This is a genomic window from Natronospirillum operosum, from assembly GCF_004768465.1.
In the GTDB taxonomy this organism is placed as follows: Bacteria; Pseudomonadota; Gammaproteobacteria; order Pseudomonadales; family Natronospirillaceae; genus Natronospirillum; species Natronospirillum operosum.
On the sequence record NZ_SRMF01000001.1, the window covers coordinates 418,948 to 476,618 of the forward strand.

At 54.7% G+C, this 57,671-nt stretch carries 52 protein-coding genes, 2 tRNA genes and 1 pseudogene (1 of these 55 running past the window's edge); 48 read left to right on the forward strand and 7 right to left on the reverse strand.

Annotated features, from left to right (window positions below; translation table 11 throughout):
- Nucleotides 1-209: 209 nt before the first annotated feature.
- From E4656_RS01970 to E4656_RS01985, 4 genes are all read right to left on the reverse strand, one after another.
- Nucleotides 210-953, reverse strand: coding sequence for an enoyl-CoA hydratase-related protein (locus E4656_RS01970; RefSeq protein ID WP_135480696.1), 744 nt, complete (start codon nucleotides 951-953; stop codon nucleotides 210-212).
- Between the two features lie 315 nt (nucleotides 954-1,268).
- Complete coding sequence (hemH, locus tag E4656_RS01975; RefSeq protein ID WP_135480698.1) at nucleotides 1,269-2,351, reverse strand: ferrochelatase; 1,083 nt, start codon at nucleotides 2,349-2,351, stop codon at nucleotides 1,269-1,271.
- 25 nt (nucleotides 2,352-2,376) lie between these two features.
- Nucleotides 2,377-3,750: a magnesium transporter gene (gene mgtE / locus E4656_RS01980; protein WP_135480700.1), complete on the reverse strand. Its 1,374-nt coding sequence runs from the start codon at nucleotides 3,748-3,750 to the stop codon at nucleotides 2,377-2,379.
- 18 nt (nucleotides 3,751-3,768) lie between these two features.
- Nucleotides 3,769-3,969: a hypothetical protein gene (locus tag E4656_RS01985; RefSeq protein ID WP_135480702.1), complete on the reverse strand. Its 201-nt coding sequence runs from the start codon at nucleotides 3,967-3,969 to the stop codon at nucleotides 3,769-3,771.
- 220 nt (nucleotides 3,970-4,189) lie between these two features.
- On the opposite strand from E4656_RS01985, the gene E4656_RS01990 reads away from it, so the two are divergent.
- The 10 genes from E4656_RS01990 (at nucleotide 4,190) to E4656_RS02035 (ending at nucleotide 18,731) form a co-directional block, all read left to right on the forward strand.
- Nucleotides 4,190-4,621 (forward strand): COG4315 family predicted lipoprotein, encoded by a 432-nt coding sequence (locus E4656_RS01990; RefSeq protein WP_135480704.1) that lies wholly within the window; start codon nucleotides 4,190-4,192, stop codon nucleotides 4,619-4,621.
- Nucleotides 4,622-5,437: 816 nt separating this feature from the next.
- Nucleotides 5,438-6,142, forward strand: coding sequence for an SDR family oxidoreductase (locus E4656_RS01995; RefSeq protein WP_135480705.1), 705 nt, complete (start codon nucleotides 5,438-5,440; stop codon nucleotides 6,140-6,142).
- 369 nt (nucleotides 6,143-6,511) lie between these two features.
- Nucleotides 6,512-10,186: a flagellin N-terminal helical domain-containing protein gene (locus E4656_RS02000; protein ID WP_135480707.1), complete on the forward strand. Its 3,675-nt coding sequence runs from the start codon at nucleotides 6,512-6,514 to the stop codon at nucleotides 10,184-10,186.
- A gap of 113 nt (nucleotides 10,187-10,299) precedes the next feature.
- A complete protein-coding gene (locus E4656_RS02005) occupies nucleotides 10,300-10,698 on the forward strand; it encodes a flagellar protein FlaG (RefSeq protein ID WP_135480709.1) in 399 nt (132 codons plus the stop codon).
- A 144-nt stretch (nucleotides 10,699-10,842) separates the two neighbouring features.
- Nucleotides 10,843-14,793 (forward strand): flagellar filament capping protein FliD, encoded by a 3,951-nt coding sequence (gene fliD, locus E4656_RS02010; protein ID WP_135480711.1) that lies wholly within the window; start codon nucleotides 10,843-10,845, stop codon nucleotides 14,791-14,793.
- Nucleotides 14,794-15,220: 427 nt separating this feature from the next.
- The gene (locus E4656_RS02015) at nucleotides 15,221-15,640 is read left to right on the forward strand and encodes a DUF2914 domain-containing protein (RefSeq protein WP_135480713.1); all 420 of its coding nucleotides are present in this window, start codon (nucleotides 15,221-15,223) and stop codon (nucleotides 15,638-15,640) included.
- A gap of 100 nt (nucleotides 15,641-15,740) precedes the next feature.
- Nucleotides 15,741-15,830, forward strand: a tRNA-Ser gene (locus E4656_RS02020).
- 561 nt (nucleotides 15,831-16,391) lie between these two features.
- Nucleotides 16,392-17,456 carry a chorismate synthase gene (gene aroC, locus E4656_RS02025; RefSeq protein WP_135480714.1) on the forward strand — a complete coding sequence of 355 codons (1,065 nt, stop codon included), beginning with the start codon at nucleotides 16,392-16,394 and terminating at the stop codon, nucleotides 17,454-17,456.
- Nucleotides 17,457-17,844: 388 nt separating this feature from the next.
- Complete coding sequence (rfaH, locus tag E4656_RS02030) at nucleotides 17,845-18,396, forward strand: transcription/translation regulatory transformer protein RfaH (protein WP_135480716.1); 552 nt, start codon at nucleotides 17,845-17,847, stop codon at nucleotides 18,394-18,396.
- An 11-nt stretch (nucleotides 18,397-18,407) separates the two neighbouring features.
- The gene (locus tag E4656_RS02035; protein WP_135480718.1) at nucleotides 18,408-18,731 is read left to right on the forward strand and encodes a hypothetical protein; all 324 of its coding nucleotides are present in this window, start codon (nucleotides 18,408-18,410) and stop codon (nucleotides 18,729-18,731) included.
- A gap of 18 nt (nucleotides 18,732-18,749) precedes the next feature.
- On the opposite strand, the gene E4656_RS02040 is transcribed toward E4656_RS02035, so the two are convergent.
- Nucleotides 18,750-19,607, reverse strand: a complete 858-nt coding sequence (locus E4656_RS02040; protein WP_135480720.1) for a mannose-1-phosphate guanylyltransferase — start codon at nucleotides 19,605-19,607, stop codon at nucleotides 18,750-18,752.
- Nucleotides 19,608-19,618: 11 nt separating this feature from the next.
- Entirely contained in the window at nucleotides 19,619-20,095 is a 477-nt protein-coding gene (locus E4656_RS02045; RefSeq protein WP_135480722.1) for a hypothetical protein, read from the reverse strand.
- Nucleotides 20,096-20,471: 376 nt separating this feature from the next.
- Here E4656_RS02045 and E4656_RS02050 point away from each other — a divergent pair, with 376 nt between their 5' ends.
- The 37 genes and pseudogenes from E4656_RS02050 (at nucleotide 20,472) to E4656_RS02235 (ending at nucleotide 56,099) form a co-directional block, all read left to right on the forward strand.
- Nucleotides 20,472-21,236, forward strand: a complete 765-nt coding sequence (locus tag E4656_RS02050; RefSeq protein ID WP_135480724.1) for a YrbL family protein — start codon at nucleotides 20,472-20,474, stop codon at nucleotides 21,234-21,236.
- A gap of 179 nt (nucleotides 21,237-21,415) precedes the next feature.
- Nucleotides 21,416-21,491: transfer RNA gene (locus E4656_RS02055), tRNA-Asn, on the forward strand.
- Nucleotides 21,492-21,583: 92 nt separating this feature from the next.
- Nucleotides 21,584-22,699, forward strand: a complete 1,116-nt coding sequence (gene lptF / locus E4656_RS02060; RefSeq protein ID WP_167855891.1) for an LPS export ABC transporter permease LptF — start codon at nucleotides 21,584-21,586, stop codon at nucleotides 22,697-22,699.
- Nucleotides 22,696-23,772: an LPS export ABC transporter permease LptG gene (gene lptG, locus E4656_RS02065; protein ID WP_135480728.1), complete on the forward strand. Its 1,077-nt coding sequence runs from the start codon at nucleotides 22,696-22,698 to the stop codon at nucleotides 23,770-23,772. The genes lptF and lptG overlap by 4 nt, the downstream gene beginning before the upstream one ends.
- Before the next feature lie 369 nt (nucleotides 23,773-24,141).
- On the forward strand, nucleotides 24,142-25,164 hold the full coding sequence (locus E4656_RS02070) for an NAD-dependent epimerase (protein ID WP_135480730.1): 1,023 nt from the start codon (nucleotides 24,142-24,144) through the stop codon (nucleotides 25,162-25,164).
- 407 nt (nucleotides 25,165-25,571) lie between these two features.
- Nucleotides 25,572-26,738, forward strand: coding sequence for a nucleotide sugar dehydrogenase (locus tag E4656_RS02075; protein WP_135480732.1), 1,167 nt, complete (start codon nucleotides 25,572-25,574; stop codon nucleotides 26,736-26,738).
- A gap of 125 nt (nucleotides 26,739-26,863) precedes the next feature.
- A complete protein-coding gene (locus E4656_RS02080; protein WP_135480733.1) occupies nucleotides 26,864-27,286 on the forward strand; it encodes a hypothetical protein in 423 nt (140 codons plus the stop codon).
- 12 nt (nucleotides 27,287-27,298) lie between these two features.
- Nucleotides 27,299-27,691 carry a hypothetical protein gene (locus tag E4656_RS02085; protein ID WP_135480735.1) on the forward strand — a complete coding sequence of 131 codons (393 nt, stop codon included), beginning with the start codon at nucleotides 27,299-27,301 and terminating at the stop codon, nucleotides 27,689-27,691.
- Entirely contained in the window at nucleotides 27,670-29,079 is a 1,410-nt protein-coding gene (locus E4656_RS02090) for an ImmA/IrrE family metallo-endopeptidase (protein WP_135480737.1), read from the forward strand. Before E4656_RS02085 ends, E4656_RS02090 begins: the two co-directional genes overlap by 22 nt.
- Before the next feature lie 4 nt (nucleotides 29,080-29,083).
- Nucleotides 29,084-29,650, forward strand: a complete 567-nt coding sequence (locus tag E4656_RS02095; RefSeq protein WP_135480739.1) for a hypothetical protein — start codon at nucleotides 29,084-29,086, stop codon at nucleotides 29,648-29,650.
- Nucleotides 29,651-29,919: 269 nt separating this feature from the next.
- Entirely contained in the window at nucleotides 29,920-30,210 is a 291-nt protein-coding gene (locus E4656_RS02100; protein WP_135480741.1) for a nucleotidyltransferase family protein, read from the forward strand.
- On the forward strand, nucleotides 30,207-30,536 hold the full coding sequence (locus tag E4656_RS02105) for a HepT-like ribonuclease domain-containing protein (protein WP_135480742.1): 330 nt from the start codon (nucleotides 30,207-30,209) through the stop codon (nucleotides 30,534-30,536). Before E4656_RS02100 ends, E4656_RS02105 begins: the two co-directional genes overlap by 4 nt.
- A 163-nt stretch (nucleotides 30,537-30,699) precedes the next feature.
- Nucleotides 30,700-31,017, forward strand: coding sequence for a MarR family EPS-associated transcriptional regulator (locus E4656_RS02110; RefSeq protein WP_135480744.1), 318 nt, complete (start codon nucleotides 30,700-30,702; stop codon nucleotides 31,015-31,017).
- A gap of 104 nt (nucleotides 31,018-31,121) precedes the next feature.
- A complete protein-coding gene (locus tag E4656_RS02115) occupies nucleotides 31,122-31,937 on the forward strand; it encodes a Wzz/FepE/Etk N-terminal domain-containing protein (protein ID WP_135480746.1) in 816 nt (271 codons plus the stop codon).
- Nucleotides 31,938-32,663 carry a sulfotransferase family 2 domain-containing protein gene (locus E4656_RS02120; RefSeq protein ID WP_135480747.1) on the forward strand — a complete coding sequence of 242 codons (726 nt, stop codon included), beginning with the start codon at nucleotides 31,938-31,940 and terminating at the stop codon, nucleotides 32,661-32,663.
- Between the two features lie 36 nt (nucleotides 32,664-32,699).
- The gene (gene cysQ / locus E4656_RS02125; protein WP_135480749.1) at nucleotides 32,700-33,503 is read left to right on the forward strand and encodes a 3'(2'),5'-bisphosphate nucleotidase CysQ; all 804 of its coding nucleotides are present in this window, start codon (nucleotides 32,700-32,702) and stop codon (nucleotides 33,501-33,503) included.
- A 215-nt stretch (nucleotides 33,504-33,718) separates the two neighbouring features.
- Nucleotides 33,719-35,122, forward strand: coding sequence for a sulfate adenylyltransferase subunit CysN (cysN, locus tag E4656_RS02130; protein WP_135480751.1), 1,404 nt, complete (start codon nucleotides 33,719-33,721; stop codon nucleotides 35,120-35,122).
- A 103-nt stretch (nucleotides 35,123-35,225) separates the two neighbouring features.
- Nucleotides 35,226-36,137, forward strand: a pseudogene (gene cysD, locus E4656_RS02135) (sulfate adenylyltransferase subunit CysD); the annotation flags it as partial.
- 164 nt (nucleotides 36,138-36,301) lie between these two features.
- Complete coding sequence (cysC, locus tag E4656_RS02140; protein ID WP_135480755.1) at nucleotides 36,302-36,880, forward strand: adenylyl-sulfate kinase; 579 nt, start codon at nucleotides 36,302-36,304, stop codon at nucleotides 36,878-36,880.
- Nucleotides 36,880-37,737 (forward strand): sulfotransferase family 2 domain-containing protein, encoded by an 858-nt coding sequence (locus tag E4656_RS02145; RefSeq protein ID WP_135480757.1) that lies wholly within the window; start codon nucleotides 36,880-36,882, stop codon nucleotides 37,735-37,737. Before cysC ends, E4656_RS02145 begins: the two co-directional genes overlap by 1 nt.
- Before the next feature lie 88 nt (nucleotides 37,738-37,825).
- Nucleotides 37,826-38,848: an HD domain-containing protein gene (locus E4656_RS02150; RefSeq protein ID WP_167855892.1), complete on the forward strand. Its 1,023-nt coding sequence runs from the start codon at nucleotides 37,826-37,828 to the stop codon at nucleotides 38,846-38,848.
- A gap of 28 nt (nucleotides 38,849-38,876) precedes the next feature.
- A complete protein-coding gene (locus tag E4656_RS02155) occupies nucleotides 38,877-39,872 on the forward strand; it encodes a nucleotidyltransferase domain-containing protein (RefSeq protein ID WP_135480760.1) in 996 nt (331 codons plus the stop codon).
- A gap of 117 nt (nucleotides 39,873-39,989) precedes the next feature.
- Complete coding sequence (locus tag E4656_RS02160; RefSeq protein WP_135480762.1) at nucleotides 39,990-41,756, forward strand: SLC13 family permease; 1,767 nt, start codon at nucleotides 39,990-39,992, stop codon at nucleotides 41,754-41,756.
- Between the two features lie 111 nt (nucleotides 41,757-41,867).
- Nucleotides 41,868-42,104 carry a type II toxin-antitoxin system Phd/YefM family antitoxin gene (locus tag E4656_RS02165; RefSeq protein WP_135480764.1) on the forward strand — a complete coding sequence of 79 codons (237 nt, stop codon included), beginning with the start codon at nucleotides 41,868-41,870 and terminating at the stop codon, nucleotides 42,102-42,104.
- A gap of 242 nt (nucleotides 42,105-42,346) precedes the next feature.
- Nucleotides 42,347-43,069: a hypothetical protein gene (locus tag E4656_RS02175; RefSeq protein WP_135480765.1), complete on the forward strand. Its 723-nt coding sequence runs from the start codon at nucleotides 42,347-42,349 to the stop codon at nucleotides 43,067-43,069.
- On the forward strand, nucleotides 43,069-43,866 hold the full coding sequence (locus E4656_RS02180) for a hypothetical protein (RefSeq protein WP_135480767.1): 798 nt from the start codon (nucleotides 43,069-43,071) through the stop codon (nucleotides 43,864-43,866). The genes E4656_RS02175 and E4656_RS02180 overlap by 1 nt, the downstream gene beginning before the upstream one ends.
- Nucleotides 43,863-45,182 (forward strand): flippase, encoded by a 1,320-nt coding sequence (locus tag E4656_RS02185; protein ID WP_276605962.1) that lies wholly within the window; start codon nucleotides 43,863-43,865, stop codon nucleotides 45,180-45,182. Before E4656_RS02180 ends, E4656_RS02185 begins: the two co-directional genes overlap by 4 nt.
- Nucleotides 45,179-46,276 (forward strand): nitroreductase family protein, encoded by a 1,098-nt coding sequence (locus E4656_RS02190; RefSeq protein WP_135480770.1) that lies wholly within the window; start codon nucleotides 45,179-45,181, stop codon nucleotides 46,274-46,276. Before E4656_RS02185 ends, E4656_RS02190 begins: the two co-directional genes overlap by 4 nt.
- Nucleotides 46,273-47,430, forward strand: a complete 1,158-nt coding sequence (locus E4656_RS02195) for a polysaccharide pyruvyl transferase family protein (protein WP_135480771.1) — start codon at nucleotides 46,273-46,275, stop codon at nucleotides 47,428-47,430. Before E4656_RS02190 ends, E4656_RS02195 begins: the two co-directional genes overlap by 4 nt.
- 114 nt (nucleotides 47,431-47,544) lie before the next feature.
- On the forward strand, nucleotides 47,545-48,663 hold the full coding sequence (locus tag E4656_RS02200; RefSeq protein ID WP_135480773.1) for a glycosyltransferase family 4 protein: 1,119 nt from the start codon (nucleotides 47,545-47,547) through the stop codon (nucleotides 48,661-48,663).
- Complete coding sequence (locus tag E4656_RS02205) at nucleotides 48,660-49,511, forward strand: sulfotransferase family protein (protein WP_135480775.1); 852 nt, start codon at nucleotides 48,660-48,662, stop codon at nucleotides 49,509-49,511. The genes E4656_RS02200 and E4656_RS02205 overlap by 4 nt, the downstream gene beginning before the upstream one ends.
- A 2-nt stretch (nucleotides 49,512-49,513) precedes the next feature.
- Nucleotides 49,514-50,605, forward strand: a complete 1,092-nt coding sequence (locus E4656_RS02210) for a glycosyltransferase (protein WP_205849073.1) — start codon at nucleotides 49,514-49,516, stop codon at nucleotides 50,603-50,605.
- Nucleotides 50,605-51,705: an EpsG family protein gene (locus E4656_RS02215; RefSeq protein WP_135480777.1), complete on the forward strand. Its 1,101-nt coding sequence runs from the start codon at nucleotides 50,605-50,607 to the stop codon at nucleotides 51,703-51,705. Before E4656_RS02210 ends, E4656_RS02215 begins: the two co-directional genes overlap by 1 nt.
- An 8-nt stretch (nucleotides 51,706-51,713) precedes the next feature.
- Complete coding sequence (locus E4656_RS02220) at nucleotides 51,714-52,844, forward strand: glycosyltransferase (RefSeq protein ID WP_167855893.1); 1,131 nt, start codon at nucleotides 51,714-51,716, stop codon at nucleotides 52,842-52,844.
- A complete protein-coding gene (locus E4656_RS02225) occupies nucleotides 52,841-53,650 on the forward strand; it encodes a glycosyltransferase (protein WP_135480781.1) in 810 nt (269 codons plus the stop codon). Before E4656_RS02220 ends, E4656_RS02225 begins: the two co-directional genes overlap by 4 nt.
- A gap of 13 nt (nucleotides 53,651-53,663) precedes the next feature.
- A complete protein-coding gene (gene tviB / locus E4656_RS02230) occupies nucleotides 53,664-54,971 on the forward strand; it encodes a Vi polysaccharide biosynthesis UDP-N-acetylglucosamine C-6 dehydrogenase TviB (RefSeq protein WP_135480782.1) in 1,308 nt (435 codons plus the stop codon).
- A gap of 54 nt (nucleotides 54,972-55,025) precedes the next feature.
- A complete protein-coding gene (locus E4656_RS02235; protein WP_135480784.1) occupies nucleotides 55,026-56,099 on the forward strand; it encodes an undecaprenyl-phosphate alpha-N-acetylglucosaminyl 1-phosphate transferase in 1,074 nt (357 codons plus the stop codon).
- A 31-nt stretch (nucleotides 56,100-56,130) separates the two neighbouring features.
- Here the strand turns inward: E4656_RS02235 and E4656_RS02240 are convergent, their stop codons facing one another.
- The gene (locus tag E4656_RS02240) at nucleotides 56,131-57,465 is read right to left on the reverse strand and encodes an O-antigen ligase family protein (RefSeq protein WP_135480786.1); all 1,335 of its coding nucleotides are present in this window, start codon (nucleotides 57,463-57,465) and stop codon (nucleotides 56,131-56,133) included.
- 40 nt (nucleotides 57,466-57,505) lie between these two features.
- On the opposite strand from E4656_RS02240, the gene E4656_RS02245 reads away from it, so the two are divergent.
- On the forward strand, nucleotides 57,506-57,671 hold the 5' portion of the coding sequence (locus E4656_RS02245) for a ParB N-terminal domain-containing protein (protein WP_135480788.1). Its footprint extends 824 nt past the window's final position; 166 of the gene's 990 nt are visible here — the first part of the coding sequence; its start codon is at nucleotides 57,506-57,508; its stop codon lies beyond the right edge, outside the window.

Consider the following 57,671-nt stretch of genomic DNA (forward strand, 5'->3'; position numbering starts at 1 on the left):
GGTTGGCACCACCTGTCGGCACTCGCGTGCCTCGCTACAGGGCTCGTGCCTGGTTGTAGCGAGGGACGCAAGTCCCGAATTGGGGCCGGCAGGCCCCTCGTCATGGTGCGGTTGGCACCACCTGTCGGCACTCGCGTGCCTCGCTACAGGGCTCGTGCCTGGTTGTAGCGAGGGACGCAAGTCCCGATGGGCGGCACCCGCCGCCCGTCTCACCGCTTGAAAAACGCGGCGACGCGCTGCTGAAACTCCCGGCTCTGCAGCCGCTCGGCAAAAACCTCGGCTTCATTCTCGATGGCCTGCAGCGTCTCTGCCTGCGTCGGCGCCCGCATCAGGCGCCTTGCCGCCTGCAGGGCCTCCGGCGGCTGTTCAGCCAGGCTCTGCGCCCATTCCGCAACCACGGTGTCCACACCCTCCGACGCCGCTACCCGGTTCACCATGCCGGCTTCCAGCGCCGCCTCGGCGCCGAATGGCTGGCCGGTGAGCAGCCATTCGGCGGCTTTCGGGTAACCCACCATGCGCGGCAAAATCAGTGACGAGGCAAACTCCGGTACCAGCCCCAGGCTGACGAAGGGCAGTTGCAGCCTGGCTTCAGTGCCCAGGCAGACCAGGTCACAGTGCAGCAGCAGGGTGGTGCCAATACCCACGGCATGACCGTTAACGCCCGCCAGCATGGGCTTGGGGAACGCCGCTGCCGTGCGCAGAAAGCGCAGTACCGGCGAACTGGCAAAATCCTGCACGCCGGCCATGAAATCCTTCAGGTCATTGCCGGCCGTGAAACAGTCCGCCTGCCCGGCAAAGACCACCACCCGCACGCGGTCATCCGTTGCAGCCGCTTCCAGTTCATCAGCCAGGGTCGAGTACATGGCCTGGGTAATGGCGTTTTTCTTGTCGGGACGGTTGAAACGCAGCGTCAGTACAGCGCCGTCGCGCGAAGCAATGATGGCATCGGTCATAATGGATTTGCAGTCTTTGTGTAAGGGTCAGCCCAGCATAATCCGAGGCCGGGCGGGCGTGAAGAGCGGGGCAGGGGATTGATGACCCCGAGGCAAGAATAAGTACCTGCGGCAGGCGTGACGGTGTGGTTGTAGGGAGGGACGCGGGACCCGAAAAAACGCACCATATTTTCCGCCGCCCTGCCTGGGTACATGCGCGCTCAAGACGCTGCCCTGTAGTGAGGCACGCAAGTGCCGACAGGGGCCGGCAGGGCCCCATAAGTTGGCGATTGGCATCGCCCATCGGGACTTGCGTCCCTCGCTACATGTCCCCCGTTAAACCTCGGCGCCGAGCCGTTCGGCTTGGGCCCGGGTGGCAGAGCGGTCCAACTCTGCCAGCGGCTCCCAGCCTTTCAGGTGCTGTTCCAGCAGCGCGCCGAGCGCAAACACATGATCCTGCTCGGCATTCAGGCAGGGAATGTACTGATAGTCTTCACCACCGGCTTCCATGAAGTAGTCGCGATTTTCCTCGCCGATTTCCTCGATGGTCTCCAGGCAGTCGGCGGCGAAGCCCGGGCAGAACATCTGCACCGATTTCACGCCTGCAGCAGGCAGGGCCATCAGCGTGTGGTCGGTATAGGGCTTCAGCCACTCCTCGCGCCCGAAGCGGGACTGGAAGGTGGTCATGTACTCGTCTTTGTTCAGGCCCAGCCGTTCAGCCAGCAGGCGCGAGGTCTTGAAGCACTCGCAGTGGTAGGGGTCGCCGCGCAGCAGATACTTCTTCGGCACCCCATGGTAGGAAAACAGTATGCGGTCGGCGCGGCCGTGCTCGGCCCAGTGGCGCTCGATATGCTTGGCCATGGCATCGATATAGGGCGCGAAGTCATGGTAATGGTTGATCAGCCGCAGCTCGGGCAGCCAGCGGCGCTGCATGAAATCCTGCGCGATGGCATCAAAGGTGGAGGCGGTGGTGGCACCGCTGTACTGCGGATACAGCGGCAGTACCAGCAGCTGGCGTACCCCCTGGTCTTCCAGCTTCTGCAGGGCGGAGGGAATCGACGGGTTGCCATAGCGCATGGCGAACTCGACCACCACGTCTTCACCGTAGCGTGCGTGCATGTAGGCGCGAATGGCTTCGCACTGGTCCTGCGTATGGTACAGCAGCGGCGAGCCGCGCTCGGTCCACACGGTCCGATAGGCCCTGGCCGAGCGCCGGGGCCGGATGTTCAGAATGACCCCGTGCAGAATCAGCCACCACAGTGGACGCGGCACCTCGACCACGCGCGGGTCCCACAGAAACTGCTTCAGGTAACGTCGCAGGGCCGACGGCGTCGGTGCATCCGGAGTGCCCAGATTGGTCAGCAGAATGCCCGTACGAACGGGTTGGTCGTGGCGGAAGTCATCAACACCTTTGAACACAGAAACTCCTTGCAGACGGAATGGCTCAGGTTGCAGCCGGCAGATTCAGCAACGCGGTGGCAATACCAAAATAGATCAACACGCCACAGGCATCGATCAACGTCGTTACCAGAGGTGCACTGGCCGTGGCCGGGTCCCACCCGATGCGCCGCAGCAGAAAGGGCAGGGACAGGCCGGCCAGGCTGCCGAAGATCACCACGGTGACCATGGTCAGGCCCACCGTCATGGCAATGATCTCGCCGCCGCGAATGGCCCCGATGGGGGCAATGGCCAGGGCCATGGTCAGCCCCAGAGCGGCGGCAATCAGCACCTCGCGTCCGAACAGACGGAACCAGTCTCGCATACGTACTTCGCCCGTCGCCAGACCACGTACAATCAGCGTGGCGGCCTGCGACCCGGCGTTGCCGCCGCTACCGATCAGCAACGGCAGGAAGAACACCAGCGCCACCTGGGCAGCAATGGTGTCCTCGAAATGAGCAATGCCGGCGCCGGAAAATATATTGCCGAACACCAGCAGCACCAGCCAGACCACCCGGCTCTTGTACACCGCAAACAGGCTCGAGGTACTCAGCCCGCGGTCCAGCGGCTGTACGGAGGCACCCCGGTGGATGTCTTCGGTGGCCTCCTGTTCGGCCACATCCATGGCATCATCATAGGTCACTATGCCGACCAGTCGGCCGCCGAGGTCGATGATGGGCAGCGCCAGCAGGTCATAGTGTGCAATCAGGTTGGCCACCGTCTCCTGCGCTTCGTCCACTGTGGCAGTGACCACTTCGGTGGCCATTACCTTTTCCAGCCGGGCTTCCTTGCGGGCGAGGATCAACTGGCGCAACGATACCGTGCCCACCAGCCGGCCCATGTGATCAATGCAGTAGATGTCGTAGACGGTTTCGGCGGAAGGTGCCGTCGCGCGGATAATCTCGAAGGCCTGAGCCACGGTAGAGCGCGCCGGCACGGCCACATAGTCGCTTGACATCAGAGCGCCCGCCGTGCCCTCGGCATAGCTGGCCAGCAGGCGCAGATCCTCGCGCTCGTTGTGGGCCAGCAGGCGCATCACCTGCGCTTTCAGGTTGTCTGCCAACTGGTTGAACAGGTCGGCCCGTTCATCCGAGTTCATGTGGGTCAGCAATTCCGCCAGGGTGGCCTGAGGCATCTGCTCGGCCAGCGCCTTCTGATCTTCCGGCTGGAAATACCCGAAGACGCGGGCGCGCTGTTCTATGGCCAGAAAGGACAGCAGCTTGTGGCTCAGGTCGAGCGCCTGCTCGCGCACGAATTCGGCAAAATCCGGCGCTGGCATGTCGTTTACCAGAATGGCCATGGCCTCGCCATCGTTCTGCTCTATGGCCTCAAGCAGTTGCTCGGCGAGGGTTTGGCTGGCGGCTTCCGTGGTATCCGACATTGTCTGCGTCTGTTTTCCCTAATTGCGGCGTCGAGGTGAGTCTTTGGTCGGGGCTGCGTCGTTGCGCGGCTTGTCGATCACCCGGTTCAGGCCGTAGTAGACCGTTACATAGAACGAAACCAGAATAATCAGGTAGGACACATGAAACTCGAACTCCACATAGAGCCAGGCTGTCAGAGAGGACACAATAGTCAGTATGATGACCAGGAGTAACTTCATGGTATCGGCTTCCGATTCTTGTTGGAGTATCAGCACTGAGTATGCCCCGCATTAAACCACAAGCACCTGATGGCGTCATGCACCTGTAGGCCGTGGCCCTCGGCCACGCACAGCGCCAGAACCGCCCGATTGTTCAAATAACCGGCAAAGCCGATTCAAGTGTGGCCCTGTAATGCAGATAATGGCAGGGTAGCCCAACGCTATCGCACATGAGGAACGCATGGCTTATAGAATCTTCTGGCCGGTTGTATTGGTCGCTGCGCTTGCGGCAGCGCAGGCAGTCGCCTGGGAAACCGATGACCACGATTTTCCGCTGGCTTCCCGGCAGACCCAGATCGGGCTGGTGTGGACCACGGATGAAGGCATGACGCTCTACACCTACAGCCGTGACCGAGCCTCCGCCTCCACTTGCACCGGTGACTGTGCCCGCCGCTTCCCGCCGCATGTGGCCGAATCCCGACATCGGCAGTTTCCGCCGGAAGGCTTCTCGGTGATTACCCGCTCCGATGGTCGGCTGCAGTGGGCCTATGAAAATCGTCCGCTGTATCTTTTCAGTGAAGATAACGAGCCCGGCAACATCCACGGCCACGGCTACGAAGACCGCTGGTGGGTCGCCCAGCCGCGGGCCGGTTACGGCCAGGATGACCCGTAGCGAGGGACGCAAGTCCCGACAAATGTGGCAGGGGCCGTGTAGCGAGGGACGCAAGTCCCGATCGGGCCCGAGAGGCCTCTGCCAGCCCCGACAGACCGCGAACCGTGGTGCCTTGTTTCCGGCTGTCGCTGGTTCCCGTCGGGCGGGCCACAAACTCGCTGCGCTCAGACAAGCGGCCCGCTGATCCTCCGGGTCCTGCGCGCCATCCGGCGGCACCACAAATGGTTCGCTTGCCTGCCGGGCCCTGGCAGGAAGCTTTCTCAAGGCCCCGAACACAACCCTGCCTCCTGACTGACCTGTAGCGAGCGACGCAAGTCGCGATAGGCGGTGTAGCGGCCCCTCACGTGGGCCTGTCGGCCCAATCGGGACTCGCGTCCCTCGCTACAGGTTGTTTTCGGGACTCGCGTCCCTCGCTACGGGTTCGGTGGTCACCTCTGGTGCCTGTCGACGCCGAGTGCACCACTCTGGGGCTTGCTCGGCGGGGCGATATCGGGCGACTCTCAACCTCGCGCTTACCCATTTGTTGGTACTTTCCTGTAACTGTCTGATTTAAAACATTTTTCAATATTTTCTTTTGATCAGATCAAATCTGGCACGACGGCTGCAACAGTCACAGTGCACTCACCGGATTCAGGATAGAAGCCGGTTTCTGATTACGGAAAATCATTTGCTGGGCAATCTTTCCCGATGGCTGCAATGCAGCCATCGGGTTTTTTTTGCCTGGTCCGTCGGCCTTGCTGCAGCGTAAGCTGATACACTGTTTTCTGCTCTGCGCAGATATTGATTCAGCCGCCGTATAGAAGGAAGGAAGACGGAATGATTGCAGTAATTACCGGTGCAGGCCGTCGTCTGGGCTATGAACTGGCCAGCCATCTGCTGGCGCAGGGTCACACGGTTATTGGCAGTTACCGTACCCATCATGATGAAGTGGACGAACTGCGCCGGCTTGGCGCCGACATGACCGAAGTGGAACTGACTGATCTGGATGCAGTGGACACCTGGATTAACCGCGTGCTCACCGACTATCCCCATATCAGTCTGCTGGTTCACAATGCTTCGGCCTTCAAGCCCACCGGCAACGACCCGAGAGAGGAGCTGCAGGCGTTTGATCTGTACTGCAAGGTGCACATGCAGGTGCCCTATCTGCTGAATGAGCGCTGCACCGAAGCCCTGCGGCGCTGCCCGGAAGACACCGGCAATATCATTCACATCACCGATATATTTGCCCGCCGCCCGTCCGGCACTTTCCGCACCTATTGCGCGACCAAGGCCGGCCTGCAGAACCTGAGCGACGCCTATGCTCGCCTGCTGGCGCCCGAGATCCGGGTCAACGCCATCCAGCCCGGGCCGCTGGAATTCCTGCCCGAGCATACAGAAGAAGCTCGCCGCCAGGTCATCGCCGAAACACCGTTGCAGCGCATGGGCGGGTTTGCGCCTGTGGTGCGCACGGTGGATTACATCCTCGACAACGGCTACCTCACCGGCGCCAGCATCCCCGTCGATGGCGGTCGATCCCTGTAGCGAGGGACGTGTAGCGAGGGACGCAAGTCCCGATGGGGCCGACAGGCCCCCATGAACACGAAAGGGCGGCATGCGCCGCCATCGGGACTTGCGTCCCTCGCTACAGGGTACGGTGCCTCTTTTATCGGGACTTGCGTCCCTCGCTACGGATATTGCCTCTTCAGAAATCCGAACCACTGACGATACATCACACTGTCGACTTCCAACTTCCAACTTCCAACTTCCAACTTCCAACTTCCAACTTCCAGCTTCCGACAACCCCCATTTTTTTTCTAAAGATCTCAAAACACCTGCCGCCAACCCCAGTGTGCAATGTTGTGCAACGGCGTCTCGGGCGAGCCGCCGGCATGTAACTGAGGAGACAACGTCATGGCACAGATCATCAATACCAACATCGCCTCACTGAACGCTCAGCGCAATCTGAGCAATTCAGGTCAGGCAAACGCAACGGCTCTGGAGCGGTTGTCGTCCGGTCTGCGCATTAACAGCGCCAAAGACGATGCTGCCGGCCTGGCCATTTCAACCCGTTTCGAATCTCAGACGCGTGGCCTGGGGCAAGCCATCCGGAATGCCGGTGATGGTGTGTCTCTGGCGCAGACGGCTGAAGGTTCTCTGGGTACCATCACTGACAACCTGCAGCGTATGCGTGAGCTTGCGGTGCAGTCAGCCAACGGCACCAACTCTGATGATGACCGTATTGCCCTGCAGGCAGAGGTCACGCAGCTGGTTGCAGAAATCCAGCGGACAGCAGAGGAGACCGACTTCAACGGTCGTAACCTGTTCGACGGCAGCTTCGAGGGTATCTTCCAGATTGGTGCCAACGCGGGTCAGACCGTGGGCGTATCCATCGGTGAGCTGACCACGACCAAGCTGGGTGCGGCTGAAGCCGTAGGTGTCAGCGCCATCGGCAGCGGTGAAGCCCTGTCCAATGGTGACCTGAGCATCAATGGTGTAGCCATTGAAGCCTCGCGCTCTGCTGACGACCCGTCGTCTGTAGTCAACGCGGCGGCATCGGCCATTGCCAAGGTGGCGGCGATCAACGACAAGTCTTCAGAGACTGGTGTGACTGCCAAGGTCAATGCCAACGTCGCGGCTGGCGTGGGCATGGAACCCGCCAACACCACGGGTACTCTGACCCTGAATGGTGTGGAAATCTCTCTGGCTACCGGTGGCGTGAATGCCGCTGATGACCGCAGTGCGGTTATTTCGGCGATCAACGCCAAGGCTGATCAGACTGGGGTTACCGCAGTAAGCGCTGGCGATGCCGGCGGTGTCGAACTGGTTGCCGAAGACGGTCGCAACATTACTGTTGATCTCGACGGTGGCCTGACCGAAGAAGCGACCGGTCTGAAGGAAGGCACCAGCTATGGTGGCTACACCCTGATCTCCAATGACGGCTCCAACATCACCATTTCAGGTGGTGACGGTACCGGTACTGGTGATATTGCCAACTCCGGTCTGGTTGCAGGCACCTATGGTGGTCGTGAGGCCACGCTGAACTCTGGTGTGCGCAACGCCGAAACACTGACCGAGCAGACTCAGGGTACTTTCACCACTGGCATGTTCGGTGACCTGACCGGCACGCAAATCAATGCGACCAACCTGGCTTTCGATGTGGCTCTGGACGGTGAAGGGTTCCAGACCTTCCACCTGGACCCGGACAGCGATGTAGGCTCTGGTGCCGGCGTTTATGACGACGTGGAGCAGTTTGCTGATCAGATCAACGCCGCTCTGGCCAACACCGACATCACGCAAAACGATGTTTTCCGCAATGACGATGATGAGCCGCTGTTTGAGGCTGTAGCCAACACAGCTGATGGCACCATTACGTTCCGCAGTCTGGCCGACGGTGATGGTTCTACCATTGTCGCGCGCTCGGGCAGCATTGATATCCCGGGTGGCTTTCAGTTTGCCGATGGTATCGATGGCGGCGAGTTCAATCGCGTCCAGTTCGACTTTGTGTTCGATGGTGTCAACGAATTCGACACAGACGGCAACACCGCCCTTGAGTTTGATTACACTGGCGGTGCTGGCGGCAGTGACGTGTTTGCTATCGCCGATGACGTGTACACCAGTGCCGAGGACTTTGCGGCTGCGGTGAACGCGGGTATTGCTACCAGTGATGCGGCTGGCGAATTGGAGGCTACTGTCTCCAGTGACGGCACTCGTGTCTACATCACGGCTCTGGATGATGCTATCGATAACATCGCCATTGGTGCTGATACTGATATCGAGACCTATGATCTCTTTGACTGGATCCAGCATCAGGAAAGTGGTGACCTGGTCATCACTGATGTCGCTGCCTTCACCACTGCTGCCAACAATGACGGCTTTGTCGGCCTGACCGTGGATGGCAATGCACTGGGGGATCTGGAATTTGATGGCACAACCTTCTCCGGCAACGCAGCTGATTTCGCCGATGAACTCCAGACGTTCCTGGATGACCAGGTAGCGGGCAGTGGCATTACGGTGACTGCTGTTGGTGATCAGGTCGTACTGAGCTCTGATGGTGATCCGGATGCGGCGGGCTACGGGGTTCAAATGGGTCTGCCGAATGATCCTACTGTGGACCCGGTGATTGGTAATGATGGCGCCGTGGTTGCTGTTACTACTCTTGCCGATGTCGAGCTGGATGATCGTGCCGGTGTTGCTCAAACCAGCGCCTACGCGGTGGACAGCGACGGCAACTTCATCTCTGCCGACGGCAACGATATCGATGCCCAACTGAACCCACTGGTGATCGAGACAGGTGTCAACGACACCTTCCGCATCAATGTGGATGACGGTGGTTTCGAAACTCTGACCCTGGCCGCAGGCACCCTGAACAACATGGATGACCTGTTGGGAGCGGTAGAAGACGCCATTGCAGCCAGCCCTTATGATGGTGATGTCTCTGTTGCTCTGAATGGAACCGGTGACGCACTGGTCTTCACCTCAGCGACAGAAGATGCCGACTCTCAGGTTCGCCTGCAGAACGGTACCTTCGCCGTCAGCGGAACCTTCCAGAACGGTGCCAACCTGGTTGAGGAAGGTCAGATTCCGCGCCTCAACAATGGTGACCTGGAAATCAACGGCGTATCCATCCGTGCCGCCATCGCTGAAGACGACCGTGCCTCTGACGGCACCGCGCTCAGCAGTGATGTAGCTGCCAGTGGTATAGCTACCGCTGCCGCCATCAATGCCGCCAGCGGCTCCACCGGTGTGACTGCCGAGGTCAATGCGACTCGACTCAACGGTGGTGATGGTACAGCGGCAGGTGCTGCCGATGTGGGCTCTTCCGGCTCCATCTTCATCAATGGCGTCGAGACTGCTGGTCTCAACATCACTGGTGACGAAGATGTGGATCGTCAGGCGGCTATCAACGCCATCAATGCGATCTCCGGTCGTACCGGGGTGACAGCGATCGACAACGGTCGGACGATGACTCTGGAAGCTGCGGATGGTCGTAACCTGTCGGTTGCCATCAACAACAACCTGGAAGGAAACAGCCAGCTTGGTCTGGATTCGTCCGACTTCGGCAACTCGATTGGTCTCAGCTCCACTATCGTCGGTGTAGGTGAAGGCGATATCAGCGGTACTGAAACCTACGCTGAAGTCGCGGCGACTACCTACTCGACAGTCAAGCTGAGCTCAGCCGGGGCGATCGAGATCTCTTCTGGTAGCAGCGGTGCGGAAGCACTGGAAGCGCTGGGACTGCAGGTGGGTACCTTTGGTGGCGGTGAGTCTGGTGCGTTCATCAGCGATCTGGATATCTCCACCTTCGAGGGCGCCCAGGAAGCCATTGTCTCCATCGACAATGCCCTGAGCACGGTGTCCGCAGTACGGGCTGACCTGGGTGCGATTCAGAACCGCTTTGAATCCACCATCAGCAACCTGGAGATCACCCGGGAGAACCTGACGGCCGCGAACAGCCGGATCCGTGACGCGGACTTTGCCGCTGAATCGGCCGAGCTGAGCCGGACGCAGGTACTGCAGCAGGCTGGTATCTCCATCCTGGCACAGGCCAACCAGCGGCCACAGCAGGCGCTGACGCTGCTGGGTTAATAGCCCGCTGACCCCGAGGGGCAGCCCACCACGGACAGGTGGTCTGCCCCTCACTTAACCGGGGTTTGAAGAGACAGGGTAGTTGGGTCTGATGTGTATTTGAGGATAGAGCCATGGCCAATTCGGTGGAACAATTGAACTCCGGAGTAAGCCAGCCTTCCCAAGCATCTGCCGGAAAGCGAACTGACAGCTCGACTGAAACAGGCAAGTTCTTGCCGGCTACTGCCGGTGACTTTAAACTGACTGGCAAGGTTGGACTGTTGGAAGCCGGGAAACCGGAGACCAAAGTACCTGATTTGGATGAGGCCATAGCCCGCATTCAGGATTATTTTCAGGATACACGACGGTCACTGGAGTTCCGACTGGACGAAACAACAGGTATTACCGTGGTTTCCGTGTTCGATACGGCTACCCAGGAGTTGATTCGCCAGATCCCGAGTGAAGAAGCGGTGAATTTGGCCCGGAAATTGAATCAAGAGGAGCCACTCAGCTTATTCAGAGCACAGGTGTAGGGCGAAATCTGGCAACGAGACAGATGCCGCACGTAGCAGAGATGCAAAAGGCTACATATGCTTACAAAACAGGACCTCAAGTGTAACGACCATTGGCCGTTACACTGAGTGTCCTTTTCTCGTTGTGTGTGAGGAAGATTTGTTATGGCCAGCATTCAGTCACTCGGTATCGGTTCAGGTCTGCTGACGTCCGAGCTTGTCGAAGACATCATCAAGGCCGAGCGTGAAGCCTCCGATCTGCGGCTGGACCGTCGAGAGGAAAAGGTAGAAGCGCAGATCTCCGCGTACGGCGAAATCAAGGCCGCCATCAGCAATCTTCAGTCCAGCGCCTCATCGCTGTCTGATCTCAACGCCATTCGAAGAACCAGTGCCACCTCGAGCAACGAGCAGGCCGTCACTGCGACCACGAACAACCAGGCCGAGACCGGCAACTACACGCTCCGTATTGATAATGTCGCAGAGGCGCACTCGCTGGCCTCGCAGCGTTACAATGCCGTCACCGATACCGTAGGCACAGGAACCCTGACGTTCCGTTTCGGTGGTTATGAATACAACCAGGACGATGACATCGTCGGCTTTACACCCAATACCGATGGCAACGAATTCGAAATCGAACTGTCATCCGGCAACAACACCCTGACGGGTATCCGCGACACGATCAATCAGGCGGATATGGGCGTCAGGGCATCTCTGGTCAACGATGGCCAGGGTTACCGTCTGTTGTTTACCTCGGAAGATACCGGCGAGCAGAATGCCATGGAGATCACCGCCAATGGTGATTCCGGCTTGCAATCGCTGGCGTTCAACCCCGGTCAGAATGACCCGGAAAGCAACATGAGCATGACCCAGAAGGCCATGGACGCCAATCTGTCGGTCAACGGCCTGCAGATCACTTCGGCCACCAACGAACTCACCGAAGTGGCGCGCGGCACCACCATCAACCTGCACAATGCAACCAATGGCAGTACCGTCAACCTCAACATCACCCGTGATCCGGGCGCCATGGTGGAGCGGGTTGAAGCCTTCCTCGAGGCCTACAACGAGTTCAGGGAACTGGCGAAAGAATTTACCGCCTTCGATCAGGGGTCCGGCGAAGCCGGCCTGTTGCTGGGTGATTCTGCCCTCCGACAGGTAGAGAACCAGGTGCGCAGGGCGCTCACGCAGATCGTGGAAGGGCTTGAAGACAGCCAGTACCGCTCACTGGCGGATATCGGCATCTTTACCGACCGCAACAACGATTTCAAGTTGGCACTGAATGCAGAAAAGCTGGAAACAGCCTTCAGGGACAACATTGACAACTTCTCCGGCCTGCTGGCGAGCAAGACTCAGGCCAATGACCCGTTGATCAACTACATCGCCAAGGGCGGTGACACCAAACCCGGCGAGTACGATATCGAAATCACCCAGGTGGCCACGCAGGGGCGGTTTGATGGTCAATCGGTAGCCGCTTTCGACTTTGCCCAGGATGTGGTCATCGGCTCTTCGAACGACAAGTTCCGCCTCAACATCGACGGCACCGCGGCCGATGTACAGCTGGCCCATGGCAATTACAGCTCCGGTGACGATCTGGCGCTGATGATTCAGAACAGCATCAACAACACCACATCCTTCCAGGACCGCGGGCGCAGCGTGACGGTGGAGTTCGATGCCGTTGAGCAGAGCATGAACATCGTGTCCAGTCGCTATGGCAGCCAGTCTCAGGTCTTCTTCGAGACCATGGCGCCCACAGTTGCCAACACACTGGGGTTCACCGAGCCGGGGCAGGGTGGTGTATCCGGCCAGTTCTACAGCAATCTGTCTGACCAGGCCTTTGGCGCCACCACAACACCCGGCAGCCGCGAAGTCTTTGCAGACAACAGCTTCAACTTCAGCAGCAACCCGGTCACCTTCGATCTTGATCTGACCGGAACCAGCGCCGATGGTACCCACACCATCACTCTGGATGAAGACATGTCCAGCCAGCTCGACAACGAAGGCAATGTTGTTGAAGAGCGGACGCGTGATGACATGCTGTCCTATATCAACTCCGAGCTGAACGCGGCCGGGCTTTCCGGTGTGGTGCGTGCAGAATTCAATTCCGGCAATCGCCTGGTGTTCTCCACAGAGGTCGACGGTGGCAGCCAGTCCATAGAATTGAGCGGTGTCACAACGCCGGGCGAAGACGTCCTGGGTCTGGCCAGTGCCGAAGGCGCCTCCAGCTCGGGGGTCACCATAGCTGCGGATACCGCGTTCGAGATCAGCATCGAGAACCGCTATGGCGTGGCGGAATCGCAATCCATAGAGGTGCCTGCCGGCACCTATGAGACGCCGGAAGAACTGGCTCAGGCGATCCAGACCGCCATCAACGACGACCCGAACATTCAGGCTTCCGCCTCCGGAGCGATGACGCTGCCGGGCAGCCGCCCCATCGAGAACGACATCAATTTCGACAATCGGGCCTCAGGCTTTGAATTCGAATACAACGGCCAGCGCCTGTTTGTGGATGTCGATGAAGTAGCCACCACTGATATCAATGGCGACGGCGAAATCACCAACCTGGACAGCATCCAGTTGGCGCTCAACAACGCCCTGGATGACGCCGGCCTGCCGGCGAATTCGGTTCTGGCCCGCATGGAATCCGGCGGCCTGGTGCTTGAAACTGCGGATACCGGCAGCAGCGAAGTGCTGAATGTCATCTCCGATGGACGCGGAGACCGCACCGTGCCCGGCGCCGTGATTACCGGCGGGGAAGACTTTGCGGCCGACCCGGTCGGGTTCACGCTGCGCATGGATGGTGTCGATATCGATGTCGCCCTGGATGAAGACATCAGCGGTGCCGACGCCGATGAAACCCTGGCCTACATCCAGACCCGTCTTGATCAGGCCCTGATCGCCGCCGATGGCGGTGGTGCCTTTATGGCCGGGGACATCAAGGCCCGGCTGAATGACGATGGCGAGCTGTATTTTGAAAGCCAGTCAAAAATGGGCGAGAAGACCAGCGCCACCTATGGTGCCCTGGCTGCGCTGGAAATTACCGACACCAATGCCGCCGCAGAGAATCTGCTGGGGCTCGCGGAAGCTGGCCCGCAGATAGACGGCCGGGATGAATTCGGTCTGCCCAAGGGCGCGGTACCCGGCTTTGATGCCCAGAGTGTCGTTTCATACGAACAGGACAGCAAGGGGCGCGGCAGCTTCAATATCAGTTTTGACAACGAGACCAGAGTCACCATCGAGTCCGTCACCTCGTCAGCCGCTGCCCAGCTGGGCTTTGGTGTCAGCGATGGCAGTGAATCCCAGGTCGTAACCGGCAAGGATGTAGAGGGCACCATCAACGGCACCAAGGCCATCGGTCGTGGCCAGGTGCTGGAAGCGGGCAGTGGCCAGGAAGCCGCAACCAATGGTTACATCCTCGGGTCGCCGGGGACCGACTTCTCGTCTGCGGTAGTGCTGGACAGCACCAACAACAGCTTCCAGGTGACCGTAGATGACATTGCCTCCGGCGACATCGAGCTGGAAGAGGGTGTATATACCACCGGCGCCTCTCTGGCGGCCGAAATGACGCGTGCCATCAACGCCGACCCGGCACTGATGGGCGCCGGCAAGTTTGTGGAAGTGCAGTACGACCCGGACACCAACATCTTCGGTATCTTCTCGACCTCGACCGGGGAAGACTCCAAGGTGCGCCTGAACGACATCGACTCCAATCTGTCGAACGTTACCGGCCTGACTCCCAACTCCGAAACCGTCGATGGCAAGGAAGCCACCGGCGAGGCCGACCCGGCCAAGGGCATTACCTTGCGGGTTCTGGGTGGAGAAACAGGCCAGCGCGGCACCGTCAACTACATTCAGGGCGTGTTCGACCAGTTGAAAGAGACATTCGCCGACATGCTGTCTTCACGCGGCACCATCACCACCAGGCTGGACCGCCTGGATACCCAGATGGAGCAGATCTTCGAAGAGCGCGTGAGTCTCGAACAGCGCATGAACGCTCAGGAAGCCCGGCTGCGTGCCCAGTTCTCTTTCAACGACCGCATCATTGCGCAGTTGAACAACACCGAAAGCTTCCTCCAGCAGCAATTCGAAATCATGAACGGCATGCTCGCCAACCGCAACTGATCGCGAGCCCCAATTGTAGCGAGGGATGCAAAATTCTTGTAGCGAGGGACGCAAAATTCTTGTAGCGAGGGACGCAAGTCCCGACAGGGGCTGCCGGGCCCCTCAAAAAGGGCGGCGTTGCCGTCCATCGGGACTCGCGTCGCTCGCTACAATCGGGACTCGCGTCGCTCGCTACAATCGGGACTCGCGTCGCTCGCTACAATCGGGACTCGCGTCCCTCGCTACAATCGCGACTCGCGTCCCTCGCTACAATTCGTTCGCTACACAGCCCACAACCCGGTCACATTTTTCATCCGTCCGGGTGGTACTGAACCCCTTATCGAACTACCCTTACCTGACGGAATCAATACACCCCATAACGGTCGGGCCCATTTGCCCGGCCTAACTGACTGATCGATCATCAGATGGTCAAAAAGGAGTCAAATCGATGAAAAAACTGCTGCTCGCACTTGTCGCCAGTCTGCTGCTGCCGATTGCCATGGTCCAGGGTGATGATCATGGTTCTGCGATGGACGTTCCGGAACATTCCAGCGGTGAAGTGGCTCGGGCTATCTTCACTGTCGGCATTGAAGACCGTGAGCCCCTGCTCACCCTGAATGCCATCCCCGAAGGCATGAATGAAGTCTATCTGTTCACCGACCTGCGCGACTTCGAAGGCCAGACCGTCCGGCACCGCTGGAACTTTGAAGGCAGCACCGTATCCGAAGTCAGCTTTGATGTCGGCGGCCCACGCTGGCGCACCTGGTCGCGCCGGACTATCGGCGACGATCAGCGCGGCGAATGGAGCGTCGACGTGATTGACGGCGACGGTTACATCGTCGAGTCCTACACCATTACAGCACGGTAACCCTCTGTTTTATCAGGAAAACATTGCAATCTGGTCACGCATCCAGTAAAGTTCGCCGCGTTCTGGCGGCAGCCTCAGCGCCGCCGCCGGAACCAGCGCAGGAGAGGTGGCCGAGTGGCTGAAGGCGCACGCCTGGAAAGTGTGTATGGGAGAAATCTCATCGAGGGTTCGAATCCCTCTCTCTCCGCCAGATTCCGAAAAAGCCGATGGCAATCCCATCGGCTTTTTTTGTGGGCGTGCCACCTGTAGCGAGGGACGCAAGTCCCGATTGCAGCAAGGGGGTTGTAGCGAGGGACGCGAGTCCCGATTGTAGCAAGGGGATTGTAGCGAGGGGGACGCAAGTCCCGATTGTAGCGAGGGACGCGAGTCCCGATTGCAGCAAGGGGGTTGTAGCGAGGGACGCGAGTCCCGATTGTAGCAAGGGGATTGTAGCGAGGGGGTTGTAGCGAGGGACGCGAGTCCCGATTGCAGCAAGGGGGTTGTAGCGAGGGACGCGAGTCCCGATTGTAGCGAGCGACGCGAGTCGCGATGGGCGGCAATACCGCCTTTTTGGAGGGCCCAGCGGCCCCTGTCGGGACTTGCGTCCCTCACTACAGGGTTTATCGGGACTTGCGTCCCTCACTACAGGGTTTATCGGGACTTGCGTCCCTCACTACAGGGTTTATCGGCACTTGCGTGCCTCGCTACAGATATACCGCCAATTCAGGTAAACTCCACCGTCCACATTGATCCACTGCAGGAACTGGCGCGCATGTCCGGCAACACCTTCGGCACTCTGTTTACCCTGACCTCATTCGGCGAAAGCCACGGCCCGGCTCTGGGCGCCGTCGTGGACGGCTGCCCGCCCGGGCTGGCGCTTTCCGAAGCCGATCTGCAAGGCGACCTGGACCGTCGCAAACCCGGCCAGTCGCGCTACACCACCCAGCGCCGCGAAGGCGACCAGGTGCGCATTCTGTCCGGCGTTTTCGAAGGCAAGACCACCGGCACCCCGATCGGCCTGCTGATCGAGAACACCGACCAGCGCTCCAAGGACTACAGCAACATCAAGGACCTCTACCGCCCCGCCCATGCCGACTATGTCTATGACCGGAAGTACGGCTTTCGGGACTATCGCGGCGGTGGCCGCTCCTCCGCCCGCGAAACCGCCATGCGGGTCGCCGCCGGCGGCATCGCCAAGAAGTACCTGCGCGAACATCTGGGCGTGGAGATCAGGGGCTACCTGTCCCAGTTGGGCGATATCGAACTGCCCATGAAGGACCTCTCCGCTGTCAACGAGAACCCCTTCTTCTCCGCCGACCCGGACAAGGTGCCCGAACTCGAAGCCTACATGCAGGCGCTGATCAAGGAAGGCAACTCCGTCGGTGCCAGGGTCTCCGTGATCGCCAGTGGCGTACCGGTCGGCCTCGGCGAGCCCATCTTCGACCGCCTGGATGCCGAACTGGCCCACGCCCTGATGAGCATCAATGCCGTCAAGGGCGTCGAAATAGGCGATGGCTTTGCCGTGGTCGCACAGAAAGGCACCGAGCATCGCGACGAGATGACCCCGGAGGGTTTTCTGTCCAACCATGCCGGCGGCATCCTGGGCGGCATTTCCACCGGGCAGGACATCATCGCCCATCTGGCCCTGAAACCGACCTCCAGCCTGCGCATCCCCGGGCGCAGCATCAACCGCCAGGGCGACGCCGTCACGGTAGAGACCAAGGGCCGCCACGACCCCTGTGTCGGCATACGGGCCACCCCCATCGCCGAAGCCATGATGGCCCTGGTGCTCATGGACCACCTGCTGCGCCACCGCGGCCAGAACGGCACCTCGTAGCGAGGGATGCAAGTCCCCATATTTTGTAGCGAGGGACGCAAGTCCCGATAAACCCAGGCACCATATTTGTAGCGAGGGACGCAAGTCCCGACAGGGGCCGACCGGCCCCCAACAAGGGACGGCGTTGCCGCCCATCGCGACTCGCGTCGCTCGCTACATTCGCGACTCGCGTCGCTCGCTACATTCGCGACTCGCGTCGCTCGCTACATTCGGGACTCGCGTCCCTCGCTACGGGGTTGTTTATCGCGACTCGCGTCCCTCGCTACGGGGTTGTTTATCGGGACTCGCGTCCCTCGCTACGGTGCCTGATGCCCCATGGGGCTTGAAGCACGCTCCCGCCCGGCGGTACACTCGAAAAACCATATCGCGTCCCAAGAGCAGTAAAGTCATGACAATCAGGGAACGAAACAATGACACTGACGTCACCGAGACTGACCCGGCCAGCCAGCAATTGCGCTGGTATCTGCTGCAATGCAAACCCCGGGAATGCTTTCGCGCTCAGGACAATCTCGAACGTCAGGCGATAGACACCTACCTGCCCCAGCACAGCGTCCAGCGCCGCCGGGCCCGGCAGGTCTACTGGAACAAGGAACCTCTGTTCCCCCACTATGTGTTCATTCAGGCTTCCCCGCAGACCAACTGGGCCACCATTCGTTACACCCGCGGTGTCACCAAGGTGGTGGGGTTTGATGGCAAACCGACGCCAGTGCCGGACCACATCGTGATAGGCCTGCAGAAAAAATGCGCCGAACTGGCCGGGCTGGAACCGGAACCGCTGTTTCGTGCCGGCGAGCGGGTCACCATCAACGAAGGCTGTTTTCGGGAACTGGAAGCCATCGTCAAATGTACGCACGGCGAACAGCGGGTGGTACTGCTGCTGGACCTGCTGAACCGCACCCAGCAGGTTGAACTGCCTGCCGACATCGTCAGTCGCCGCTGATGGGGGTACCCATGGCTCTCGAAAACCAGTTTGACCGCATCCAGGCCCTGACCGCCGCCATGCAGGAAAAGATCGTCAGCGAGCCCGACCGGGTGCCGCAGATCTGGGAAGAGCGCCAGCAGATCCTGGAAGACCTGCTCAGCGAGTCCCGCCTGTCAGCGCTGTCGACGCAAGACCTCAACTGGCTGCGCGATGCAGTGGAACAACTGCAGCAGGAAGACCAGCGCTTCCTCGACAGCCTCAATGCATCGCAGAAGGAAATTATCGCCGTTCTGCGCAAGCAGCAGGGCGATGCCAAAGCCATCAATGCCTACCAGAAGCAGCAGGATTCCTGACCCTTTCGTTGCGATTCGCTACCTGCGCAATCGCCGCAAAGCAGACCATGAGCCTACATCCTGCCAGCCGGCTTCCAGCGGCACTACAGCTGCGATCTCCGTGTGTTCCATTACTGCGGTATCAATAGCTGCCGCAGGGCAGTGGGAGAAAGCTCGTGCCTCAGGGCAGACTGCACCCGAGTCATTCCGGCCGTTGTCCAGTGCCGCCTTGCAGGCGGCCAAGATAGCGGGCTCGAAAGCCTGCATTTCGCTCAGGAATGCTGAAGTCCTGAACATGAACATTCCGCTATTCCATAAATAATTTCCGGCTGCCACAAAGACTGCCGCAGTGTCGGCATCCGGCTTTTCCATGAACTGTTCGACCTGAAAGGCATCTGTCGACCCCAATGCTTTGCCGCGCTGGATATAACCGTACCCGGTATGAGGTTCTTCAGGCTGCACGCCGAAGGTGACCAGCAGCCCCGATTCCGCCAGCGGCAAAGCCAACCTAACGGTCGCCTGAAAGGCTGCCTTGTCCGCCACTAGATGGTCCGACGGCAAGGCCAGCAGCACCGGGTCCGGGTCACTTGGCAGAGCGTGCTGAGCATATAGTGCCGCCAATGCGACGGCGGGGGCAGTATTGTGACCTGCGGGCTCCACCAGCAAGGTAGCGTCGTTGATTCCGATCTCCTGCAACTGCTTCTCCGCCAGCGCACGATGCTGCTGGTTGCAGGTCAGCAGAGGGGGGTGATGTTGCAGGCCCTGCAGGCGAAGGAGAGTGTCTTGCAGCAGGGTATTGCGGCTCACGAGCGACAGAAACTGCTTGGGTCGCTGCGGCTTCGACAGAGGCCAGAGCCGCCTGCCCATGCCGCCAGCCATGATGACAGGAATGAACATGGTCTGTGCGACTACCGGATGCCCGTATTGCCCATGCCGCTGTCCAGTACATTCGACAGTGAGCGGGCCCAGTCAATGATATGGGCTCGTCCCATATAGCTGCGGTCTATCTGCAGGCGCACCGGTGAGCCTTCCTCCAGTTCATGTTCTTCCACCAGGTCGGTGCCGGCAAAAACATGCAGGTTCTGGGTCAGCGGGGGCCGCATGGGGTAGCGGTGCGTAATGAAAACCGGTTCCCGGTAGAGCAGGGCAGGCACCACAATACGGCGCTGAATACCGACCTCGACCACCCACTTGGGCCGAAACTTCAGGATATCTACCGTTTTCACCCGCAGGCTGGCCGGGTACACCGTCTTGCCCACCGCCTCGCTGAAGGCAGCCGCAAAGGCCTCCAATTGCGCCGGGTCGCGCGCCACATCCGTGACCACCCGGCCGCGCACGGTCCAGTTGAAAGCACTCTGGTCAAAGTCCGCCTGGGTTGTACTCATCGATTCTCTGCCATTCAGATCAGAGCGCAAGGATACTGCCCCCGGTTCGCATCAGGCAAGCATACCCCCGCTTCATGTCTTGGTTATGCACGAACCCCTGTAGGCTGTGGCCCTCGGCCACGCAGAAAAATCTGTAGGCTGTGGCCCTTGGCCACGCACAGGTGCCTCGCCTCGAATGCGTGAGCAAGCTCACAGCCTACAGACGCCGCCACACTTGTAGGCTGTGGCCCTCGGCCACGCATGGCGCCGCAGGCGCCCCGGCTCGATGCGTGAGCAAGCTCACAGCCCACAACGGAGGCTCACAACTTGTCTAGGATTACAAAAATATGAAGCGTAGAATACAAGGACATGAAACTTATATGACAGGGCTGTCCTGATGACACTGGCCGTGGTCGGTAGCGTACAACTGCGAGATCAGGAACCCATTGCACAGGGTTCTTCGCGGCTGGTGTTTGAACATCCGGACGATCCTTCCCAGTTGGTGAAGGTGCTCAAGCTGTATTGGCCCGTTGCGGCAACCCCTGCCGACTTCCTGCAGTCGCCGGGCAAGCTGTTGAAACGGCGCTACAAATTTGCCCGCTTCATGCGCGAAGTCCGCCAGTTTGTCGATGCCCGCCAGCGTGATGATGACCCCATCAACCTGCATTTGCCCGAATTCAACGGCCTGGTCAGAACCGATATGGGCTATGGCATGGCCGTGCAGGGCTTGCGGTCAGAAAACGGGGAGTTGGCGCCCACCCTCAAGCAACTGATCAAGACCGACCAGTTCACTCCGGATCTGGTCGACCCGCTGGAAGAATTTCTCGACCACGTGCAGTCGTCACCCGTGGTTATCGGCGACATGAACATGAAAAACCTGGTGCTGACCGGCGCCGACAGCGATGAACCCACCCGTTTCGCACTGATCGACGGCATGGGCGACTCCACACTCATCCCTGTGCTGGCCATGAACCGGCGCCTGAACGAACGGCGCAAACAGTACTTTGCCGAACGCATTCGCGGCCGCTATGAACAGACCCTGCGTCGGCTTGCGTTGCCGATGCTGGCGTTCCTGCCCATCCCGCTGTCATTTGTCGGCGGTGACTGCGCCTGCTACTCGATGGTCTGGCTGCAGGGTATGGAAGCGGCCCTCTACGACTAGAAAAGCCTCATTTGTTGTAGGCTGTGGCCCTCGGCCACGCAGAAAAACCTGTAGGCTGTGGCCCTTGGCCACGCACGGGTGCCTTGGATCGAATGCGTGAGCAAGGCTCACAGCCTACAGACCAAACTTGCATCGACGTGTTGACACGATTTGAAGGCGCCGCTAGGATACGCGCACTTTCCCCGATAGCTCAGTTGGTAGAGCAGTAGACTGTTAATCTATTGGTCGCTGGTTCGAGTCCAGCTCGGGGAGCCAGACATCCGAAAACCCGCCCATGGCAACATGCGGCGGGTTTTTTTCTGTTATTATCCCCGCATGTTTTCACCAACCAGGAATCCAGGTTCAGCGTGATCATCCAACGCTACATCCTGCGGCTGATCGCCGTGCCCTTCCTGTTTATCAGCCTGCTGATTACCGTGCTGATGCTGGCAGAGGTGTTTGGCGAGGTGCTGACGCGGGCGCTCGGCGGTACACTGCCCGGGCTGGCCGTGGCGGCGCTGATACTGCTGGAAGTGCCTGCCGTGCTGCAGGAACTCATGCCCGGGGCGTTTTTCCTGTCAGCAGTAATGGCGCTCGGACAGCTCTCCGCCTCCAGCGAGAGGGTTGTCCTGCAGGCCGTCGGCTATTCCGACAACCGCATACTGCGCCTGGTGCTGGGTGTTGCTGCTCTGGTCACTCTGCTGCTGTTGTTTTTCTCGCTGGTTCTGGTGCCCTGGGCGGCGCGCCAGGTCTCAGGGCTGGAGCAGACCTTGTCCGCCCGGCCAGCGGCCGAACTGGTCCAGCCCGGTGAGTTCGCCCCGGTAGGCCCGGATGGCAGCACCCTCTATGCGCGCGGCAGTGACAGCGACTCCGGCGATCTGCTGGGTGTGTTTCTGGCCTATATAGAAGACGATGAGCAGCGCATGGCTACGGCAGACCGGGCCCGTGTCACAAGGCAGGATGGCGCCCAGTACCTGGTGCTTGTTGATGGCGAACTGCTGCGCGAACGGCCCGCTGACGATGAACTGGAAAAGTCACTGTTCGAGAGCCTGCACATTCGGCTGGATGTGCCTCAACCCTCGGGCAGTGTAGGGCGCGATGGCCAGGCGCTGGATGAACTCTGGGCCTCCAGCAACATGCGTGACAAAACAGAAGCCCAGCAACGCCTGATGTACCCCTTCACCGCCATCGTGTTCGCCTTCTGGGCTGTCACGCTCACTCGCTATACCCCGCGTTCCGGCAAGAATGCCGCCGTACTGCCGGCCGTGATCCTCTATGTGGTCTACATGTATCTGATGCGCACGGTGAACATCAATGTGCGCAACGAAGCCTTCCCGCTGTGGGCCAACTACTGGTGGCTGCACCTGCTGGCCATCGGCGCGGCCATGCTGTTCCGGCTCGACTGGAAAGCCCGCCTGAGCATCCTGTGGTGGCAGGCTGTCGGGCGCCTCCGGCCGGCCCGCAGCGGGGGAGGTGAGTCATGAACATCCTCAGCCGCTATATCTTCTTTCGAACGCTCAAGAGCATTCTGATTGTCTTCCTGCTGTTCGGCAGCCTGCTGGGCCTGCTCGGCTATGCAGATGAACTCTCCCGGCGTGGCAGCGAGACCTTCACCAGCTACCACGTGATGGTCTTCACGCTGATGGAGCTGCCCAGCGAGATCTATCGCTACTTCTTCGCCTTTATCGTCATGGTGGGCACCCTGGTCAGCGTGGGCGGCCTGGCGGCCACCAGCGAACTGACCGCCATCCGCGCCACCGGTCTGCCGGCCTCGCGTCTGCTGGCCACCATCATGACCCCGGCCGTGTTTGCCATCGGCCTGCTGTTCGTGATGGGGGAGGTCATAGCCCCCCAACTGCGGCTGGAAGCCAACCTCTACCGGGCTGATTTTATCGGCCGTGACGCCGGGCCGGACTTTGGCGACTGGTATCAGAGCGGCAACCAGATGGTCAGTGTGGGCCAGTTCATCACCGCACAGGATGCCCGCAACGTCTACATTGTTACCCTGAATGATCAGGGCAACGTGGACTACACCCTGTCTGCTGCCGAAGTGGCCCTGCAGGAAGAAGCATGGCAGTTGACTGATGTGGTGGTCACCGAATGGGCCGGCACCGACCGGGAAAACGTCAGCTTCCGGCGTTACAGCGAAGACACGCGCACCATAGCAGCACCGCTGTCGCCGGAGATCATCTATAACCTCGGCACCCGCATGCGGGTGCTGACCCTGCCGCAACTCTACGAGCGACTGGTGTTCCTGCAGGAACGCGCCGTCGCCGACCCTGTGGTGGCGCTCGAATTCTGGAGCCGCCTCAGCGCGCCGCTGCTCACGCTCGCCATCAGCCTGATCGGCATCGCCTTCGTGTTCGGTTCCACCCGGTCCATCTCCATCGGTATGCGTATCGCCATGGGCGTTGCCCTGGCCCTGGTCCTGCAGATCGCCCAGCAGTTCTTCGGCCCCGCCGGGCTCTTTATCGGCCTCACACCCGCCCTCGCCACCCTGTTCCCCGTCCTCATGGCCCTCGGCGTCGGCGCCTGGCTCCTCCGCCGCAACATGTAACGCAGAATGTGTAGCGAGGGACGCAAGTCCCGACACACGAACCACAACACACACCTGTAGCGAGGGACGCAAGTCCCGATAAACAAACCACAACACACACCTGTAGCGAGGGACGCAAGTCCCGATGGACGGCGGCAGCCGTCCCTGTATACGACATCGGCACTTGCGTGCCTCGCTACAATTCAATCGGCACTTGCGTGCCTCGCTACAATTCAATCGGCACTTGCGTGCCTCGCTACAATTCAATCGGCACGTGCCCCACATTGCGGCCACCCGGCATTCGACCTACAATTGGCTCCCAAATCGAACCTGATCCAACTGTCGACTGTCTACCGTCGACAGTCTACTACCCACTGTGGACCTCCGAATATGAAACACCTCGTTACCGGCACCGCTGGCTTCATCGGCTTTCACACTGCCAAAACCCTGCTGGAACGCGGTGACGCCGTGGTCGGCTTTGACAACGTCAATGACTACTACGACACCAGCATCAAGGAAGCCCGGCTCAAGCTGCTGGAAGAAACCGCCCGTGCCACTGGCACCGAGTACCACTTCATTCGGGCCAACCTGGCAGACCTGAGCGCAGTGGAAGCCTGCTTCAGAGACCACAACATCGAGCGTGTCATTCACCTGGCCGCCCAGGCCGGCGTGCGCTACTCGCTGGAAAACCCGCACAGCTATGTGGAAAGCAACCTGGTGGCCTTCACCAACCTGCTCGAAGCCTGCCGCCACGCCGAAACACCGCACCTGACCTACGCCAGCACCAGCAGCGTCTACGGCGCCAACACCACCATGCCGTTCAGCGAGCACGCCGGCGTGGACCACCCGCTGCAGTTCTACGCCGCCACCAAGAAAGCCAACGAAATGATGGCGCACAGCTACAGTCATCTGTACCGGCTGCCAACCACCGGCCTGCGCTTTTTCACTGTATATGGCCCCTGGGGCCGGCCCGACATGGCTCTGTTCAAGTTCACAAAGAACATTCTGGAAGGCAAGCCGATTCCGGTGTTCAACCACGGCAACCACACTCGGGATTTCACCTACGTCGCCGACATCGTTGCCGGCGTGATCAAGGCCAGCGACCAGGTCGCCCAGCCCAACCCCGAGTGGGACAGCAACCACCCCGACCCGGCCACCAGCAACGCGCCGTATCGCATCTTCAATATCGGCAACAACAACCCGGTCAAGCTCAGCGCCTACATCGAAGCCATCGAAGACGCCCTCGGCATGAAAGCCGACAGGGACCTGCTGCCCCTGCAACCCGGTGACGTACCCGACACCTTCGCCGACAGCACCGCCCTGGAACAGGCCGTCAACTACAAGCCCGACACCCCGGTGAAAGAGGGCGTAGCCAACTTTGTGGCCTGGTATCGCGACTATTATCAGGTCTGACAGAGCAACTGATTTGTAGCGAGCGCCGCATCCTACAAAACAACAACATAACCTCGAAAAAACGGGTTGAAGGCCCGCAAACCATCTACTAATATCCATGTTCAACAACTGAACATATTGGCAAGCCACTTCACCCGGCCGGGCGGTAGCGTGTCCGGAGCACAAATCCCTGTAGGCTGTGGCCCTTGGCCACGCACGAACCCCTGTAGGCTGTGGCCCTTGGCCACGCATGCGTGAGCAAGCTCACCGCCTACAAGTACCGCACGTGTGAACAAGGCCCACAACTGTCTACTGTGCACCGTCGACCACCAACTTTCGACTTATAACTTTCGACTCACAACGATCGACTACCCGCTGTGTACTGTCGACCGTCTACTGTCGACTAATACTCATCTCAAGGACCCAACATGAAAATCGCCGTCGCCGGCACCGGCTACGTAGGTCTTTCCAACGCCATGCTGTTGGCCCAACACAATGAAGTGGTGGCGCTCGATATCATCGAAGACAAGGTCAACCAGCTCAACAACCGGCACAGCCCCATTGTTGATGCGGAGATCGAAGACTTCCTGACCAACCGTGAGCTCAACTTCCGGGCCACCACCAACCGGGAAGAGGCCTATCAGGGTGCCGACTTCGTCATCATCGCCACTCCCACGGACTACGACCCGGACACCAACTACTTCAACACCAGCACCGTTGAATCCGTAATCCGCGATGTCACCGCCATCAACCCGGATGCGGTCATGATCATCAAGTCCACGGTGCCGGTCGGCTACACCAGCGACATCAGAGCAGAGCTGGGCAACGACAATATCCTGTTCTCCCCGGAGTTCCTGCGCGAAGGCAAGGCCCTGTACGACAACCTGTACCCCTCGCGCATCATAGTGGGTGAACGCTCACCCCGTGCCGAAGCCTTTGCCGGCCTGCTGCAGCAGGGCGCCATCAAGAAGGATACCGCAGTACTGTTTACCGACAGCACCGAAGCCGAAGCGATCAAGCTGTTCTCCAACACCTACCTGGCCATGCGCGTCGCCTACTTCAACGAGCTGGACACCTACGCCGAAACCCACGGCCTCAGCACCCAGCAGATCATCGAAGGCGTCAGCCTCGACCCGCGCATCGGCAACCACTACAACAACCCGTCCTTCGGCTATGGCGGCTACTGCCTGCCGAAAGACACCAAACAGCTGCTGGCCAACTACGACGAAGTGCCCAACAACCTGATCAAGGCCATTGTGGAGGCCAACACCACCCGCAAGGACTTCGTCGCCGACGCCATCATCCGCCGCAACCCCAAGGTGGTCGGCGTACACCGGCTGATCATGAAAACTGGCTCCGACAACTTCCGCGCCTCCGCCATGCAGGGCGTCATGAAACGCATCAAGGCAAAGGGCATCGAAGTCGTCGTCTACGAACCCGTACTGGAAGAAGACACCTTCTACAACTCACGGGTCATCAAGGACCTGAACGAATTCAAACAGATCAGCGACATCATCCTCGCCAACCGCCTCACCGACGACATCCAGGACGTCCGCGAGAAGGTGTATACGAGGGATCTGTACGGGAAAGACTAGGCTGTTGCAGTCCAGTTTTAAACCGCACAGTCTGTGCAACCCCTTCACACCGTTTAACGTCGAGGTTAATGTCCTCTCTGCCGTGCGCTTATGCAGGGTGAGTTCATTGAAACGGGAGAAAGGACATGAAGAAGGGGTTGTTCAAAAAACGCAGACATCGGATGCTGAGCTTGGTAGGCGGTGTATCGATTTCACTGCTTTCAATCGCGCTTCTGGGCGACACTCAAGTTATAAACATTGGGGATGACAACATAGGTATCGGATCAAACACAGGGACCATTTCCATTGACCAGAGTGTTACCGTTTACCCCGAACCGAACAAGATCTACCGGCTCAGGAATCCGGGCGGAGGGAATCCCATGGTTCTACCGGAACCGCGACTGACAAGTGAATATCAGCCGTGTCGGGTGTTTCAAGGCACTCCCATTGCTCTAACCGGCAGTTCCGAGATGGATCGTTATCTGGAGTTTGTTGAGGTGACTGTTCTGGAAGGCAATTGCGCAGGCCAGACGGGTTGGGTAACACTAGGCAGTGTCAGCATCGAGTAGAAAAAGAAACCTATGGATTGGACGTATGAGCGCGGTGACGGCAGGAAAAAGCACCGCTGGAACAAGGATGTTCCTGGCTTCCAGCCGTCAAGGAAAGGACCTGTCGGTAAGTGCCCCAAGTCAATTGATGAGCAACTGGCGACGGTGATACTGAACAATGGTGTTCCCTATTCCGCGTTCGAAGACGAGCCGGAACAGCCGGACCGGATATACTGCGTCTACCAAGGTACTGTGTACGAGGCCGTGCCCACCCGACCCGGAATCTCGTGGCACGCATACCCCTGGCGTGGTGATCTTCCTGGAAGGCAGGGGTTGCCAAAAAAGGTGGAAGATGCGCTCAGAGACAAGGCTGATCAGGAAGGTTACCTCCAAGAGTTCGAGAAATGGATAAGAAAGTACAGCTAGGTTCAAATACTGGCATTCAGCTTACTCTCAACTACAAGGCTGCGCAGGACGCTGAAGGATTGCTTTGGGCGAAAGGCCGCCTGATCATTGGTGGCGAAGTGGTATGGGCGCTTGAAGACGAGGAGCCGATTGAGTGGACCTGGCTGGATCTGTTCGAATTTCTGGGTAGAGCTTGGCCTTGGCTACTGTTGGAACAGGACTTTCCATTGCCCCTTAAGGCAACGAGTCCGGCCAGCCTGCGCCAGGAAGCTGAGAAACGGTGGGCGACCCTGTCATCAGAGATAGTCAGGGACGAAGAGGAACAAATTCATCGCTTTCTGCATCGCCATGACTTCGCTTCGGCCATGAAGGGGATCTTTCTGCCTAGCGTCTTCCTGCTTCGGCAGGGCGAACGTTTTTTGATCAACATTCCCTCGCGCCACAAGGAACTGATGATGTCCTTTGACAGCGTGGTGGATGACCTGAACTCAATAGGAGAGGGGCTGAAAGGCTTGCTTGCTGAGTCAAAGCATCCAAGGGCCTTGATGGCGCTCAAGCACTGGGATGACCGGCAGGAAAAATTATCACACCGTGCCATTGAGTTGTTGTCAGGTCTCAGACCTGATGAATTATCTCTCATCGAAGCAGATAAGGGCCCAGCGTTCTGGGAGCACGACGCAGAACACCCGACACGAGATAGCGTCATTCTTGCCGCAGCGAGAATGTCCAAGGACACAATGCCTTTCAATCTGCAAAAAGAGCTGCTTGAACTGCTGAAAGAAATACCTGGTTGCACCACTGAAGAGCTCGATTCCATTGCAACTGAAATACTGTCCGAATTCAAAGAAGAGGGGCGCCCTCATGATCAAGGGTACTTGGCCGCTCGCAAGTTGCGCGACTGCTTGAACCTTGACCTGGAAGACCGGGTAGAACCGGAGCAGTTGCTTAGGCAATGGCAGGTTCAAATAAAGAAGAAGGCCTTCCCAGACAGTAGTTTTGAAGCTGTCGCCTTGTGGGGAGAGAACCATGGACCTGCTGTTGTATTGAACTATAGAGCAAGCAAAGCGGCCGCTAATGAGCATCGTGTACGCTCAACCTTGGCTCATGAAATCTGCCATCTTGTTCTGGATCGGCATTCAGCGTTGCCTGTTGCAGAGGTCTTGAATGGACGTACACCAGAAAAACTGGAGCAACGGGCACGAGCCTTTGCGGCCGAGTTTCTGCTGCCCAGAGCTTCGGCCAGTAAAACTCTAAGGCAAAACAGCAACCTGAAGGATGCACTATACAGCTTGAGTCGGGCGTACGGTGTAAGCTTGGAGCTGGCTGCATGGCAAATCCATAACTCGGATGCTTACAGCTCCTTGAACCGTGATGACCTCCTTGTTTTACAACAGGCAATCACAATTTAAACCCATGCGCCTCACCCAAACCCAGATCAACACCATCAAAAGCGAAACCGCCGCCGCTTGGGCAAGACTCATCCAGGCGCTGGAAGTCAGCCAGCGGGAAATTGAGCACCTGAGCTATAGCTGGCGGCAACTGTTCGTTGACCGCACGCCAGACCTCAACTGGGTCAAGGCGCTGACCGAGCAGCCCGATGAAGCCGTCGTGCTGGAAGCGTTCGTATCCCGTTTTGCCCGCCTGCAGGATCAACTGGGGGCTCGAGTGATACCCCGTTGGCTGACTGTTCTGGCAGAAGAGCCCGGCAGCCATCTGGAGAACCTGAATCGAGCTGAAAAGCTGGGTGTTCTGAAAAGTGCCGAAGATTGGCTCACCATCCGCCAGGTCCGCAACCAACTGGTTCATGAATACATGCAGAGGCCCGAAGACCTGGTTCAGGCCCTGCAGAACGCACGCACTGCAACCGGCCTGTTTATTGACACCTACAACCGCATCAGGGCATACACCATCAAGGCATTCCCGGAGAAACAGACCGAACTGCCAACCTCTATTGTAGTGAGGGACGCAAGTCCCGATTGAATTGTAGCGAGGAACCCAAGGCCCGATTGGCCTTGTTCCCATTACCGTCCTCCGTGTACTGTCGACTGTCATCCGTGCACTGTCGACTAACACGCACTTTCGACCAACAACACAACTTTCAACTTTCGACTAACAACTCAAATGACCAACCACGATATCCGCTGGCAGCAACGCTACCAGCAATTCAACAACGCCTTTTCACTGCTGGAGCGCCATCACCCAGAGCTATAATCAGTCAGGGCGCAAATGTTTTATCAAGGTGAATGACCATGTTGATGGATGACATCAACCAGAAAAAAGACATCGTTAACAAACTGGCGCAGCAATGTGGCGCCAGCCATGTCAGGATTTTTGGTTCCGTGGCCCGAAGAGAAGAGACTGCAGACAGCGACATAGATATCCTGGTAGAGCTGCCGAAAGGTTATGACCTGTTCCGTCAAAGAATGAGATTGGCCAGGTCCTATGAAGAACTGTTTGGCCGAAAAGTGGACTTGATCCCAGAGCACGAATTGAACCAACACATCAGGGCGGATGTGATTCGCGAGGCGGTTCCATTGTGAGCAAGGACTGGAAGCCATATGCCCGGCACATTCTTGATTGCATCACCAAGATAAGGCGCATAGAGGACAGGGGTGATATCGCAACCGACGACATCCTTTATGATGCCGCAGTGAGAAACCTGCAAACTTTATCGGAAGCGACCCAGAGGTTGCCCGATGCCAGAAAAGTCGAGTATCCACAAATCCCTTGGAGTGAAATCAGCGGCTTCAGAAACATACTGGTCCACAATTATCTGGGTGATATTGACCCGGAAACAGTCAAGCGCGTGATCAAGGAAAACCTGGAAGAACTGGCCACTGCCGTAAAAGCAATGTTGGATGATTGAGGCAGCTACACTCTCACACTGTGGCCCTTGGCCGCGCATGAACTCGACCAACGACGCAAGTCGTACTTTCACTGTCGACCGTCCTCTGTGCACCGTCGACCAACAGCAAAACTGTCGACTGTCCTCTGTGCACTGTCGACTCACAACTTTCAACTCTCAGACCGTGCTAACCGACGAAACCCGCTACCGAATCCTGAAATCCCTCGAAGCTGACCCCTCCGCCAGCCAGCGTGCTATTGCCCGCGAACTCGGCATCAGCCTCGGCAAGGTCAACTACTGCCTGCAGGCGCTGATAGACAAGGGCCTGGTGAAAGCCACCAACTTCAGGAACAGCCCCAACAAGGCCCGGTACCTGTACACGCTCACACCCCAGGGCATTGAAGAGAAAAGCCGCGTCACCGCCCGCTTTCTCAAACGCAAGCTGGCAGAGTACGACGAAATACAGCGCGAAATCGAAGAGCTCAGAAAAGACCTCTCATAAGAAAACCGTCGACTGTCTACCGTGCACTGTCGACTAAGTTACACACTTTCAACTTTCAACTTTCGACTCACAACTCACAATTTCCAACTCACGACTAAATAACTATGACCAACCAGACCCCCAAACCCCCAGAGCATTACCCATACCCCCATTACGCAGATGACGAAATCTCCCTGGTTGATCTGGCCAAGATCCTGATCAAACGCCGCTGGTGGGTGCTGGGCACCGCAGCCCTGATCATACTGGCCGCCTTCGGCTATACCCGCATAGCCCCCACAGAGCCCGTGCGTCACGAGATGGTCACCTTCTATGAAGTGGCGCAGTACCAGAACGCTGGAGGCGAATACGTGCCGCTGCAGGCCATCAGTGACGTGCTGCAGCGCCTCGAGAATGAGCACTGGCCCTTGCATCAGCAAAGCCTGCGGGACGAAGGCAGAAGCCGCCCGGCTGGTGTCAGCTTTGAACAGCCTAAAGACTCCGTGTTGATCCGCATCGAATCATCGGCCGACCACTCAGCCCAACCAGAGGTCGCCACACTGCATCAGGAACTGCTGACCCGACTGCAGGAAAGCCAGCAGACAGCTCTGGATAACCGACGCGACCTGCTGAGCACGCAGATCGAACGCATCGAAACCAGCCTGAACGAATTCAGCACGGCCAACACATCAGCCTCTGCAGAGTTGGCCGCCCGCTATGGTGACCGCATGCTGGACCTGATGCAGACCCGAGACAGCCTGCAGCCCGGGCGCATAGGGCAACTGGCCGTTCCGGTAGGCTCTACCGGTGGCAGCGGACCCAATACCTCATTGATTCTGGCCCTGGGCATAGTACTTGGCGGAATGCTGGGCTTGATGGCCGGGTTCTTTGCTGAATTCGCCGGTCGGGTTCGCCAGAGCATCCGGGAAGAAGGCGGGGTCTGAATGCTCTCCCATCGGCATCGATGTATTTTCATTCATATCAGAAAGTCTGCCGGGACCAGCATCAAGCACCTGTTTGCCGACGCCAGCAAGGACTTTGATGATGGCGTGCTGGACCCACACTGGCCGCCCACTCAGCCACCAGTGAGCGACTACTACCGGTTCACCGTAGTGCGCAACCCGTGGGACCGCTTTGTATCCGGCTGGAAATACCTGACCAGCACGCGCCGGCTCAGTCTGCATGATGTTCTGCGCAACCTGCCGCAGCAGCGCCCTCTGTACAACGTGCTGGCGCCGCAGGCCCCGCTGAACGTGCGCTGGTCCTACGCGCGCATTGGCAGCCGCCGACGCTTTCAGCACACCCGGTATCGTTTGCTGGCGCCGATACCCGGCCTCAACCCGCGGCGTCCCAAGGCAGATGGCCATGACTACCGACACCTGACACTGCCACTGTGCGACCAGCTGCTGGATGCACAAGGGCAATGGGTCGTACACAAGGTGGTGCCCCTGGAAGACCTGGCCAATGGGTTGTCAGAAGTCAGTGCCAGAACGGGCATCGATATCAGCCACATTCCTCATGCCAACCGCAAGCGCAAGGGCGACGACTACCGCCAATACTTTGATGAAGAAGCGCAGCAATTGTTTGCTCGCCATTTTGCTGATGACATAGAACGGCTGGGGTATCGCTTTGACCTGGGGCCTGGCGTCCCGCCTGTAACAACGCCGTGAAACAGACCTGTGCCACTGGATGCCGAGAATTTTCCGATGACAGAACTCCCCGTTAGCGCCCTACTGAACATTGCCCACCAGGCTGGCGATGCCATTATGGCGGTGTACGCCCGCGACTTTGATACCGAAACCAAGGCTGACAACAGCCCCCTGACAGAAGCCGACCTGGCCGCCCACAGAGTGATTGTGGAGCAACTGCAGGCCCTGACGCCCGACATTCCCATACTCTCTGAAGAAAGCAGTGACATTCCCTGGGCAGAACGTCAGCAGTGGCAACGCTACTGGCTGGTAGACCCGCTGGACGGCACCAAGGAATTCATCAAGAAGAACGGCGAATTCACTGTCAACATTGCCCTGATCGAACAGGGAGAACCCGTCTGGGGCGTTGTTCATGCCCCGGCCCTTGAGGTCACCTATCACGGCGGCACCGCAGTCGGTCAGGCTTTTGTAGGCCGTGGCCCTTGGCCACGCACGGCGTCGTCAGACGCCCCAAATAAATCGGAAAAACCGATTTGGGTAGCCGCACCCCCGGCCGGCAAATCAGGCTGGCGCATCGTCGGCAGCCGCTCGCACCAGAGCGACGAGTTCAAAGCCTTTGTTGAGCAATACGAAGCGCCGGAAATCAAAAGCATGGGCAGCTCCCTGAAAATCTGCCTGGTCGCCGACGGCTCAGCGGATCTGTACCCGCGCCTCGGCCTGACCAGCGAATGGGACACCGCAGCCGCCCACGCGGTACTATTGGGCGCCGGCGGCCGGCTGGTCGAAGCCGATTCCGGCCAGCCGCTGCGCTACAACCAGAAAGAATCGGTACTGAACCTCTGGTTTATCGCCTCGGCGTAGGTTCTCGCCCTGTAGGCTGTGGCCCTTGGCCACGCAGAAACCCTGTAGGCTGTGGCCCTTGGCCACGCATGCGTGAGCAAGGCTCACCGCCTACAACGAAGCCACCTCAGTACGCACCGGCACCATATACTTACTGTCGACCGTCTTCTGTGCACTGTCGACTATCAACGCACTTTCGACTCACAACTTGTCTCTCACAACTCACAGCTTTTTATATGAACCAATCCGACCTGATCGACAGCGACATCGAAGCCTACCTGCACCAGCATGAGCACAAGGGGCTGCTGCGTTTCATTACCTGCGGCAGTGTGGACGACGGCAAATCCACGCTGATCGGCCGCCTGCTGCATGACTCCAAAATGATCTTTGAAGATCAACTGGCCTCCATCACCAAAGACTCCAAGACCATGGGCAAGGCCGGCGAAGGCGAGCTGGACCTGGCCCTGCTGGTCGACGGCCTGGCCAGTGAGAGAGAGCAGGGCATCACCATCGATGTGGCCTACCGGTTCTTTTCCACCGACAAGCGCAAGTTCATTATTGCGGACACCCCCGGGCACGAGCAGTACACACGCAACATGGCCACAGGGGCATCAACCGCCCAGGCCGCCGTCATCCTGATTGATGCCCGCCACGGCGTGCAGACCCAGACCCGCCGCCACACCTTCATCTGCTCCCTGCTGGGCATTCAGCACATAGTGGTCGCCATCAACAAGATGGACCTGGTGGAGTTCCGGCAGAAACGGTTTGAAGAGATTCTCGACGACTACACGGAGTTCGCCCGCCAACTGGGCGTTCAGGTTGGCGCCTTCATCCCCATGTCGGCGCTCAAGGGCGACAATGTGGTCACCCGCAGCCCGAAAATGGGCTGGTATGAAGGCCCTACCCTGACCGAATGGCTGGAACGGGTAGATGTGGATGCCGACTTCCCCAACGCATTCACGCGCCTGCCCATACAGTCAGTCGTGCGGCCCGACCTCAATTTTCGCGGCTTTACCGGCACCCTGGAAGCCGGCTCCGTAAGCCGGGGCGACGAAATAACAGTACTCCCCAGCGGCAAGAAGACCCGCATCGCCAGCCTCTATCTGGCCGGAGAAGAAGCCGAGCAGGCAGATACCAACCAGGCGGTGCTGATCACCACCGAAGACGAGGTGGATATTTCCCGCGGCAACATGGTGGTCCGTGGGGACCACCCGGTACTGGCCCGCCGCTCGGAAGTCGACTTTATCTGGATGAGCGAAGAGACACTGCAGCCGGGCCGGGAATACCTGATCAAGTGTGGCCCTCTGGTTACTCCGGGGCGCGTAGAGCACCTGGACTACAAAACCGACGTCAACACCCTGGAACAGCAGCCGACCGAGCAACTGGGCCTGAACGAAATCGGCCATGGCGTACTCAATACCAACGAGCCGCTCATTTTTGACCCCTACACCACGCTGCGTGAGACCGGCTCACTGATCGTGGTCGACCGCCTGACCAACATCACAGTGGGTGCAGGCCTGCTGCGCGGCAAGGCGCAGGGCGAGCTCAAACACGCCGGCCGCGAATACACAGATGCCGAGCGCGCCCTCAACGCCTACATCCGCGAGCACTTCCCGGAATGGAACTGCAAACCAGTTTAGAACTTGAGTCGACAGCGGACAGTCGACAGAAGACAGTAAAGGCTGCCCAGCCCGCTTTTGCTGTCGACCGTCGACTGTCCTCAGTCAACTAACAAACTCAGAATTTAAAACTACAATGTCTTTAACTCATCTGAAACAACTCGAAACCGAATCCATCCACATCATTCGTGAAGTGGCGGCGGAATTTGACAACCCGGTCATGCTCTACAGCATCGGCAAGGACTCGGCCGTCATGCTGCATCTCGCGCGCAAGGCGTTCTTGCCCGGCAAACCGCCATTCCCGCTGATGCATGTGGACACTACCTGGAAATTCCGCGAGATGATCGAGTTCCGCAACCGCATGGCAAAAGAAGTGGGCATGGAACTCATCGTTCATATCAACGAAGAAGGGGTGCGCCAGGGCATTGGCCCCTTCACGCATGGCAGCGCCGTGCATACCGACGTGATGAAAACCCAGTCGCTCAAGCAGGCCCTGAACAAATACCAGTTCGACGCCGCCTTTGGTGGCGCCAGGCGAGACGAAGAGAAAAGCCGCGCCAAGGAACGCATCTACTCCTTCCGCGATGAAAACCACCGCTGGGACCCGAAAAACCAGCGCCCGGAACTCTGGAAGCTCTACAACGGTCGCATCAACAAGGGCGAGAGCATTCGTGTGTTCCCGCTCAGCAACTGGACCGAACTCGACATCTGGCAGTACATCCATCTGGAACAGATTCCCATCGTGCCCCTGTATTACGCCAAGGAGCGCCCCGTGGTGCAGCGCGACGGCACCTGGATCATGGTGGACGATGACCGCATGCCGATGGAAGCCGGAGAACAGCCACAGATGAAGAGCGTCCGTTTCCGCACCCTGGGCTGCTACCCGCTCACCGGTGCCGTTGAAAGCACAGCCACCACATTGCCGGAAATCATCCAGGAAATGCTGCTCACCAAAACCAGCGAGCGCCAGGGCCGGGTCATCGACCACGACCAGGCCGCCAGCATGGAAAAGAAAAAACAGGAAGGCTACTTCTGAATGTTGGCTAGTAGACCGAGGACTGTCGACAGAAGACAGTGAAGGCGTCCTTGCCTCCTGGCCCGCTTTTACTGTCGACCGTCTACTAATTACTCACAACTTCCTACTTTCAACTTTCAACTTTCGACTCACAACTCACAACTTTTTACTTTCGACTCAAAACTATGACTTCTCCTGAAATCACCTGGCACAACACCGAGGTCACCCCGGCCGACCGAGCCAAAGCCCTGGGGCAAACCCCCAAATGCATCTGGCTCACCGGCCTCTCCGGCTCAGGCAAGAGCACCATTGCCAACGCACTGGATGTCTATCTCAACGAGCAGGGCAGGCACACCTTCCTGCTCGATGGCGACAACGTACGCCACGGCCTGAACAAGGACCTGGGCATGACAGAAAACGACCGCGCCGAGAACATCCGCCGCGTCGGCGAAGTGGCCAAGCTCATGGTCGATGCTGGGCTTATAGTAGTCTGTGCCTTCATCTCGCCCTACAAGCGAGACCGGCAGATGGTGCGATCCACGTTCAACCACGGTGAGTTTGTAGAGGTGTATCTGGAAACACCCCTGGCCGTGTGTGAAGAGCGTGACCCCAAAGGCCTCTACAAGAAGGCCCGTGCCGGCATCATCAAGAACTTCACCGGCATCAGCGACCCCTACGAAGTGCCGGAAGCACCAGAGGTCACCATAGACACATCCAAATCCGACATCGAAGCCAGCATCAAGAAAATCTGCAGCGCCATCTGATGATCAACGACAACAGGCCAACAATCAATCAACTGGACCCACTGCCATTTGTGGACCCGGTGAACCGCTACCTCCTGTTCATCAACTCCAAATGCGGTGGTACCACCATCAAGTACTGGTTCTTCAGGAATGTCGGTGTCATGGGCAACGAGTTCAATCTGCCCTGGCTGACCCGGTACTTCGGAATAAAGTTCGCCCTGCAGTTCATGACCAAGATGGCACTGGAAGACAGAGCAACCCGTTACGACAACAACCTGGGCATCCGCAGCCTGACCAAGATCTATCGCAATCAGTTCTCGGCGCCCTTCATGGCGCGCCACCAGCACCAGGGGTTCAGGCAGGTGCTGGTGTGTCGCAACCCCTATGACCGGGTGGTCAGCGGTTTTATCGACAAGTTCTGTGGTGACGACAAGAACAAGCCCTGGGTGCGTGAAATCATCGAGCACTATGGCTCCGGTGGTGCCATCTCATTCAACCAGTTCCTGGATCACCTGCTAGACGCACCAGAAGAAGCTCACAATCGGCACTGGCGGCGACAGACCTATATCATTGATGGCCAGAACATTGATGCCATGATCCGGCTCGAACATCTGCTGGAAGACTTTGAAGCCAACAGACACCTGTTCGGTGATGCAGACTTCGGTCCGCTTACCAGCAAGTCACAAAGCAATCAATACGCAGCCAGCTTCCCGGCGGACATCAATGTAGTCAACCGGACCAACCTGGAACTGGTCGGCTTGAAGAATGAACACCAGGCGTTTCCGCCCAAAAAGCAGTTTCTGAACGATGAAACCATCGGCAAGATCAACCGCATCTATGCCGAGGACTTTGAGCGTTTGCCGTACTCTCCGACGTGACTCCGGTCAGTTGTAAATCTCTGAAATTACAAGAGCAAGGTGCCATACTGTGCATATGACAGCCTCAATTATGGAAAGAGAGGGAATCATGATTCCTGATGTCAAGGCAGACCAGCAATGCATCCAGTACTGGATCAATGATCTTGAACAGGATGAGGTGATTGGTGCTGTCCTGAAATCCAGGCCTTTTCAGCGCTTGCATCAGGTGTCGTTTCTAGGCGCACTGGACTACGTGGCAACAACCAATAAAGAAAAAAAAGGCCCTCGTTCGCGTGCAGTACACTCCCTGCATGTAGCAGCGCTTGCCAATTTCGTAGCCACGCATCGTGGCTACGACAATGATCTGAAACGCCATCTTGTCATTGCCGGCCTTCTTCACGACGTCGGCCATATCCCGTTGTCCCATAGTGTTGAACCCTATGTTCAGGAGAAGTTCGGGTTTGGCCACCATGAACTCAGCGAAGCGATCATGCGCGGTGAGGTCGATTTCAGCAAAGTACTGGGGGAGACGCTTAAACAGTCGGCCGATCCGGGTTTTCTGCTAGAACTGGTCAATGGCAGGGCCACTCCCGGTGTTGGGGGAGATCTCTTCAGCAGCCCCATCAATATAGATACCATTGACGGCATCATCAGAACCTATGGCTACCTGAGCCGGCGCAGTCATGACCTCGACCCGTTCTCGGTAGCAACAGCCTCATTTCTGAATGATGATGAAAGCAGGTACAGCGTGCTGGACCAATTCTGGCACACCAAACACTTTGTGTATGAAAACCTGATCAACAACAGGCTGGGCCTGTTGGCCGACAACTACAGCAGGCTGTATTTCTCTGAAGAAAAAGTGCCTATGGACGAGAGTGCCCTGCTTGAGCAGGAATCACAGTGGAGAAGAAAGTACGCAACACTGTTCACCGGGCTTAATAAAATCGATGTCGACTCCAGGCCGCCAGACAGTATTGTTGATAAAGTAATATTTTATAAAAAAAGAGTTTATACGGTTGTGGACTCCGACAAATCGATATTGGGTCGGTATCGCAGCGCCCGGACAAAAGCAACGGTCAGATTCAGTGATTCGCAGGCAGAAAGCACTAAGGAGCAAGCCTCACTGTTTTAGTTTGTGGTAACTGTGAAAAGGACTGCCTATGAGTACAAAGGACAGCACATTCCAAGACTTCCCGGAACTTGCAAAACGCTCGGATTTCACTCAAAAGAAACTGAAGACACTGCGTGACAGATTCAAGTCAATAATTGAAAGCAGTGATTACAGTGAACAGATTACTATTGTCACAACAGGCTCCTATGGTCGGGGGGAAGCTTCAGAAGAATCGGATCTGGATCTGTTCATTCTTCTGGATGCAGACGAACCGGTTAAAGAAGCCATACCGGACGTGCTGGATGCTATCAAACAGCTGATTGACGAAGAAGTTCCCAAAAGTACCGGTGAAACCACTACTTTCGGGCCACGTACTGTCATCAAGTTCAGCGAGATGCTCCAGAACATTGGTGGTAGCGAGGACGATAATGAGTCCTTGACCAGAAGAATGCTTTACCTGCTTGAAGGTACCTGGCTCTATGGGCAGAAAAGGTTCGAAAGATACCGTCACAGATTGCTGGAAAAATACATCAAGGAAGATTCGCCAGATCACCAGCTTTCAAAGTTTTTCCTTAACGAAATAATCCGGTACTACCGAACCATAGCAACTGACTTCGAGCACAAAGTCTCCGAAAGAAACAAGGAATGGGGCCTGCGCAGTACCAAGCTGCGATTTTCCAGAAAGCTGCTGTATTTTGGTGGTCTCATCACGGTTGCTGAAGTATCTGAATTGACGCAGGCAGAAAAAGTGGAAAGATCCATATCTCTTTTGGAGAAGCCCGTTTTGGAGAGGGTCGCGGCCCTCAGTGACAGTGAGAGCCAATCCACGCGGGAGATCTTTCGTATCTATGAGCAGTTTCTCACGGCTATCTCTGACCCCGAAATAAGGCAAACGCTGGAACAGACCGATAAAGAAAGCAGACACGACTGTAAGCAATATATGCAACTGCGGGAGTTGAGCTCAGAATTTTCCAACAGGTTGGCAACGTGGATCGAAGAACAGTTCAACAAGGAACATCCGATACACCATTCGCTGATTTTCTGAAGATAGATGGGTAGATCACAACATCAAGGCCGGTGTAAAAACCAAACCGTCGACCGTCATCTGTGCACTGTCGACCAACAAACTCACAACTTTCGACTCAACACTCAAAACTAACCAATGCCCCTCGAAGCCTACTTCACCCTGGCCCTGACCGCCGGCGTACTGATCACCCTGATCACCACCCGCATCGGGCCGGACGTCATTCTCATGGGCGCCCTGGCCATACTGGTGGTCACAGGCATACTGAGCCCGGAGCAGGCCCTGGTCGGCTTTGCCAACCCGGGCGTGATCACAATTGCGGTGCTGTACATTGTGGCCGCCGGCCTGAAAGAGACCGGCGCCATCCAGTTTTTGACCGGGCGCCTCTTGGGCCAGCCCAAAACCACGCGCCAGGCACAGGCCCGGCTGGTGCTGCCCACCTCAATGCTCAGTGCCTTCATGAACAACACCGCCGTAGTGGCCATGCTGATACCCGCCGTGCAGGACTGGGCCCAACGCAACAACATAGCCGCCTCCAAGCTGCTGCTGCCCCTGAGCTACGCCGCCATCATGGGTGGTACGCTCACGCTGATCGGCACCAGCACCAACCTGGTGGTCGATGGTCTGCTGCAAAGCGAACGCGGGGTCTCACTGCACCTGTTCGAGCTGGCCTGGGTGGGTGTGCCGGTACTGCTGGTGGGCGCCCTGTACCTGGTGCTGTTTGGCAACAGGTTGCTCCCCAACCGCCAGAGCGCCGTGGAACAACTCGACCAGGCCCGTGAATACAGTGTGGAGATGAAGGTAACACCCGGCAGCCCGATCAGCGGCAAAACCATACAGGAAGCCGGCCTGCGCAACCTGCAGTCCAGCTACCTGGCTGAAATTGAACGGGGCGGGCACACGCTGTCTGCCGTCGCGCCGGATACACCCCTGCAGGACGACGACCGGCTGGTGTTCATAGGCGCCCCGGAAGGCGCCCGCGAACTGCGCCGCATCAACGGCCTGAAAGCCGCCAACGGCGACGTACAGAAACTCAAGATCGCCAATCACCAGCGCCATCTGGTGGAAGTGGTGCTGGGGCCGGACTTTCCCGCCCTCGGGCAGACCATCAAGGAATCCGGCTTTCGGACGCACTTCAAGGCGGTGATATTGTCCGTATCTCGTCGTGGCAGCCGGGTTCCGGGCAAGCTGGGTGAAATACGCCTCGATGTGGGCGATACCCTGCTGCTGGAGGCCGGCCCCAGCTTTGTGGAGCAGTATCGCTTCCGGAGAGATTTCCTGCTGGTGAGCGTACTGAACGACTCCACACCGCCGGATTTTCGCAAGGCGCCCATCGCGCTTGCACTGCTGGGGCTGCTGGTACTCAGCGCCGCCACCGGCCTGCTGAGCATCCTGGAAGCGGCCCTGCTGGCCGCTGGTGGCATGCTGGTCACCCGTTGCATTACCGCCAGCCATGCGCGGCGCTCCATTGACCTTTCCGTGCTGGTGGTCATTGCCGCATCATTTGCCCTGGGGGCCGCCATGCGTGAAACCGGCGCTGCAGCCGGCGTTGCCCAGTTGCTACTGGGTACCGGCAACCTGTCGCCCTGGCTGGCTCTGGCGCTGGTCTACATCACCACAGTGGCATTTACCGAAACCATTACCAACAATGCCGCTGCCGTATTGATGTTCCCCATCGCCATGGCGGTGGCTGACCAACTGGGCGTCAACTTCATGCCCTTTGCCATAGCCATCATGTTTGCGGCCTCGGCCAGCTTTATTACGCCACTGGGTTACCAGACCAATCTGATGGTGCTGGGGCCGGGTGGGTACAGGGTTTCCGATTATCTGAAGATTGGGTTGCCGCTGAGTGTGCTGATTGCTGTTACAGCGATAGTGCTGATTCCAATGGTCTGGACCCTATGAGCTCAACTGTACTGACTGAGACCAGACAACACAGAAACCTCGTTGAGCGATATTGCGCGAGTCTGCTTCCTTTGTACATTTAATGGGTACGCAATAATTCGAGGCAATGCCATGCAAGTCATCAATGTTCGGGAAACCCGCGAGAAGCTTTCCAGCTTGCTGGACATGGCGGCGGCGGGCGAAGAAATTGCCATTGTAAGGCACGGAAAACCCGTTGCACGCTTGGTTGCACCGCAGGCAGAGCGCGTTCAGTTTATTGACCGCTCTGAATTGAAAGCTTCATTGCCACCTGTAAAAGAGAGTGCAGCAGAAGTCATTTGCAACCTGAGGCAAGAAGAGCGGCAATGATGCTCTATTTTGATACCAGCCCAGCGCTAGAACGCTCGACGCCCTTCATCTGGCGTGTGTAGAGCATCACGGCGCTAGCTTGATAAGTGAAGACGACGCGCTTGTGAGCGCTGCTCTGTTTTTTGGCCTGGATGCGCGACGGGTTTAATCAGACGAGAGGAGCAGGGGCTTGCACAAAGAGCTTTGAAATGAACTTGATGAATAAAGTTCACGATCAGGTGTAGTCAGTGAGAAAATAAATCATGGTAGATATATTGCATCTGTCAGTCCTCTTGGTGAAGGTGAAACTATGGATAGCTGTTGCCCTTTTTATTTATTTTACCCTGCACCTGGCCTGCCAATTGGCATTTCAAATATTAAGGAATAATATCACGCCTGCTGGGGGCTCCAAGGCGCTTCTTCGGACCATGAAAGCGAAGAGCAAGTACGCGGGGAATGACTTGAAGAAATATATACAAAATAATATAGAGTCTATCTATATGTACAGTGTCTATGGCCAACCTGCTGACTTCGAAACCCGAAAAGCCCTTCTTGCTGATTGTGAGAAGTATGAAATATTAGAGTCAGAGGTGATATCGGCTTTACCTTATGTTGTACTGGATGAAAATGGAATAAAGAGTGTAAGCGTTAGTCGTATGTTGGTTGTGAAGGATAGGGTTAACACGTTTATTGGCAGTTGTCTTATAATTAAACTTGTCATTGTGCTGACGTTTACTATGTCATCAGCTCTTTTGTTGCTATTTCAAAAAACTGAAGGTGGGGTTGAATTTATTAATTTTGAGTGGTGGGTTTATAATCTGTTCTTTATGACATTATTCACTGGACTTCTTTTGTTCTATTTGATGGTCGACCACTCCAGAAGAGCCTATAAGGCAAGTGAATTAATAAATAAGTTAATGGGTCAGTCCGAAGGTAGGTTGTCAGCATTAAAACCAAGACACTATATTAGGAAGGCAGATTTTTAATGTTGCCAGATTTGTTCAAATGGACCCTTTCAGTTGTCGGGGTGTTTGATGGCTGGCTATCTATTTCTTTAAGTGCTCTTGTGGTTTTTGCTTTCTTGCTGGTGAGTGTTCTCAAGAATCATAAGGAAGTAACGCAGCTGTCTCAGTTTATTGTATATCCTGTAAATATAATAAGATGGCATCGAGCAACTCATTTCTCAAATTACTTCCCTGAGAGAGGAAGAGAAGAAGTACTAAGGCAGAATTTCAATGACTTAGAGATATCAAAAGGTCTCTGGACAAGAAAGTCAAAAAAGAAAGATGTATTTCTGTTTGTGGACTATTTTGTAAGCCTGAATGTTCCCCATATTACAATTAAGCGCGCGCTTGACTCCAACAGTGTCGTAACTAGTGATGGTAGTTTCTCATTGAAATTTAACAAGGTCGATCGCTTTCTTGAATATCTAATATGGGTTCTTATTGCTATGGCAATGTTGATGTCATTGTTGGTTGTTATTTTGGTTTGTTTGTATGTGGCTTTGTCAGTGTATTTTATGGTTCCCCTGAACCTCTATACGATTTTCGGTGCAATTTATGTAAGTGTTACGTTCCTAGTTATTATGTATCCTTTATCGAATTATTTGGGAGGTGTCAATGCTGCCAAAAAATTATACTATGTATACCATGGCATCGCTATGACAAACAGGAAGTTATTGTTGCCGATAGCTGGTGGTCACAGTTTTGATAAGCCGCTAGATGAATTACCTGTTGATGGGAGAAAGATCGCCATTTCTGCTTTCTGTGAGTCGAAAAATTGAAGCTGATAAGGGTATATAAAAAGGTAAGAAAGTACCTTCATAACACGCTTTGGATTATGGGCGACAAGATCACCAGTCTTGGAGTTGGTTTCCTTGTCACTGTAGTAGTTGCCAGGTATTTGGGCCCGGTACAGTTCGGCACCTACTCTTACGCTATCTCAGCTGCTGCACTTTTTGCTGCAGCGGGGCATATGGGCCTAAGTGGCTTGGTTGTGCGAGAGATTGTAAAAAAGCCCGACGAGAGGGGCGTGACACTTGGAACTACACTTGGCCTCAAGTTTATAGGTATGGCAGGTGGATATGCCATACTCTTGGCCTATGCTGCAGCCTATGAGGGCGTGAACAGCTTGGAGTTCGCAGCGTTAGTGATAGCTGGAGCTGTCCTGCTTTGTAGACCTCTGGATATAATTGATTACTGGTTTCAGGCTTTTGTCCAAGCGCGGTACGTGACCACCGTACGATTGACAGGCCTGGCGGTGTCATCCGTACTAAAATTATTTTTCGTATACCTAGGGTTGGGTGTTCTCTACTTTGTGGCAGCAAACCTTATCCAGGCAATTGTGATTGCATTGATGTTTTTTGCAGTGTACCGACTAAAATCTAGTCTCCAAATATCAGATTGGACCTTCAGTTGGAAGAAGGCCAAAGAGCTATTCAGTCAAGGATGGGTCGTTTATCTGGGTTCAATTTTCGCGGTTATCTACCTAAAAGTGGATCAGGTGATGCTACGTTGGTTTTCTGGATCGGAGTCAGTAGGTATTTACTCAGTAGCGGCACAGCTTTCAGAGGCGTGGTATTTTGTTCCTGTTGCGATAGTGGCTTCGTTCTTTCCGAAACTGATAAAATTGAAAGAAGAGGATCCGGACCAGTTTAACAAACGTTTGCAGCAGCTATTTGACTTGTTGTTTATTCTAGCTCTAGGTGTGGCGATTGCAATGACTTTGCTCTCTGAATGGGTAATTATACTTTTCTTCGGCATGCACTATATTGATAGTGCAGGTGTTTTGATAATACATATTTGGGCGGCCATATTCATTTTTATGCGTGCAGCATTTTCTAAATGGATATTGATAGAAAACGCCTTGGTATTCTCTTTGATAACACAAGGCGCTGGTGCAATAGTTAATATAGTATTGAACTATTTTCTGATTCCTGATTATGGTGTTAAAGGTGCGGCCTATACTACACTGGTGTCTTATGCGTTTGCTTCTTTTTTTTCTTTATCTATATACAGCAAGACAAGGCCAATATTCTTTATGATGTTGAGGTCTATGTTTAGTGTCTTTAGATATTCAAGCTTTAAGGCAGTAAGATGAAATCATTCCTAAAGAGAATACTCCCAGCGTCTGTTGTTAGATTTCTGTTGCGTACTAAGGTCAACCTTGATTCCAGATTCATCTCTTGGGCACAAAGGAGTCGGTTCTACTCGGACCTATATTATTTTGTCAACAATGGCTTTTCCATTGAACATCAATCTGTTCTAAAAGGTCGTAAGGCCTATTATGATTCTTTGAAAGATATTGGAGAAACCTGTGCACTTTTGCGCAGAAACACCCATCGCCTTGAAAAGGGTTTGATAATGCGGCCTAGGCGCACAGTATTTGCTGAGGGATTTATTCGGGAAACGGTTGACTGTTACGCGAATGCTGTAGTGTCTACTAAGTTAGCTGAAGCAGAAAAGAAGTGGGCAACAGATGTGTTGGATGAGTATTTCAATGTAGTTGAATCAACACCCATTATTGAAGAAGCTGCTAATACGTTTGAAAAATCACGTAGAGGCGTGCGTGAAAGGTTAGATCTAACAGCCGAGTTCCCTAGCCGACACGCTGCCTTTAAGCCCTATTTCTACGAGGACCTCAAGTCAAGCAATATTAGTTTTGGCGAACTGAAAAAGTTGTTTATTCGCAGACGTTCAGTCCGATGGTATCAAGATAAACAGGTTCCAATTAAACAAGTGCAAAAAGCCGCAAATATTGCGAGTTTTGCACCCAGTGCCTGCAACCGACAGCCATACCGATTTTTGTTCTGTAACAAGAAAGAAAAAGCAGTTTCTATAGCTAAATGTGCCGGCGGAACAAAGGGTTTCGCTGAGAACTTGCCCGCAATGATTGTGGTTGTAGGAGACCTTTCTGCTTATCCCTATGAGCGAGATCGCCATTTGATATACATTGATGGTTCTTTGGCGGCTATGCAGCTAATGCTTGCTCTCGAAACTCTCGGTCTATCAACCTGCTCAATTAACTGGCCAGAAGTGGATTCTAGTGAACAAAAAATCCGGAAAATTATTAAGCTTAAGGACTATGAAAGAATAGTGATGCTCTTAGCTGTAGGTTATGCTGATGCATATGGCGGCATCCCCTACTCGCAAAAGAAGGAAAGTCAACTGATACTAGAAGATATTAGCCGATGATAATTGAAATAAGAAATGCGGGTTTCATTAACAAGGGCGCCGAGTTGATGCTGCATGCTGTAATGCATCAGATTAAGGACCGCTACCCCTATGCTAAATTGGTGATGGCGCCCAGTCACCCCAAGAAAGGGAGACCATTCTATAAATTTGCTAAACTAGGATTTTATTCAAAAGCTTGGTTTTGGAAATATGGAATACAATGTGGAGACGCTGCAGTATTAGTCCCAAAATTATTTAGGGACATGTATGGCGTAGTGCTTGACCGGGAAGTAAATGTAGTACTTGATATGGCCGGGTTCGCATATAGTGATCAATGGGGTGTAGGCAGCAGCAAGGAGCTGGCACGTTCGAGTAAACGCTGGAAGAGAAGGGGTACTAAAGTCATTCTGTTGCCTCAAGCACTTGGTCCTTACCAAAAATCAGATATTCAATCTTGGGTAATTCAATGGGCAGATAATGTGGATCTTATATTTGCACGTGAACATGAGTCTTACAACCATTTAACTGAGCTAGTGGGTGAGCAAAATAAAATAAAAATTTACCCCGACTTCACCAATTTGGTCAAAGGCACTTTGCCAGATGGTTATGACTCTAGTGATAAGCGTATTGCTTTAGTGCCGAATTATCGTATGGTAGATAAAACAAATAAGGAAGAAAGCGCTGCTTACTTGCCCTTCATGATCCGTTGTGCCAAATATCTGGTAGCTCAGGACGCTAAACCATTTGTTTTGGTACATGAGGGAGCAAATGACCAGATGTTAGCCGATAGGATATCAGAAGCCGCAGGGGGGATTCCGGTTGTAAAAGAAAATGATGCTCTACACATTAAAGGTATTCTAGGAACTTGCGATGCCACCGTCGGCAGTCGGTTTCATGGTCTCGTCAGTGCGCTTTCACAAGGTGTTCCGTCATTGGCAACAGGTTGGAGTCATAAATATATTCGTTTATTTGATGATTATTCCTTTAAGGAAGGCGTTGTCAGTGTGTTGAGTTCCGAACAAGAATTGTATAATAAAATTGATCTTATTTTAAATGTAGAAAAGTTACAGTATATAAGAAATGGAATCATTGACTGCTCAAACAAACAAAAGGAATTATCCAGGAAAATGTGGATGTCAGTTTTTGAAGAAATGGATAAAGTTGCCAATAGATGACCTCCAATGTCTAAGATTCTATTGCTTTGTATTGTCAGCTATTCTTGCGTGGCTCGTGTCTAAGCATTCATGGCATACAGTTGAATTTCGAAAGACAATGTTTTGTGACAACTTATGAAATTATCATATATTGCACCTTATTCTTCTAACTTTCCGTCTCGTGACGCAAACAGTATTCATGTCATGCGAATGTGTGAGGCATTTGTACAGCTGGGTTATGATGTGACGCTTATAGTCTCGTCACGAGGAGCGAGTGAGTCTGAGATTTTTGAATACTATGGCATGGAGCCATGTTTTCCAGTTCGACAGATTACTGTGCCAAGATTTAAAGGTAAAAGTGTTTTATATTGGCCTAGGGCATTTTTAGCGCTATATAGCCTAAAGCCTGACGTAGTGGTGGGTCGGTCGGTGCATGTCTGTGCACTGGCAGCGTTCCGAGGTTTTCCTGTTGTTTATGATACACATGGTCCTGTATGGGAAAAGGGTGGCCTTGAATATCTGGCATATCAATTTTTGCGACGAAGTAGAAATTTAGTTAGGATGACAACCAACTCATCGGCGCTCAGGGATTTATGTATTAGCTCAGGGCAGCAACCACGCTCCGAGATTGTAGTTGCTAATAATGGAAGCCTAGCACTTCCTTTGGATGACATGCCAGATTATTGGCCCGGTAGAGAGGGCTCTTTTCAAGTGGGCTATATGGGCCATCTATATCCAGGAAGGGGGATAGAGAATATTATATTCTGCGCAGAGCAACTGTCCGATATGGATTTCCATGTTGTGGGTGGGACTGATGAAGATATAAGTCTTTGGCGGCGTAAGGCCCCGCTGCCCAATCTTTTCTTTCATGGATTTATAAAGCACTCGGAAACCCATAGATACAGAAATCGCTGCGATGTGCTGTTGGCTCCTTACCAGAGAAGTGTAGCTGTAGCTGGAGGAAAGGGTGACTCCTCTAGATACATGAATCCCATAAAAATAATTGAGTACATGTCTACTAAAACCCCCATCATTGCTTCTAATTTGCCCGCTTTGCGGGAAATGTTGACAGATGGGAACAATGCCTTGCTTTGTGATCCAGAAGATATGACCGCATGGCAGCAGGCATTGGTGAAGCTAAAAGAAGATGCTGGCCTGTCCAAAAGGCTGGCACAGAGTGCCTATGATGATTTTGTGCAGGACTATACCTGGCACGCACGGGCAAGGCGATTGATCAAAAAAGGTGGTGTATGAAGTATAATAATAAAGTGATTATAGTTAACGGTATGCAGAGGGGCGGCACCAATATAGTCTGGAATCTTTTGCAATCACATCCTAAGATTGTATCACCCGGGCTAGAAACTGGTGAGCTCTTATTCCCTGCATGGGCAAGTAACCGTTTATTTAAGCCCTTGAAAGCACCACTTCGCCTATTGCTTTCTGAACACTTTCCTCCGTTGCTGAAACGACTTGACAGGGTGCTGTATGAAAACAAGATGCGAACACTTCAGGATGACAATAATAAATACAAAAACCCCAAAGAAATATACACTAGGGAAGAGTTGGAGGACGCTGCACTTACAGCTAAATCTGTAGGTGATGATATTTTCTTCACGCCAGCTATGTCAGATTATTTTCCACAGGCATATGTTATCTATGTGGTTAGGAACGGATTGGCTGTGTGTGAAGGGTGGGTTCGTCGTGGTGTTACACCTAGTAAGGCAGCTCATGTCTACAAGAAATTGATGGAAGAGGTTGTCCACCAGAGCAACCATCTAGAAAATCATCTAATTGTTAATTTTGAGGACTGCCTCAGTGATCCAATGGGGCAGGCGGTCAGGATGTACAAGTTTGTTGGGCTCGATGCAAAGGATGTGAAGCACATCAGAATAAAGTCAAAAAAGATTATTCAGGACAACGGCACGCACGAGACTGACTTTGCCAAAGCAGGGCAAAAGATATGGCTTGATCCCGAGGGTGTAAAAGATTATTTGGACGCCTCCATCACGCAGCGCCAGATCGACAGGCTATCTGTGCGGGACAAGGAAACGATCGTAAGAATTATCGGCCCGACTATGCAGAAGCTGGGGTATGGGAGTTGAGCTTGGGAGACACTCACAAGCGCGTCATGTTGGTGATTAGCTCTTTAGGCGGAGGAGGGGCCGAAGGAGTTTGTGTAAATCTGGCCAACAGATTGATGGAGCGAGGATGGCAGGTGACGCTGGTAGTGCTTCATCTAAACAACGCGGTGCGCCAAAAAGACCTCAGTCCAGATGTTCGATTGGTGGTGTTGGGGAGAAACCATGCGCGCACGGCAATAGTGGCTCTTTGGAGGCTGTTGCGTCAGTATAAATCCGATCGAATCTTAGTTTTTAACCATCAAATAGCTGTTTTATTGGTACTGCTGCGAGCGTTGGGTGGGTTTGATTTCAAAATAGTTGCTCGAAATATTAGTACTCTTAGCCAGAAAAAGGCTTTAGAAACCTCCTTTTGGCACAAGTATGTAGTGCAGGCTTTGACAAAGATTTTCTATGGTAAGGTTGATCACGTTATCGCTCAGTCAAAGGGTATGGCTGATGATCTGGTAGCATTTTACGGCGTGCAAAAAGAAAAGATTGTTACCGTTCACAACCCAGTTGATTCATCTATAGAAGATTATTCTGAATCCAATCAGAAAAACATGAAAGATTACCTTTTATGTGCAGGTCGATTGGAGTCTGTAAAAGCTTTTCACTATGCAATTAACGCTTTCGCGGCTGTCGCCCCTTGCTACCCATCTTTACGCTTAAAGATAGTGGGCAAGGGACGGTTAGAAGGTGAGTTGAAGATGCAGGCAGAAGCATTAGGCGTGGGAGATCGGGTCGATCTAGAAGGATATCAGACTAGGATGATCCCGTATTACTTGGGAGCAAAAGCCACGCTGCTTACTTCTCTGTATGAGGGGTTTCCGAATGTGCTTGTGGAGTCGATAGCATTGGGCACCCCTGTAGTATCATTTGACTGTCCCAGCGGACCTAGTGAGATAGTGGTGGATGGAGTTAATGGATTTCTTGTGGCACACAAAGACGAGAACCAACTTGCTGACGCCATTCGAAAAGCTATGGAAGCAGACTGGAACCGCGATTTAGTGAGAGTGACGGCGGAGCAGTTTAGTTCGGATATAATTTTGAAGCAGTATGAAAAGGTGCTGGGTTGATGGTGCCTTACTATTTTCTGTTCGCTGGGCTAGTCTTGGCTTCATTGGTATCCCAGGACCGTAAGGTCTATTCGGAAATTGGTGCTCAGGGTCTTTTCTTTATCCTGTTAGCCATGACACTTCTTTTGGGGTTAAGGCATGGCGTGGGAAGTGATTTTCATAGCTATGAAAGAATTTTTTATGGGGTAGGGGATCTTAACAGGTTAGGGCCATTTATTTACAGACTAAGTGAGTCAACACCTATCGAATCTGGTTTTGCTCTTTTGATGCTCAGCGTCAAGGTGGTTGCTAACTCTTATACCCTATTTGTTTTTGTGCTGAGTATTATTTCGATTGCGTTGAAGTATGCTATCTTTAAGAAACTATCCCCCTTTCTAGCTGTTAGCTTCTTGATTTATTTCTCTGACGAGTGGTTTTGGAAAGATCTGTCAGGTGCGCGAGTAGCACTGGCTTCAACATTTATTTTGTTTGGAGCATATTATGCTTATTGTCGCAGAATATTTCTATTTTTTGGGTTTGTTTTTTTGGCGATATTGTTTCATAGTGCCTCAATAATAGCTCTGCCTATTTATTTTATTAGAGGAATTCTGCAGTCGCGTATGTTTTTGTTTCTTTCTCTTCTTGCGTCACTGGCATTAGCTGCTTTTGGGGGTGTTGGCCTTTTGATTTCAGAGGTCGCGACTGCTTTCGGTACTGATGAGTCTTCCAGGTTGGTTAAATATGCAAATTCAAAATATGTAGATGGAATAAGTGCCTTTGGCGGCACTTTCATGATCCATTTAGCTCTTTCTCTATTAATGATATATTTCTACAAGCCCTTGGTCTATAAATGGTCTTACAATAGCATTCTGATCCCTATGTATATCTATGGAACAGTACTTATGTTTTCTCTAATTGACTATGGTATTGTTGCAGGGCGTATTCGCGAGATGCTCTGTGTGCCAGCTTTAGTTATTGTCTTGCCGTCGTTTATTTTGCTTTTTAGAGGAAATCAGAGAATAGTCCCGTATTTTGCAATCGTGGCCTATTGTGGGCTGTGGTTTTATATGATGACGCTGGACCGAGCCCCGTACCAATCAATCCTACATTTTATCTCATAAGAGGCAGTGTGAAAAAAATTCTCTATATTGTCAGCACACTTAATAACTCTGGACCAACAAATCAACTTTACAATATAATAAAATATCTAGATCGCAGCCAGTTTGAGCCAAACCTTATTACGCTCTCTCCAGAGTCAGTCGATAGCCGATGGACAGATTATGAGAAGCTTGGCGTTAATCTATACTCGCTGAACCTCTCTCGCATAGTGGGTGTTTTTTTAGGTAAAATAAGGCTGTCAAAAAAAATTTACGAAATCGGACCAGACCTATTGCACACTCAAGGTATTCGCTCTGATATGTTATCAGCTAGTTTGGAAGTGCGTATCCCTAGGGTAGCAACAATCCGAAACTTCCCGCAGCACGACTACACCATGACCTACGGTAAATCTCAGTCGATGTTCATGCTCTGGAAACATCCCCGTGCCTGGAAGAAGCTCGATTTATGTGTTGGAGTATCTGAGGCTGTTTCAAAAAATTTAGCTGATCAATTTGATATTTGTGATGTAGAAACAGTTCCCAATGGCGTTGATACGGAGATTTACCAAAAAGTAAGTCAGGCTGATAAGATTGAACTAAGACGCAATCTTAAGTTGTCTGAATCAGCCGATATTTGGGTTAGTTCAGGACACTTGTCAGAGCGTAAAGATCCCCTTCTTATTATAGCCACTTGGAAAGAGATTTTTGCTAATGATCCAGCCAGTCATTTGATATTTATTGGTGATGGCTCTGTAAGGGGAGAATGTGAAACGGCAAGTGCGGACTGCCCAAACATTCACTTTTGTGGGCGCGTAAGCAATGTTTCGGATTATTTGCAAGCAAGTGACTATTTTATTTCGGCCTCAAAAGCAGAAGGCTTGCCCAATGCTGTTCTTGAAGCTATAGCGTGTGGTCTTCCCGTAGTTTTGTCAGATATCGCTCCGCACCGAGAGATTTGGGGAATGTCACCAGATATCGGTGAGCTTTTTGATCTTGGCGATAAAGAGAGCTTAAAGTCTGCATTTAATTTAATGAAAGAAAAAAATGCCGACACTCAATATGAGGCTACTCAATCACTAGTTGAAGAGAAACTGTCTGCTCAAGTGATGTCTAAATGTTATCAGAGCATTTATAAGAGACTCATTTCTGGTGAAGCTCAGTGAGATTCTCTGTACTTATTTCTATTTATTGCGAAGAAAATCCTGAGTTTCTCAGTCAAGCGCTTTTGAGTATCTGGGATAATCAAAATATAAAGCCTAACCAAATTGTTCTCGTTAAGGATGGTCCGCTAACGCCAGACCTGAATGCTGAAATAGGCCAGTGGCAGAATAAGTTGGGAGACACTCTGGTCTCGATTCAGTTGGCTGAAAATGTTGGTTTGGGTGCAGCTTTGAATGCGGGTCTAGAAGCCTGTGAGCATGAGCTGGTGGCCAGAATGGATACAGACGATGTATCTATGCCAGAACGTTTCGAAAAACAAGTCAGGTTTATGCAGGCCTACCCTGATGTTACTGCATCCAGTGCTGGGCTTGAGGAGTGGAGTGAAGACTTGAACTCCAGGATAGGTAAGCGGACGCTACCTGTTGATCCTGAACTATTGAAAATATTTGCTAAAAAGCGAAGCCCCTTGAGCCACCCTCTGGCAATGTATCGGAAATCTGCAGTTTTGGCTGTTGGTGGTTACCCGCCTTTGCGGAAATCGCAGGATTATGCGCTGTGGAGCCTGTTGCTGGTTAAGGGCTATAAATTGGCCAACCTGCCTGATGTCCTGTTGAAGATGCGCACCGGGGACGATTTTTTTGTCCGCCGGGGTGCTGGTTTTCTGAAACATGAATTGGCCTTGCTCAGGTTTCAGAAAGAAATTGGCTTTCTTAACATGCGCGAGTTTCTGATTAATTGCCTTCTAAAGTCGGTGTTACGTCTATCACCATCATTTTTCAAGAAATTTGCTTACCGAAATTTGCGTTAATTTAGGGATATATATGTCAGGCACAATACCATTTACCACCTCCTCTTTGAACACCTCAGTTTTTAACCTGGCTGTCATAGGTCTGGGGTATGTTGGACTACCTCTAGCCGTGGAATTTGGAAAGAAACGCCCTGTACTGGGCTTTGATATTAATACAAAACGCATTTCGGCTCTTAAGTCAGGTAAGGATCATACTCTGGAAGTTGATGATACTGAACTTAAAGAGGCAGCCTACCTTAGCTTTAGTGCTGACGTTGATGCCTTGGGTGAATGCAACTGCTATATAGTGACGGTGCCTACGCCGATTGATGAATACAAACGCCCGGATCTCACACCCTTGGTCGAGGCTAGTGAAATGCTGGGGCGGGTGCTGAAGAAGGGCGACATCGTAATCTATGAGTCGACAGTATACCCCGGAGCTACGGAAGATGACTGTGTCCCTGTGCTGGAGCGGATATCTGGTCTGAAGTTTAATCAGGATTTCTTTTGCGGTTACAGCCCGGAGCGTATCAACCCCGGTGATAAGGAGCATCGAGTAACGACGATCAAAAAGGTGACTTCAGGTTCCACTCCTGAGATTGCTGAAGTGGTAGATGCACTCTACCGCGAGATTATTGTCGCGGGTACCCACAAAGCCAACAGTATCCGCGTGGCCGAAGCGGCGAAGGTGATAGAGAACACCCAGAGGGACGTGAACATTGCCCTGATCAATGAGCTGGCACTGATATTCAACAAGATGGGCATTGATACTGAGGCAGTATTGGAAGCCGCAGGCACCAAGTGGAACTTTCTGCCGTTTCGTCCCGGCTTGGTAGGTGGTCACTGTATTGGTGTTGATCCGTACTACCTGACTCACAAGGCGCAGTCTCTGGGCTATCACCCGGAGATGATTCTGGCAGGCCGGCGGCTGAATGATGGCATGGGTCAGTATGTGGTGTCACAATTGGTCAAGGCCATGATGAAGAAGCGCATTCACGTCGAAGGAGCACGGGTGCTGGTGCTGGGTTTCGCCTTCAAGGAGAACTGTCCGGATCTGCGCAACACCCGCGTGGTGGATGTGGTTAACGAACTGCAGGACTACGGCGTCAATGTGGATATCCATGACCCTTGGGTGAACCCTGAAGAAGCTCAGGCTGAATATGGCCTTCAGACTGTCGCCAACCCTGATTCGGCTGCCTATGATGCCGTGCTGATTGCTGTGGGGCATCAGCAGTTCAAGGCGCTGGGGCCAGAGGGCATACGCGCCTTCGGAAAACCCAAGCATGTGCTGTATGACCTCAAGTATATTCTGGCCGCTGAGGATGTTGATCTGCGGCTGTAATGTTGAATCTAACACTGTAAAATCGACCCATTATTCAAGAGGTAAGGAAAGGGAATGGCGCACACTTCGCTCCCCGTCGAGCTATTATATTTTGTCTTCGCGTTCCTGTTCGCAGTCTTCCTCATTACCGTGCTGACGCCGCTGACGTTCCGTCTCGGCCTTACGGATGACCCCTGCAAGCGAAAACGGCACAGTGGCTCTGTGCCGCTGGTAGGCGGTATTGCCATGTTTCTGGTGATGGCCGGGCTGACTCTGTTGATACTGCCGATGACCCGCACAGCGGCGTACCTGCTGACCGCGAGTGCACTGGTTACTCTGGTGGGTGCCTATGATGATCGCTTTACCATGTCGTACAAGATGCGTCTGGTGGCGCAGGTTATAGCGGCTTTTGTCATCATCTATGGTGTGGGCAATGTGCTGCAGAGTTTCGGGCAGATCATACCCGGGGTGGAAGTGCGGCTGGGCTACCTGGCGGTACCGGTTACCGTGCTGGGCATAGTGGGCGTCATCAATGCCTACAACCTGATTGACGGCATGGATGGCCTGGCCGGGGGGCTGGCGCTGGTGGCCTTTGTAGGGCTCTTCGTGCTGCTGCGTGGTGAGATCTCGCTGACTTCGGAGATCATCCTGGTGTTTCTCAGTGGGGCACTGGTGGCGTACCTGCTGTTCAACCTGCATGTGTTCCCCAGCTACACCACCAAGGTGTTCATGGGTGATGCTGGCTCAACCTTGCTGGGGCTGATCATTGTCGCGTTTCTGATTCGTTATACGCAGGGGGCCAGCCGGGTGTTTGAGCCGGTAACAGCGCTCTGGCTGGTGGCAGTGCCACTGACGGATATGTGCATTACCTTCTTTCGGCGCCTGCGTCATGGCAAGTCACCCTTCAGGCCAGACCGCACGCATGTACATCACATCTTCCAGCGGGCCCGTTTTTCAAAGAACGCTACGCTGATCATTATCCTGCTTTGGGCGACCTTTTTGGCGGCAGTGGGTATTCTTCTGGAGCGATTGGGCGTTCCGGCATTCGTTTCGTTCGGCCTGTTTATAGTGGCCTTTGCCATTCATGCGGTTTTTGTGGCGCGAGCCTGGCAGATTTCTAAGTTCTTCTATCGGTTGCGGCGCAACTGAGGCCCGGTTGACAAGGGCAATTGCTACTGTTTTAGCGAAGCCTTTGGTGGCTGTGCTTTAACATTATTGTATAGCCCGGAGCCATCAGGACCATGCTGGCATAGACCCCGCTCCAGAAGAACAGATAGGATTCAAACAGGTTCATGATGGCAAACAGCAAGACACCATAGCCAGTGAACGCCAGGGTGTCATTGTGCCCATGGCCAGCTTTCACAGCTTTGCGAGTGCCGATTACAAGCCACCCAAACACCGCGATAATCAACAGGGTAGCAGGCAGTCCGAATGCCAGCGCAAATTCCAGGTAGGAATTGTGAAAGTGGCCAAAGCGTTGCTTTACTCTGTCTGGAAGTACTTCAGAAGTGTTGATTACATCCCCACGAACCCGCCCGCCCCAGCCTGTTACTGGACGCTCGGCAACCCAGCTCATGGCCTCTCGCCAGGTATTGATGCGGATGCCAATGCTTGTGTAGGGGATGTTGTCGAATTCTCCGGAGACGATGGCACTGACTGTGTCGCTTTCTCTTGCCAGTCGTTCCTGAACAGCCTCCTTGAAAAACCAACCGGAGGCGACCAACAACAGCAACACGACAGCACCTGCTGCAAGCCATCGTGGTTGTTTTGCCGAAACATGTCTGGACCGGGCCACCAGCAGAAGTAGCCATACTCCGGCACAGATCAGCAGGCCAAGCCAGGCTGCCCGGGTTTGGGTGCCAAATATGACAAGCAGCGATATGATGATGCCAGCCACTATACTTAGCGTCGCAAGGGCTCGCTGCACAGGGTGCTGTATTCTCAGAGCTCGATGTCCGAAACTCAGGAATCCGATTAACGCGATTGAAAAATACAGTGCAACATGCTGGGCATTGAGAATGCCGAAATCGACTCTTTGGCCAGAAAGCAGGCGCTGAATGGACTGATTGAGTTGTGGGTCGAGGCAAACTGCCAGTAGCAGCCCAAGGAATGCGACAGTCAGCATCCACAATGAGTTTCGTTCCTGGCCGCCCAGCCACCATGCAATGGGCAGAAACAGCATGATGCGAGGCAGGTTTTCCCATCGGGCGTACCGCACAGCCAACTCTGGATTCAACAAGTAGTTGATGCCGAAGAACACTATCGGCATGGCCAGCGCAATGCCAAAGAACCAGATCATAAGGTCGCTTCTGAACAAGGTCCGGTTTTGAAACAGGGTGTAGAAAAAAGCCAGTGTGAATATGACTTCCGGATAACGGTTGATGCTGGAACCCGTGATGAGCTTTATCATCAGGGTAATGGCGATACAGGCCAGACACAGCACCACCAGCCAGGCTGGGCCACGGTGATAAGTGCTTGGGAACCAACGATCAGTAACGGTGTTCAGGAACGACATACTCTACTATCCGGCATTTGAACCGGCGGGATGCTAGCACATGTTGTCCGTAGTGCGTACCGGGCAGCCGTCAAGTTATGTTTGTCATTTGTTGAGCACGCTGAAGCAAGTTTTGCTTTTACGAACAGTGCAGACCAAAGCAGCCATGTTTGTGTACACTTGCTGGCTGGTATATCAGGGTAACTGGATGAAGACTCAAAAGGGTG

Bases quoted from the DNA above. Each gene is read 5' to 3' on its own strand.
- E4656_RS02095 (WP_135480739.1), top strand. From the start codon at position 29,084: ATGCGCCTCACCCAAACCCAGATCAACACCATCAAAAGCGAAACCGCC.
- tviB (WP_135480782.1), top strand. From the start codon at position 53,664: ATGTCAGGCACAATACCATTTACCACCTCCTCTTTGAACACCTCAGTT.
- E4656_RS02050 (WP_135480724.1), top strand. From the start codon at position 20,472: ATGACACTGGCCGTGGTCGGTAGCGTACAACTGCGAGATCAGGAACCC.
- E4656_RS02080 (WP_135480733.1), top strand. From the start codon at position 26,864: ATGAAGAAGGGGTTGTTCAAAAAACGCAGACATCGGATGCTGAGCTTG.
- E4656_RS02090 (WP_135480737.1), top strand. From the start codon at position 27,670: ATGGATAAGAAAGTACAGCTAGGTTCAAATACTGGCATTCAGCTTACT.
- E4656_RS02190 (WP_135480770.1), top strand. From the start codon at position 45,179: ATGAAATCATTCCTAAAGAGAATACTCCCAGCGTCTGTTGTTAGATTT.
- E4656_RS02120 (WP_135480747.1), top strand. From the start codon at position 31,938: ATGCTCTCCCATCGGCATCGATGTATTTTCATTCATATCAGAAAGTCT.
- E4656_RS02235 (WP_135480784.1), top strand. From the start codon at position 55,026: ATGGCGCACACTTCGCTCCCCGTCGAGCTATTATATTTTGTCTTCGCG.
- E4656_RS02165 (WP_135480764.1), top strand. From the start codon at position 41,868: ATGCAAGTCATCAATGTTCGGGAAACCCGCGAGAAGCTTTCCAGCTTG.
- E4656_RS02145 (WP_135480757.1), top strand. From the start codon at position 36,880: ATGATCAACGACAACAGGCCAACAATCAATCAACTGGACCCACTGCCA.
- E4656_RS02240 (WP_135480786.1), bottom strand. From the start codon at position 57,465: ATGTCGTTCCTGAACACCGTTACTGATCGTTGGTTCCCAAGCACTTAT.
- E4656_RS02000 (WP_135480707.1), top strand. From the start codon at position 6,512: ATGGCACAGATCATCAATACCAACATCGCCTCACTGAACGCTCAGCGC.
- E4656_RS02040 (WP_135480720.1), bottom strand. From the start codon at position 19,607: ATGTTCATTCCTGTCATCATGGCTGGCGGCATGGGCAGGCGGCTCTGG.
- E4656_RS02005 (WP_135480709.1), top strand. From the start codon at position 10,300: ATGGCCAATTCGGTGGAACAATTGAACTCCGGAGTAAGCCAGCCTTCC.
- E4656_RS02160 (WP_135480762.1), top strand. From the start codon at position 39,990: ATGCCCCTCGAAGCCTACTTCACCCTGGCCCTGACCGCCGGCGTACTG.
- mgtE (WP_135480700.1), bottom strand. From the start codon at position 3,750: ATGTCGGATACCACGGAAGCCGCCAGCCAAACCCTCGCCGAGCAACTG.
- E4656_RS02015 (WP_135480713.1), top strand. From the start codon at position 15,221: ATGAAAAAACTGCTGCTCGCACTTGTCGCCAGTCTGCTGCTGCCGATT.
- E4656_RS02150 (WP_167855892.1), top strand. From the start codon at position 37,826: ATGATTCCTGATGTCAAGGCAGACCAGCAATGCATCCAGTACTGGATC.
- E4656_RS01985 (WP_135480702.1), bottom strand. From the start codon at position 3,969: ATGAAGTTACTCCTGGTCATCATACTGACTATTGTGTCCTCTCTGACA.
- E4656_RS02175 (WP_135480765.1), top strand. From the start codon at position 42,347: ATGGTAGATATATTGCATCTGTCAGTCCTCTTGGTGAAGGTGAAACTA.
- E4656_RS02155 (WP_135480760.1), top strand. From the start codon at position 38,877: ATGAGTACAAAGGACAGCACATTCCAAGACTTCCCGGAACTTGCAAAA.
- cysN (WP_135480751.1), top strand. From the start codon at position 33,719: ATGAACCAATCCGACCTGATCGACAGCGACATCGAAGCCTACCTGCAC.
- aroC (WP_135480714.1), top strand. From the start codon at position 16,392: ATGTCCGGCAACACCTTCGGCACTCTGTTTACCCTGACCTCATTCGGC.
- E4656_RS02215 (WP_135480777.1), top strand. From the start codon at position 50,605: ATGGTGCCTTACTATTTTCTGTTCGCTGGGCTAGTCTTGGCTTCATTG.
- E4656_RS02045 (WP_135480722.1), bottom strand. From the start codon at position 20,095: ATGAGTACAACCCAGGCGGACTTTGACCAGAGTGCTTTCAACTGGACC.
- cysC (WP_135480755.1), top strand. From the start codon at position 36,302: ATGACTTCTCCTGAAATCACCTGGCACAACACCGAGGTCACCCCGGCC.
- fliD (WP_135480711.1), top strand. From the start codon at position 10,843: ATGGCCAGCATTCAGTCACTCGGTATCGGTTCAGGTCTGCTGACGTCC.
- cysQ (WP_135480749.1), top strand. From the start codon at position 32,700: ATGACAGAACTCCCCGTTAGCGCCCTACTGAACATTGCCCACCAGGCT.
- E4656_RS02070 (WP_135480730.1), top strand. From the start codon at position 24,142: ATGAAACACCTCGTTACCGGCACCGCTGGCTTCATCGGCTTTCACACT.
- E4656_RS02200 (WP_135480773.1), top strand. From the start codon at position 47,545: ATGAAATTATCATATATTGCACCTTATTCTTCTAACTTTCCGTCTCGT.
- E4656_RS02035 (WP_135480718.1), top strand. From the start codon at position 18,408: ATGGCTCTCGAAAACCAGTTTGACCGCATCCAGGCCCTGACCGCCGCC.
- lptG (WP_135480728.1), top strand. From the start codon at position 22,696: ATGAACATCCTCAGCCGCTATATCTTCTTTCGAACGCTCAAGAGCATT.
- E4656_RS02205 (WP_135480775.1), top strand. From the start codon at position 48,660: ATGAAGTATAATAATAAAGTGATTATAGTTAACGGTATGCAGAGGGGC.
- E4656_RS01995 (WP_135480705.1), top strand. From the start codon at position 5,438: ATGATTGCAGTAATTACCGGTGCAGGCCGTCGTCTGGGCTATGAACTG.
- rfaH (WP_135480716.1), top strand. From the start codon at position 17,845: ATGACAATCAGGGAACGAAACAATGACACTGACGTCACCGAGACTGAC.
- E4656_RS02085 (WP_135480735.1), top strand. From the start codon at position 27,299: ATGGATTGGACGTATGAGCGCGGTGACGGCAGGAAAAAGCACCGCTGG.
- E4656_RS01990 (WP_135480704.1), top strand. From the start codon at position 4,190: ATGGCTTATAGAATCTTCTGGCCGGTTGTATTGGTCGCTGCGCTTGCG.
- E4656_RS02100 (WP_135480741.1), top strand. From the start codon at position 29,920: ATGTTGATGGATGACATCAACCAGAAAAAAGACATCGTTAACAAACTG.
- E4656_RS02115 (WP_135480746.1), top strand. From the start codon at position 31,122: ATGACCAACCAGACCCCCAAACCCCCAGAGCATTACCCATACCCCCAT.
- E4656_RS02195 (WP_135480771.1), top strand. From the start codon at position 46,273: ATGATAATTGAAATAAGAAATGCGGGTTTCATTAACAAGGGCGCCGAG.
- E4656_RS02075 (WP_135480732.1), top strand. From the start codon at position 25,572: ATGAAAATCGCCGTCGCCGGCACCGGCTACGTAGGTCTTTCCAACGCC.
- E4656_RS02180 (WP_135480767.1), top strand. From the start codon at position 43,069: ATGTTGCCAGATTTGTTCAAATGGACCCTTTCAGTTGTCGGGGTGTTT.
- E4656_RS01970 (WP_135480696.1), bottom strand. From the start codon at position 953: ATGACCGATGCCATCATTGCTTCGCGCGACGGCGCTGTACTGACGCTG.